The organism is Streptomyces sp. NPDC047974 (assembly GCF_040653375.1).
Lineage (GTDB): Bacteria > Actinomycetota > Actinomycetes > Streptomycetales > Streptomycetaceae > Streptomyces.
Genome location: NZ_JBEZNU010000028.1, coordinates 1 through 55,632 on the forward strand (window position 1 = coordinate 1; position 55,632 = coordinate 55,632).

At 74.1% G+C, this 55,632-nt stretch carries 53 protein-coding genes (1 of these 53 only partly in view); 20 read left to right on the top strand and 33 right to left on the bottom strand.

The window, feature by feature from the left end:
- Positions 1-50 precede the first annotated feature (50 nt).
- A complete protein-coding gene (locus AB0E19_RS30515; protein WP_362185474.1) occupies positions 51-2,408 on the bottom strand; it encodes a hypothetical protein in 2,358 nt (785 codons plus the stop codon).
- Between the two features lie 216 nt (positions 2,409-2,624).
- Here AB0E19_RS30515 and AB0E19_RS30520 point away from each other — a divergent pair, with 216 nt between their 5' ends.
- Together AB0E19_RS30520 and AB0E19_RS30525 are read left to right on the top strand one after the other, a co-directional pair.
- Entirely contained in the window at positions 2,625-3,284 is a 660-nt protein-coding gene (locus AB0E19_RS30520) for a DsbA family protein (RefSeq protein ID WP_362185476.1), read from the top strand.
- A gap of 127 nt (positions 3,285-3,411) precedes the next feature.
- Positions 3,412-4,182, top strand: a complete 771-nt coding sequence (locus tag AB0E19_RS30525; protein WP_362185478.1) for a hypothetical protein — start codon at positions 3,412-3,414, stop codon at positions 4,180-4,182.
- A gap of 31 nt (positions 4,183-4,213) precedes the next feature.
- On the opposite strand, the gene AB0E19_RS30530 is transcribed toward AB0E19_RS30525, so the two are convergent.
- Positions 4,214-4,603, bottom strand: coding sequence for a hypothetical protein (locus AB0E19_RS30530; protein WP_362185480.1), 390 nt, complete (start codon positions 4,601-4,603; stop codon positions 4,214-4,216).
- Positions 4,604-4,735: 132 nt separating this feature from the next.
- On the opposite strand from AB0E19_RS30530, the gene AB0E19_RS30535 reads away from it, so the two are divergent.
- Entirely contained in the window at positions 4,736-5,365 is a 630-nt protein-coding gene (locus tag AB0E19_RS30535) for a GNAT family N-acetyltransferase (RefSeq protein WP_362185482.1), read from the top strand.
- A gap of 7 nt (positions 5,366-5,372) precedes the next feature.
- On the opposite strand, the gene AB0E19_RS30540 is transcribed toward AB0E19_RS30535, so the two are convergent.
- The 4 genes from AB0E19_RS30540 to AB0E19_RS30555 form a co-directional block, all read right to left on the bottom strand.
- The gene (locus AB0E19_RS30540; protein ID WP_362185484.1) at positions 5,373-6,161 is read right to left on the bottom strand and encodes an SDR family oxidoreductase; all 789 of its coding nucleotides are present in this window, start codon (positions 6,159-6,161) and stop codon (positions 5,373-5,375) included.
- Positions 6,162-6,192: 31 nt separating this feature from the next.
- Positions 6,193-6,585 carry a hypothetical protein gene (locus tag AB0E19_RS30545; RefSeq protein ID WP_362185486.1) on the bottom strand — a complete coding sequence of 131 codons (393 nt, stop codon included), beginning with the start codon at positions 6,583-6,585 and terminating at the stop codon, positions 6,193-6,195.
- 146 nt (positions 6,586-6,731) lie between these two features.
- Entirely contained in the window at positions 6,732-6,911 is a 180-nt protein-coding gene (locus tag AB0E19_RS30550) for a DUF397 domain-containing protein (RefSeq protein ID WP_362185488.1), read from the bottom strand.
- Positions 6,908-7,741 carry a helix-turn-helix transcriptional regulator gene (locus tag AB0E19_RS30555; RefSeq protein ID WP_362185490.1) on the bottom strand — a complete coding sequence of 278 codons (834 nt, stop codon included), beginning with the start codon at positions 7,739-7,741 and terminating at the stop codon, positions 6,908-6,910. Before AB0E19_RS30555 ends, AB0E19_RS30550 begins: the two co-directional genes overlap by 4 nt.
- A gap of 147 nt (positions 7,742-7,888) precedes the next feature.
- Here AB0E19_RS30555 and AB0E19_RS30560 point away from each other — a divergent pair, with 147 nt between their 5' ends.
- Positions 7,889-8,323, top strand: coding sequence for an ATP-binding protein (locus AB0E19_RS30560; protein ID WP_362185492.1), 435 nt, complete (start codon positions 7,889-7,891; stop codon positions 8,321-8,323).
- On the opposite strand, the gene fusA is transcribed toward AB0E19_RS30560, so the two are convergent.
- Positions 8,320-10,332, bottom strand: a complete 2,013-nt coding sequence (gene fusA / locus AB0E19_RS30565; RefSeq protein ID WP_362185494.1) for an elongation factor G — start codon at positions 10,330-10,332, stop codon at positions 8,320-8,322. The genes AB0E19_RS30560 and fusA overlap by 4 nt on opposite strands.
- A gap of 283 nt (positions 10,333-10,615) precedes the next feature.
- A complete protein-coding gene (locus AB0E19_RS30570) occupies positions 10,616-11,023 on the bottom strand; it encodes a VOC family protein (RefSeq protein WP_362185496.1) in 408 nt (135 codons plus the stop codon).
- A gap of 158 nt (positions 11,024-11,181) precedes the next feature.
- Between AB0E19_RS30570 and AB0E19_RS30575 the strand changes: the two genes are divergently transcribed.
- The 5 genes from AB0E19_RS30575 (at position 11,182) to AB0E19_RS30595 (ending at position 15,827) form a co-directional block, all read left to right on the top strand.
- A complete protein-coding gene (locus tag AB0E19_RS30575; protein ID WP_362185499.1) occupies positions 11,182-11,811 on the top strand; it encodes a nucleoside/nucleotide kinase family protein in 630 nt (209 codons plus the stop codon).
- Between the two features lie 29 nt (positions 11,812-11,840).
- The gene (locus AB0E19_RS30580; RefSeq protein WP_362185501.1) at positions 11,841-12,947 is read left to right on the top strand and encodes a hypothetical protein; all 1,107 of its coding nucleotides are present in this window, start codon (positions 11,841-11,843) and stop codon (positions 12,945-12,947) included.
- Between the two features lie 32 nt (positions 12,948-12,979).
- Complete coding sequence (locus AB0E19_RS30585; protein ID WP_362185503.1) at positions 12,980-13,504, top strand: tetratricopeptide repeat protein; 525 nt, start codon at positions 12,980-12,982, stop codon at positions 13,502-13,504.
- Positions 13,505-13,617: 113 nt separating this feature from the next.
- On the top strand, positions 13,618-14,577 hold the full coding sequence (locus AB0E19_RS30590; protein ID WP_362185506.1) for a hypothetical protein: 960 nt from the start codon (positions 13,618-13,620) through the stop codon (positions 14,575-14,577).
- A gap of 83 nt (positions 14,578-14,660) precedes the next feature.
- Positions 14,661-15,827: an aminopeptidase P family protein gene (locus AB0E19_RS30595; RefSeq protein WP_362185508.1), complete on the top strand. Its 1,167-nt coding sequence runs from the start codon at positions 14,661-14,663 to the stop codon at positions 15,825-15,827.
- Positions 15,828-15,854: 27 nt separating this feature from the next.
- Here the strand turns inward: AB0E19_RS30595 and AB0E19_RS30600 are convergent, their stop codons facing one another.
- The 3 genes from AB0E19_RS30600 to AB0E19_RS30610 all read right to left on the bottom strand — a co-directional run bounded on the left by AB0E19_RS30600 (position 15,855) and on the right by AB0E19_RS30610 (position 20,040).
- Entirely contained in the window at positions 15,855-17,099 is a 1,245-nt protein-coding gene (locus tag AB0E19_RS30600; protein ID WP_362185510.1) for a serine hydrolase domain-containing protein, read from the bottom strand.
- 141 nt (positions 17,100-17,240) lie between these two features.
- Positions 17,241-18,992 (bottom strand): malto-oligosyltrehalose trehalohydrolase, encoded by a 1,752-nt coding sequence (gene treZ / locus AB0E19_RS30605; protein WP_362185512.1) that lies wholly within the window; start codon positions 18,990-18,992, stop codon positions 17,241-17,243.
- Between the two features lie 79 nt (positions 18,993-19,071).
- Positions 19,072-20,040, bottom strand: a complete 969-nt coding sequence (locus tag AB0E19_RS30610) for a GNAT family N-acetyltransferase (RefSeq protein WP_362185514.1) — start codon at positions 20,038-20,040, stop codon at positions 19,072-19,074.
- 152 nt (positions 20,041-20,192) lie between these two features.
- Between AB0E19_RS30610 and AB0E19_RS30615 the strand changes: the two genes are divergently transcribed.
- From AB0E19_RS30615 to AB0E19_RS30625, 3 genes are all read left to right on the top strand, one after another.
- A complete protein-coding gene (locus AB0E19_RS30615; RefSeq protein WP_362185517.1) occupies positions 20,193-20,747 on the top strand; it encodes a DUF1707 and FHA domain-containing protein in 555 nt (184 codons plus the stop codon).
- A gap of 158 nt (positions 20,748-20,905) precedes the next feature.
- Entirely contained in the window at positions 20,906-21,979 is a 1,074-nt protein-coding gene (locus tag AB0E19_RS30620; protein WP_362185519.1) for a cytochrome P450, read from the top strand.
- 114 nt (positions 21,980-22,093) lie between these two features.
- Positions 22,094-22,588 (top strand): hypothetical protein, encoded by a 495-nt coding sequence (locus AB0E19_RS30625; protein WP_362185521.1) that lies wholly within the window; start codon positions 22,094-22,096, stop codon positions 22,586-22,588.
- A 51-nt stretch (positions 22,589-22,639) separates the two neighbouring features.
- Here the strand turns inward: AB0E19_RS30625 and AB0E19_RS30630 are convergent, their stop codons facing one another.
- A complete protein-coding gene (locus tag AB0E19_RS30630) occupies positions 22,640-22,858 on the bottom strand; it encodes a hypothetical protein (RefSeq protein ID WP_362185523.1) in 219 nt (72 codons plus the stop codon).
- Positions 22,859-22,902: 44 nt separating this feature from the next.
- Positions 22,903-25,356 carry a malto-oligosyltrehalose synthase gene (gene treY, locus AB0E19_RS30635; RefSeq protein WP_362185525.1) on the bottom strand — a complete coding sequence of 818 codons (2,454 nt, stop codon included), beginning with the start codon at positions 25,354-25,356 and terminating at the stop codon, positions 22,903-22,905.
- Between the two features lie 90 nt (positions 25,357-25,446).
- Here treY and AB0E19_RS30640 point away from each other — a divergent pair, with 90 nt between their 5' ends.
- Positions 25,447-26,697, top strand: a complete 1,251-nt coding sequence (locus AB0E19_RS30640) for an MFS transporter (protein ID WP_362185685.1) — start codon at positions 25,447-25,449, stop codon at positions 26,695-26,697.
- Here AB0E19_RS30640 and glgX read toward each other — a convergent pair.
- A complete protein-coding gene (glgX, locus tag AB0E19_RS30645) occupies positions 26,651-28,771 on the bottom strand; it encodes a glycogen debranching protein GlgX (RefSeq protein WP_362185527.1) in 2,121 nt (706 codons plus the stop codon). The two genes, AB0E19_RS30640 and glgX, sit on opposite strands and share 47 nt — an antisense overlap.
- A 137-nt stretch (positions 28,772-28,908) precedes the next feature.
- Here glgX and AB0E19_RS30650 point away from each other — a divergent pair, with 137 nt between their 5' ends.
- From AB0E19_RS30650 to AB0E19_RS30665, 4 genes are all read left to right on the top strand, one after another.
- The gene (locus tag AB0E19_RS30650; RefSeq protein WP_362185529.1) at positions 28,909-29,793 is read left to right on the top strand and encodes a Tat pathway signal sequence domain protein; all 885 of its coding nucleotides are present in this window, start codon (positions 28,909-28,911) and stop codon (positions 29,791-29,793) included.
- Between the two features lie 67 nt (positions 29,794-29,860).
- Positions 29,861-31,183 (top strand): copper amine oxidase, encoded by a 1,323-nt coding sequence (locus AB0E19_RS30655; RefSeq protein WP_362185531.1) that lies wholly within the window; start codon positions 29,861-29,863, stop codon positions 31,181-31,183.
- Positions 31,184-31,291: 108 nt separating this feature from the next.
- Positions 31,292-32,578 (top strand): SAV2148 family HEPN domain-containing protein, encoded by a 1,287-nt coding sequence (locus AB0E19_RS30660; RefSeq protein WP_362185533.1) that lies wholly within the window; start codon positions 31,292-31,294, stop codon positions 32,576-32,578.
- Between the two features lie 89 nt (positions 32,579-32,667).
- The gene (locus tag AB0E19_RS30665) at positions 32,668-33,393 is read left to right on the top strand and encodes a 3'-5' exonuclease (protein ID WP_362185536.1); all 726 of its coding nucleotides are present in this window, start codon (positions 32,668-32,670) and stop codon (positions 33,391-33,393) included.
- Between the two features lie 39 nt (positions 33,394-33,432).
- Here AB0E19_RS30665 and AB0E19_RS30670 read toward each other — a convergent pair whose 3' ends face one another.
- Together AB0E19_RS30670 and AB0E19_RS30675 are read right to left on the bottom strand one after the other, a co-directional pair.
- Complete coding sequence (locus AB0E19_RS30670) at positions 33,433-34,263, bottom strand: alpha/beta fold hydrolase (protein ID WP_362185538.1); 831 nt, start codon at positions 34,261-34,263, stop codon at positions 33,433-33,435.
- A gap of 92 nt (positions 34,264-34,355) precedes the next feature.
- On the bottom strand, positions 34,356-35,213 hold the full coding sequence (locus AB0E19_RS30675; protein WP_362185541.1) for an aminoglycoside phosphotransferase family protein: 858 nt from the start codon (positions 35,211-35,213) through the stop codon (positions 34,356-34,358).
- A 196-nt stretch (positions 35,214-35,409) separates the two neighbouring features.
- Between AB0E19_RS30675 and AB0E19_RS30680 the strand changes: the two genes are divergently transcribed.
- Positions 35,410-35,964, top strand: coding sequence for a DUF1697 domain-containing protein (locus AB0E19_RS30680; protein ID WP_362185543.1), 555 nt, complete (start codon positions 35,410-35,412; stop codon positions 35,962-35,964).
- Here the strand turns inward: AB0E19_RS30680 and AB0E19_RS30685 are convergent.
- The 14 genes from AB0E19_RS30685 to AB0E19_RS30750 all read right to left on the bottom strand — a co-directional run bounded on the left by AB0E19_RS30685 (position 35,961) and on the right by AB0E19_RS30750 (position 49,855).
- Positions 35,961-36,710: a sirohydrochlorin chelatase gene (locus tag AB0E19_RS30685; RefSeq protein WP_362185545.1), complete on the bottom strand. Its 750-nt coding sequence runs from the start codon at positions 36,708-36,710 to the stop codon at positions 35,961-35,963. The two genes, AB0E19_RS30680 and AB0E19_RS30685, sit on opposite strands and share 4 nt — an antisense overlap.
- A gap of 3 nt (positions 36,711-36,713) precedes the next feature.
- On the bottom strand, positions 36,714-37,601 hold the full coding sequence (locus tag AB0E19_RS30690; protein WP_362185547.1) for an ABC transporter permease: 888 nt from the start codon (positions 37,599-37,601) through the stop codon (positions 36,714-36,716).
- Positions 37,588-38,385, bottom strand: coding sequence for an ABC transporter ATP-binding protein (locus tag AB0E19_RS30695; protein WP_360604784.1), 798 nt, complete (start codon positions 38,383-38,385; stop codon positions 37,588-37,590). Before AB0E19_RS30695 ends, AB0E19_RS30690 begins: the two co-directional genes overlap by 14 nt.
- A 34-nt stretch (positions 38,386-38,419) precedes the next feature.
- A complete protein-coding gene (locus AB0E19_RS30700; protein WP_362185550.1) occupies positions 38,420-39,529 on the bottom strand; it encodes an aliphatic sulfonate ABC transporter substrate-binding protein in 1,110 nt (369 codons plus the stop codon).
- Positions 39,530-39,729: 200 nt separating this feature from the next.
- A complete protein-coding gene (locus tag AB0E19_RS30705; RefSeq protein WP_362185553.1) occupies positions 39,730-41,073 on the bottom strand; it encodes a GTP-binding protein in 1,344 nt (447 codons plus the stop codon).
- Between the two features lie 2 nt (positions 41,074-41,075).
- The gene (gene cysD, locus AB0E19_RS30710) at positions 41,076-42,011 is read right to left on the bottom strand and encodes a sulfate adenylyltransferase subunit CysD (protein WP_362185556.1); all 936 of its coding nucleotides are present in this window, start codon (positions 42,009-42,011) and stop codon (positions 41,076-41,078) included.
- A complete protein-coding gene (gene cysC / locus AB0E19_RS30715; protein ID WP_362185559.1) occupies positions 42,008-42,592 on the bottom strand; it encodes an adenylyl-sulfate kinase in 585 nt (194 codons plus the stop codon). The genes cysD and cysC overlap by 4 nt, the downstream gene beginning before the upstream one ends.
- Positions 42,574-43,290: a phosphoadenylyl-sulfate reductase gene (locus tag AB0E19_RS30720; RefSeq protein WP_362185562.1), complete on the bottom strand. Its 717-nt coding sequence runs from the start codon at positions 43,288-43,290 to the stop codon at positions 42,574-42,576. The genes cysC and AB0E19_RS30720 overlap by 19 nt, the downstream gene beginning before the upstream one ends.
- A complete protein-coding gene (locus AB0E19_RS30725; protein ID WP_362185565.1) occupies positions 43,287-43,466 on the bottom strand; it encodes a hypothetical protein in 180 nt (59 codons plus the stop codon). Before AB0E19_RS30725 ends, AB0E19_RS30720 begins: the two co-directional genes overlap by 4 nt.
- Positions 43,463-45,160, bottom strand: coding sequence for a nitrite/sulfite reductase (locus tag AB0E19_RS30730; RefSeq protein ID WP_362185568.1), 1,698 nt, complete (start codon positions 45,158-45,160; stop codon positions 43,463-43,465). Before AB0E19_RS30730 ends, AB0E19_RS30725 begins: the two co-directional genes overlap by 4 nt.
- Before the next feature lie 126 nt (positions 45,161-45,286).
- Positions 45,287-45,370, bottom strand: a complete 84-nt coding sequence (locus AB0E19_RS30735; RefSeq protein ID WP_311136957.1) for a putative leader peptide — start codon at positions 45,368-45,370, stop codon at positions 45,287-45,289.
- A gap of 197 nt (positions 45,371-45,567) precedes the next feature.
- Positions 45,568-46,137, bottom strand: a complete 570-nt coding sequence (locus AB0E19_RS30740) for a GNAT family N-acetyltransferase (protein WP_362185571.1) — start codon at positions 46,135-46,137, stop codon at positions 45,568-45,570.
- A 189-nt stretch (positions 46,138-46,326) separates the two neighbouring features.
- A complete protein-coding gene (locus AB0E19_RS30745) occupies positions 46,327-47,619 on the bottom strand; it encodes a GAF domain-containing protein (protein ID WP_362185574.1) in 1,293 nt (430 codons plus the stop codon).
- Positions 47,620-48,217: 598 nt separating this feature from the next.
- Positions 48,218-49,855: an acyl-CoA dehydrogenase family protein gene (locus AB0E19_RS30750; RefSeq protein WP_362185577.1), complete on the bottom strand. Its 1,638-nt coding sequence runs from the start codon at positions 49,853-49,855 to the stop codon at positions 48,218-48,220.
- A 17-nt stretch (positions 49,856-49,872) separates the two neighbouring features.
- Here AB0E19_RS30750 and AB0E19_RS30755 point away from each other — a divergent pair, with 17 nt between their 5' ends.
- Together AB0E19_RS30755 and AB0E19_RS30760 are read left to right on the top strand one after the other, a co-directional pair.
- Positions 49,873-50,997, top strand: a complete 1,125-nt coding sequence (locus AB0E19_RS30755) for a YihY/virulence factor BrkB family protein (protein WP_362185580.1) — start codon at positions 49,873-49,875, stop codon at positions 50,995-50,997.
- A gap of 7 nt (positions 50,998-51,004) precedes the next feature.
- On the top strand, positions 51,005-51,760 hold the full coding sequence (locus AB0E19_RS30760; protein WP_362185583.1) for a helix-turn-helix domain-containing protein: 756 nt from the start codon (positions 51,005-51,007) through the stop codon (positions 51,758-51,760).
- Here AB0E19_RS30760 and AB0E19_RS30765 read toward each other — a convergent pair.
- The 3 genes from AB0E19_RS30765 to AB0E19_RS30775 all read right to left on the bottom strand — a co-directional run.
- Positions 51,700-52,119 carry a VOC family protein gene (locus AB0E19_RS30765; RefSeq protein WP_362185586.1) on the bottom strand — a complete coding sequence of 140 codons (420 nt, stop codon included), beginning with the start codon at positions 52,117-52,119 and terminating at the stop codon, positions 51,700-51,702. The two genes, AB0E19_RS30760 and AB0E19_RS30765, sit on opposite strands and share 61 nt — an antisense overlap.
- Positions 52,120-52,227: 108 nt before the next feature.
- Positions 52,228-53,838, bottom strand: coding sequence for a hypothetical protein (locus AB0E19_RS30770; protein WP_362185590.1), 1,611 nt, complete (start codon positions 53,836-53,838; stop codon positions 52,228-52,230).
- Positions 53,835-55,632, bottom strand: partial view of a hypothetical protein gene (locus tag AB0E19_RS30775; RefSeq protein WP_362185593.1) — the 3' portion only. 4,031 nt of this gene lie beyond the right edge of the window; 1,798 of the gene's 5,829 nt are visible here — the last part of the coding sequence; the start codon falls outside the window, past its right edge; the stop codon is at positions 53,835-53,837. Before AB0E19_RS30775 ends, AB0E19_RS30770 begins: the two co-directional genes overlap by 4 nt.

The following is a 55,632-nucleotide window of genomic DNA, read 5'->3' on the forward strand; positions in this document are numbered from 1 at the left end:
GGGCGGCCTGTGTGCGGTGAAAGCAGTAGGGGCAGATCACCGTCGTCATGTCAGCGCACCACCAGGGTCGTGAGGGCGGGTTCTTCGAGGCGTACGGCTCCGGCCCCGTCGCCCAGCAGGAACGCGCGGAGCGCGTACGGCGGGCGGGACAGGTCCGGGACCGGCGGGAGTTCGAGGGTCTGGAGCGGGGCGCGGGCGAGCGCCGCGCCGTCGATCCTGAGCAGGACGGTGCCGTCCTCGGCGTGCCGGGGCCGCACCGCGGTCTGGTGGACGAGGACGAGTTCGGGCAGCGGCACGGCCGGGTCGTGCCCTTCGGCGCTCACTTCGACGGCGTACGGCACCCGCGCTCTGAGCCCGCGCCGCCGTGTCAGCAGCCGGTACCGCACGACGGCCTCCCCGGGCACGTCCACGCCGACGGGCGCGCGGCGGACGCCGACGACGGTCCGGGCGGTACGGCTCCGGCCCCCGCCCCCGGCGCTGCCGTCCCCGGCCCGGCCCCCGGTCCCGGCGCCGCTGCTCCGGGCCCCGGTGCCGCCGGGTCCGGCGGTCCCGTCCGCGATGTCACGGCCCGCGCCCCGGGCGTCGCCGTCCCCGGCGGGTCCGTCCCCCGGCTCGGGCACGTGCGGGCGGAGCGTGACGCGGGAGGGCCCGGGCCCGAGGGGCAGCCGCAGTCCCTCGCGGACGTAGGCGCTGCGGCTGATCCGCAGGTCGCCGCCGGGCCAGGCGGCGGTCACGGCCCCCGCCCCGGACGGCCAGTCGAAGAGGAGCCGCACCTGCCCGCCGGGCTCCCGCACGGCCCGGGGCGCGCCGACCGGGCCCGGCACGTCGAGCCGCACCCCGGGCCCGGCGAGCGCCCGCTCGCCGAGGACGGTGACGGCGCTGACGAGCCCGGCGAAGGCGACTTCGGGCACGGTGTGGCCGGGCGCGCCGTAGCGGGCCCAGGGCAGCGGGGCGGGCAGCGTGTCGGCGCGCAGTTCGGTGCCGGGCGCGGGCGCGGTCCCCTCGGGCCAGACCACGAGCCGCACCTCGGCGCCTTCCGCGCCCCGCCCGGTGAACCGCACGCCTTCCTCGGGTCCGGCGTCGGCCGTGAGCGCGGTGAGCGGCCGGGGCCAGGGGTGGACGGTGACGGTCCGGAGGACCCCGGGGGAGTCGACGGGTTCGCCGGAGGGTGAGGAGTGGCGTGCCGTCAGAAGCACGCGGTACGCGCCGGGTTCGAGTCCGGTGAAGACGTGCTCCTCGGTGTGGCCGGCGGTGTGGTCGGCGGTGTGCCGGAGGGTGAGGGCGCCGGGCCCGGTCAGGGTGAGGACGGTGGCGGTGGCGGTGCGGGGCCGCCGCCAGCGGACGGCGATCCGGGCGGGCCCGTCCTCCAGGACGGCCTCCTCGGCGTCGGGCGCCACGAGCAGCGGGTGGGAGACGAGCGGGACCCCGGTCGGCCTGCCGTCCTCCACGGGGAAGGCGGCGTACCGCACGCGGAGTCCGACCGGCGGGTCGGCGTCGACGGCGGTGGACGCGGTCCCGCCGGTGCCGGGCACGGGCGTCGCGCGGTCCGGGCCGGGCGCGTCGCGCAGCACCCGCCAGCGGACACCCGGCCGGGTCGGCCAGGCGAGCGCCACCCGGCCGCCCTCGACGGGGAGGGCGGTCAGCGGGGCGTCGGCGGAGGCGGGTACGGCTCCGAGCCGGATCAGGCCGCGCACGGCCTCGTCGTCGTCGGAGGCGACGGCGAGGACCCGCAGATAGCCGGCCTCGGCCCCGGCGGGGTCGGCCGGGGCGGCGGACCCGGCCGCGGCGAGGTCCCGGTCGCAGCGGTCGAGGCGCCGCCGCAGCCGCGCGTCGAGGGCGCCGAGCCACGGGTCGGCGCGCAGGGCGTCGGGCCCGAGGGCCGTGACGGCGTGGGCGCAGGCCCGCAGCCGTCGCCGCGACCAGAGCGGGGCGAGGGCCTCGGCGGCGGTCCGCTGCCGGCCGTCGAGGTCGGGCAGGGCACGGGACGCCTTCGCGAGGAGGGCGAGTTCGGCGGGGTCGAGCCCGAGGCCGTCGGCGCCCTGCCGGGCGAGGGGAAGGAGCTGGTAGAGGAGGACGCGGCGGAGCAGTGCCGGGTCCTGCCGGCGTATCGCGGCGAGCAGCCGCAGCACGGGCGCGTGCGCGGGCCGTGCGTCGGCGCGGTCGAGCAGGGCGGCCTCGTCGACGAGCCGCCGCCGGCGGGGCGTGCACAGGGCGACCCCGTCCAGGACGGAGACGAACGCACTGCCGTCGGCCCGCTCCTGAGGATCCGTCAGAGCCTCTCCCGCGTACCGTAACCCCGCCGCCCGCTGCCCCTCCGTCAGCTTCCCGTACTCGGGTGCGAGCGGTGCGAGGGGTAAGGGACCCAGGGCGCCGGGCAGGCCCAGCCGTTCACCGAACCCCCGTCGCATCCCCCGTCCCTTGCGCTCGTGCGGTTCACAAGGGCTTCATCTCAGCAGAAGAAACGCCCGCGCGCAGGCCCTTTGTGCAGATCACCCACGGTGCCGAGGCGGCTGCGGAGGGTACGGGGTGCGGGGCGGGGGCGAGGCGGAGGCGGGGGATTGGCCCAGAGGAACGTTTCGCCAATGGCCCACGCGGGCGGGCCGCTCCTCCGTCACGCTGTCCCCATGACCCTCGACGCAGCACAGCGCCCCCTCGCCTCCCCTTCCTCCTCCGTGGACACCCGCACCCGGGTCGACTTCTGGTTCGATCCCGCCTGCCCCTTCGCGTGGATCACCTCCCGCTGGATCCTGGAGGCGGAGCGGCTCCGGGACCTCGACGTCCGCTTCCACGTGATGAGCCTGTACCTCCACAACGAGGGCAACGAACTGCCCGGCTGGTACCGGGACCTGGTGGACCGCTCGCTCGGCCCGGTCCGGGTCGCGGCGGCCGCCGCCGAGCTGCGCGGCGACGGGATCCTGCGCGACCTGTACACCGCCTACGGCACCCGCATCCACCAGGACGGGGACGAGGACTTCGACCGCGTGACCGCCGAGGCGCTCGCGATGCTCGGCCTCCCCGCCGAGCTGGCCGGGGCCGCGCACTCCCATGCCTACGACGAGGCCCTCCGCCGCAGCCACGACGCCGGTACGGACCCGGCCACCGGCGCCTACGTCGGCACCCCCACCCTCCATTTCGACGGCGTCCCCTTCTTCGGCCCGGTCCTCGGCGCGATCCCCCGGGGCGAGGAGGCCGCCGAACTCTTCGACGCGGTCCGGGTCCTGGCCCGGAACCCCCACTTCTTCGAGCTGAAGCGCGAGCGCACGGGCGGCCTCGACTTCTCCTGAGGAGGGAGCCGGGCGAGAGCCGGGCGAGAGCCGGGAAGGAGTCGGGAAGGAGCCGGGAAGGAACCGCCCGCCCCGGCCGTTCCGTCCTTCCGTAGAGGCTCTTCCGCATCGAGGTTCGAGGAGATCCATGGCCGACACCGTCGACTCGCTGGCCGCCCACGCGCACGACCTGCTGGTGGCGTTGATCACCGAGGGGCCCTCCGCGGGCGCCTCGGCCGGGTTCCACGACGTCGTCGCGCGGGGCGCGGCGCTCGGGCCGGACGGCGCGTGGCTCGCCGCCACCGGGCACGCGGCGCTCTCCATGCTCGCGCTCGCGCAGGGGCGGGCGGACGAGACGGTGGGGCACCTCGACGCGGCCGTGACGGCCGGCTTCAACGACTGCGTCATGCTGCACGCCGACCCGCTGCGCCCGCTGCACGGCGACCCCCGCTTCCACGCGCTGTACCAGCGGATGCGGATCACCCAGGGCGACCTCGACGAACTCCTGTGGCTGCACCAGGAGATGGGGATCATGATGCGGGAGGCGCAGGCGGCGGCCGTCGACAACCTCGGCCGCCTCGACACCGGGGTGTCGCCGCTGCCGCGGGCGCCGCTGCCGACGCGCGTCCCGCACACCCCCGGGGTCTGGACGGCCCGCATCGACTTCCTCTCGACCCAGGCCGCGCTCCGACAGGCCGCCCTGAAAGCCGAGTTCCAGCGCAGCTCCGGGAACACCTCGCTCGGCCTCATCGACGACACCTGGGACTACGACCGCGCCCGGCGGGACGCCTGGGACGCGGACGAGGTGGACACGCGCCGGCAGCGGGAGGCCGAGGCCCGGGCGTTCGTCGAACGCCCGGGCGCCGGAGCCGTGCTCCTGCCCTGCCCGCCGCTGGGCTCGATCACCTACCCGGCCTGACAGTCGGCCCGATACCCGCGCCCGAGGGGACTCAGGCGCGGGTCAGGGCGTCCTCGTCGATCCCGTCGAGGACGAAGCCGTTCACGAACCGGACGCGGTACGTGACCCGCGCCCCGGCTCCGGCGGCGCCCCCGGCGCCGGAGCCGTCCTGCCGGGCGATCCGGTCCCGCAGATCGTCGACCAGGTGCCCCGTGAAGCCCGTGAACCGGCTGCCCCGGACGGTCCGGTCGAACTCCGCGAGCGCGGCCTGGACGGCGGCCGAAGCGCCACCCCCGGTCTCCTTCGCGACGTGCGTGACCAGACCCTCCAGCCCCTCGGCCAGGAACAGCGGACCGGGCAGACCGCCCCGCGCCGCGCTCCCGTCCCCGGTGACCTGGACGTCCCTGGCCAGCCTCACCATCGCGCCGGTCTCGTACGTCATGGCGTACCCCCCTCGTATCGGCCTCGGTCGTGACCACCGCCAGCGTAAGCCGGAGGGGGCGCCCGGGGGATGGGCTTCCTCGCCTCCCGTACAGTGCGGTGCGGTGGCGAACGACGGGGCGGGGGAGGCCGGATGACGCGCACGGGACGGCAGTGGGTCGAGGGCTGGGCCGTGGCCCGGCGGCTCCCCAGGCCGGTGGACGTGCCCTGGGGGCTGCGGATCGACGTCGGGCAGCCGAACCAGGCCGTCCGGCACGTCCTGCTCGACCCGGACGCCACCACCGCCCGCGAGCTCATCGCATCGCTGACCGAACCCACCACGTGCGTCAAGGCGTTCCTGCCCCTGGACGCCATGCGGCCCTGGTTCCCGCCGACGTGGGAACCCGTCGACCCCTGCTTCCTGATGGCCGTCGACCTGCGCCCCTCGCCCGCGCGGACACCGGACGGCTACACGGCCGCCGTCGAGACCGCCGACGGCGTCGTCTCGGCGCGCGTCCGGACCGCCGACGGGGAACCCGCCGCGTCCGGCCTCGCCGGCCTGACCGGCACCGCCTGCGTCTACGACCAGATCATCACGGACCCGGCCCACCGGCGCCGTGGCCTCGGCACGGTGGTGATGGGCCTCCTCACCGACGCGGCCCTCGCCGCCGGCGCGACCGAGGGCGTCCTCGGCGCGACCGTCCCGGGCCGGGCGCTCTACGAGACGCTCGGCTGGAAGGTCCTCGCGCCCCTCAACGGCTTCGTGTACCGGCCCGCCGCCTGACGGAGCCTCAGTGGACGGAGAACCCGCCGTCCACGAAGAGGGAGTGGCCCGTCACGTACGCCGACGCGGAGCTCGCCAGGAAGACGGCCGCGCCCGCGAAGTCCTCGGCGAGACCGTTGCGGCCGACCATCGTCCGCTGGGCCAGCGCCGCGACCTTCTCCGGATCGGAGGAGAGGCGCGCGTTGAGCGGCGTCATCACGAAGCCCGGCACCAGGGTGTTCGCGGTGACCCCGCGCGAGGACCAGGCCTCGGCCTGCGAACGGGCCAGCGACTCCAGCGCGCCCTTGGACACCCCGTACGCCCCGCTCTGCACGAACGCGCGGTGCGCCTGCTGGGAGGTGATGTGGATGATCCGTCCGTAGCCCCGCTCGGCCATCCCGGGCCCGAACCGCTGCCCGAGCAGGAACGGCGCCTCCAGGTTCACGGTCATCGTCGTGTCCCACACCTCCTCGCCCAGCTCCCCGAACGGCGGACGCAGGTTGATCCCGGCGGAGTTGACCAGGATGTCCGGCTCCCCGAACACCCCGGCCGCCGCGTCGGCGCCCGCCTTGATCCCCTCCCGCGTGCTCAGGTCCGCGCTCACCCACGCCGCCCGGCAGCCGTCGGCCGTCAGCTCCTCGACGGTCGCGACCAGCTCCGCCTCCTTGCGCGCGAGCACCACCACGCTCGCACCCGCCCGGGCCAGCGCCCCGGCGACCGCCCGGCCGATGCCGGAGCTGCCTCCGGTCACGAGCGCGGTGCGGCCTGCGAGCGAGAAGAGACCGGAGAGGTACGGGGAGGCGGGTTCGTTGGTCATGCCATGCATCCTGGCACACGCCCCGGGGGCGTCAATCGGAGATCCAGCTACTTCCGTTCGAGCCGAGCAGGGAGACGAGGACGACGACGGCGAACAGCCCGCCGAGCGCGAACCCCGCCCCCGTGAACAGCATCCACACGGCGAGCGCCACGTACAGGACCTCGATGAAGACCAGTGCGGCACGCAGCGCGCGCGGGTACGGCCGGCCGAGCCGGTAGACCGCGTACGCGAGAAACCCGCTGAGCGTCAGGAGGAGCAGGCCGATGCCCGCGAGGATGCCGGCGTCGTCCTGGCCGCTCTCGGCCGCGGCGACGAGCAGGAACACCGCCCCCGCGCAGGAGGGGACCGCCTGGATGGCAAGGAACCACCGGGCGCGCTTGACGGCGTCGGGGACGGTGGGAGGGATGGCGCTGGGAGTGATCACGGGACTTCTCCTCGACTGGGAGGGCGCACGTTCTCTCAACAAGAGGATTGTTGAACGATAGTTGGGGCCCGGTCAAGGAGAACGCCGAAGCCCGGTGTCACGGCCTTCCGTGACACCGGGCTCCGGTGGTGGGTGCGCGTCTCGTCTCAGGCGAGCCGGGCGACGAACTCCGTCCAGGCGTCCGACGCCACCGCGAACTGCGGCCCGTCCGGAACCTTGGAGTCACGGACGTGAACGGTGGAGGGGCAGGTGGCGACCTCGACGCAGTCGTCGCCGCTGCCACTGCTGTAGCTGCTCTTGAACCAGGCCAGTTCAGTCGTGCTCATAGTGCTCCTCGGATCTCCCGCAACAGGCCCACGGATGCCTCTACAGACAGAGCCTGTGCTCGCATCCTGGCATATCGCTGTTGGAGGATGCTGACCACTTTGGGGTCGGAGACTAGCTGGCCGGTCTCTTGGCCTTCGCAGTAGGCGTACCACGAGTTCTCCTCGGTCTCCAGGAGACGCAAGGGGCCGCCGAGGCCAGCGTGGTACCCGCGCGACTGCGGCATGAGTTGGATGTCGATGTTGCGGCGTTCGCCGAGGTCAAGGATGTGGTCGATCTGCTCGCGCATGACCTCTGGGTCAGCCACCTGGCGGCGCAGGGAGTGCTCCTCGATGATGAAACTGTAGATCGTCTCCGGGCGTTCCGTGAGGATGGTCGCCCGCTCCACTCGGGTGACCAGGTTCGACGCGATCTTGTCGTCGCTCATTGCGGGGATCTGCTTCTCGAAGAGCGTCCGTGCGTACGCCGGTGTCTGGAAAAGGCCCGGCACCATCCGGTTCTCGAACGTGTACAGCGTCACCGCCAGCGGCTCCAGCTCCGCCCACTCCTCGAACCACTTCGCCAGCCCAGCCCTACGGGTCAGGTGCTTCGCCGCCGCCCGGATCACCCCGAACGCGTCCAGCACCTCCTCCGCCTTCTCGACGAACTCCTTCGACGGCACGCGTCGTCCCTGCTCGATCGACGCCACCATCGGGACCGAGTAGCCCACCTTCGGCGCGAACTGCTCCTGTGTGAGACCCGCCCGTTTGCGGAAGGCCTTGATTACTTCCCCGAATGCCTTCAGGCTCTCTGACGTCTCCGGTTCGGTCCCCTTGGGAACGTCGTCCGCCACCCCGCCACCTCCCGCACAGTGTGCTCGCGCTGATCCCGTCCAGGGTCACGGATTGTCACCGGTACAGTCCAGCGAGCGAACCCGTACAAGCGCAGCGTACGAGTCCGGTAGCTGGTAACTCGCCATGATCGGAGCGAAATTGGCCGCATGACGACCCCCCTTGCGCGCAAACGACCCGTCACCGTACGTATGTTCGCGCAGCGCTTCAGCTCCACCCCGCGCGGTGCGCGTCTCGCCCGCAGGCTGGCGGTCCACCAACTGCACGAGTGGGGCGTCCCGTACGACTCCGCCCTGTCCGATACGACGGCGCTGCTGGTGGCGGAGCTGGCGGCGAACGCGGTCACCCACGGTCGGGTGCCCGGGCGCGAGTGCGAGCTGGGGCTGCTGTACGCCCCCGGGCTGCACCTGCGGATCGACGTCACCGACACGCGGGGCGAGCGGCGGCCCGCCCCCGCCGCGTCGCCGGGGCCGCTGGACGAGGGCGGCCGTGGGCTGCTGCTCGTCGGGGCGCTGGCGACGCGGTGGGAGGTGCTCGACCGCGTACCGGTCGGGAAGACGGTACGGGCCGAGCTGGACCTCTAGGCGGTGGCGGGTTCGTAGCCCGCCGGGCGGGTGGCGAAGGTGCCCCGGCCCTGGGTGCGGCCGCGCAGGCGGGTCGCGTAGCCGAAGAGTTCGGCCAGCGGGACCGTCGCCGTCACCACCGACGTACCGCCCCTGACCTGCGAGTCCGTGACGCGGCCCCGGCGGGCCGCGAGGTCGCCGAGGACCGCGCCGACCGACTCGGCGGGGACCGTGACCGTCACCTCGGCCACCGGTTCGAGGAGCGCCATCGCGCTCGCGCGCAGTGCCTCCCGCAGGGCTGCTCGGCCCGCCGTGCGGAAGGCGAGCTCCGAGGAGTCCTTCGGGTGCGTGGCACCGTCCGTGAGCGTGACGCGGACGCCGGTGACCTGGTGGCCGCCGAGGGGGCCCTCGGCGAGGGCGTCACGGCAGCCGGCCTCGACCGCGCGGACGTACTCCTGCGGGACCCGCCCGCCCGTCACCGTCGACGCGAACACGAACTCCTCCTCTCCCGGGTCTCCGTCCAGGGGCTGGACGTCGAGGACGACGTGGGCGAACTGGCCCGCGCCGCCGTCCTGTTTGACGTGCCGGTGGAGCAGGCCGGTGACGCCCTTCACCACCGTCTCGCGGTAGGCGACCTGCGGGCGGCCGACCGTGACCTCCAGGTCCCGGTCGCGCCGCAGCCGCTCCACCGCGACCTCCAGGTGGAGCTCGCCGAGGCCCGACAGGACGGTCTGGCCGGTCTCCGGGTCGGTCCGCACCACCAGCGACGGGTCCTCCTCGGCGAGCCGGGCGAGCCCGGCGGCCAGGCGGCCGGTGTCGGTGCTGCGGCGGGCCTCCACCGCCATGGAGACCACCGGGGCGGCCGGCACCGGAGGTTCGAGGACGACCGGTGCGTACGGGACGCACAGGGTGGCGCCCGCGCGGACGGTCTTCGGGCCGACGACGGCGACGATGTCGCCGGCGACGGCGATGGACACCTCGGCCGTGCGGTCGGCCTGCACGCGCAGCACGCGGGAGATCCGCTCCGTGCGTCCGGTGGCGGTGTCGAGCACGGTGGCTCCCTTCGTGAGGACGCCCGCGTAGACCCTGACGTAGGTCATGCGGCCGGTCGGGGCCGCGTTCACCTTGAAGGCGAGCGCGACCAGCGGCGCGTGCGGGTCGGCCGCCCGCTCGCCACCGCCGACCGGGGGCCGGTCGGTGGGGGCGGGCAGGTAGGCGACGACCGCGTCCAGGAGCGGTTCGATCCCGCGGTCGCGGTACGCCGATCCGCACAGCACCACCACCGCCGTGCCGGCCAACGTCAGGGCTCGCAGGGCCCGTTCGAGCGTCCCGTCGGAGAGGGCCTCGTCCGCGCAGTACTCCTCCAGGGCCTCGGGGTGCAGCTCCGCCACGGCCTCCTCCAGGGCGCGGCGGCGGCGTACCGCCTCGTCCCTCAGACCGGGCGGGACGCCGGTCTCTTCGAGACCGCCGCCGCCCCACACGTACGCCTTCATCCGGACGAGGTCCACGACGCCCCGGAAGCCGTCCTCCCGCCCGACGGGCAGCTGGACGGGGAGCGCGACGGCGCCCAGGCGGGAGCGGAGGGAGGCCACGGCCGCGTCGAGGTCGGCGCCCGCCCGGTCCATCTTGTTGACGAAGGCGATCCGGGGCACGCCGTGCCGGTCGGCCTGGCGCCACACCGTCTCGCTCTGCGGCTCGACGCCCGCGACCGCGTCGAAGACGGCGACGGCGCCGTCGAGGACGCGCAGCGCGCGCTCGACCTCGTCGGAGAAGTCGACGTGGCCGGGCGTGTCGATGAGGGCGAGCCGGTGGCCGTCCCAGTCACAGCTGACGGCGGCGGCGGAGATCGTGATGCCGCGCTCCCGCTCCTGCGGGTCGAAGTCGGTGACGGTGGTGCCGTCGTGGACCTCGCCCTGCTTGTGGACGGCGCCGGTCAGGAAGAGGATCCGCTCGGTGACGGTCGTCTTGCCGGCGTCGACGTGGGCGAGGATGCCGAGGTTGCGGACGCGGGGGTTCGGGAAAACGCGCACGGTGACGTGCCTTTCGCTGCTGTGGGATCACAGGACAGCGCGATGACCGTTGGTGCGGACGCGTACTGAGGACGGGTCCGGACGGCACGGGTCTGCGGTGACGGGCGCGCAGCCGTCACCGGCAGGCGGAAGAGGCGAGGATCACGTCGAAGCGGCGGGCACGGGCGGCCGGCGGGTGACTGCGCACGGCCGGCTCCCCTCGGTCGACACGATCGGGCACGGCGCACCGGGCGGCGGGCCGTGCCGCGAGTCTAGGGAGCGCCGCCGCCGGGGCGACAGCGAATTACCCGGCGGGCTGGAGGAGGTCCCAGCGGTTGCCGTACAGGTCCTCGAAGACGGCGACGGAGCCGTACGGCTCGTGGCGGGGCTCCTCCAGGAACTTCACCCCGGCGGCCGTCATCCGCTCGTGGTCGCGGGCGAAGTCGTCGGTGTGGAGGAAGAAGCCGACCCGGCCGCCGGTCTGGTTGCCGACGGAGGCCTCCTCCTCGTCGTTCTTGGCCCGGGCGAGGAGCAGCCCCGCGTTCCCGAGCCCGCCGACGCCGCCGGAGCCGGCCGGACGGACGACGACCCAGCGGGTGCCGTTGCCCCGGTCGGTGTCCTCGACCAGCTCGAAGCCGAGGGCGTCGGTGTAGAAGGCGATGGCCTCGTCGTAGTCACGGACGACGAGGGTGACGAGTGCGATGGACGGCATATCCCCAACGTAATACGCGGAAAGCACGGCAACCCACCCGCACGAACCCGCGTCGCGGCCGCCCCGACCCTCGACCCGAGGAGGGTCCGTACGAGGGTCGGGGGAGGGACCCCCCGAGGGTCCGGGGGGCACCGCCGGGGGCTGGGACAATCGGCCGCATGGACGTGCGGGAGTTCGAGGAGCTGGTCGGGCGGGCGCGGGAGCTCGCCGCCGGGGGGCGGCGGCGGGTCCTGGGGGTCGCCGGGCCGCCCGGGGCCGGGAAGTCGACGCTCGCCGGGCGGCTCGTCGAGCGGCTCGACGGGCTCGCCGTCCTCGTCCCCATGGACGGCTTCCACCTCGCAGGGGCCGAACTGGCGCGGCTCGGGCGGGCGGACCGCAAGGGCGCGCCCGACACCTTCGACGCCGCCGGATACGCCGCCCTCCTCGCCCGGCTGCGCGCCCCCGAGCCCGGGACCGTCGTCTACGCGCCCGCCTTCGACCGGGCCCTGGAGGAGCCGGTCGCCGGCTCGGTCCCCGTACCGCCCGGGACCCCGCTCGTCGTCACCGAGGGCAACTACCTCCTCCACGACGCCGGGGGATGGGCCGCCGTCCGGCCGCTCCTCGACGAGGTCTGGTACGCCGACCTCCCCGACGCCGTCCGCGTGCCCCGGCTCGTCGACCGCCACGTCGCCTTCGGCCGCACCCGCGCCGAGGCCGAGGCCTGGGTGCACCGCTCCGACGAGGCCAACGCCCGGCTCGTCGCACGCAACCGCCACCGCGCCGACCGCGTGGTGAACATGGGGCCGTGACGGCCCCGGAGAACACAGCAGGGGGAGACGTGAGCGAAGTCCTGTACGGCGAGAAGTCGTGGAACCCATTGGCCCGCACGGTCGAACTGACCGAGGAGGGGCTGCGGCGCGGCGGCCGCCTCACCCCGCACGGCGAGCTGAACCTGGCCGCGACGGCCGAGGCGTACCTGCGCGGGCAGTGGCTCGGCGGCGGCGGGTCCGAACGGGCCCTGACCCGCCTCGACGACGGCCCCGGCGTCGTCCCGGTCGTCCGCGCCACCGGCACCAGCATCCCGCTCAAGGTGCGGCGCACCGCCGCTTTCGCCCACGAGCTGGGACGGCTCGCGGTGCGGCTCTGCGGCGGACCCGAGCGGGTCGCCGAGCTCGCCCAGCGGGCCCGGGCCGAGGGCGTACCGCTGTGGATGGCCCGCCGCACCGCGCCCGGACCCCACGGCGACGTCGCCGTCGCCGTCGACCGGCGGCTCGTCCGCGTCGACGCCTGGGGCCCGTACGCCCCCGCCGTCCGCATCCGGGCGCCGTACGGCTTCCACCCGGCCGAACCCCACCCGTCCCGCGGCCTCGTCCTCACCGTCGGTGAGGCGACGGCCGAGCTCCGCCTCACCCACAAGAAGCTGCGCAAGTCCAAGAGCGTGGTGGAGGCCGAGTTCACCGGCCCGTCGCCGCAGACCGGACGGCTCTGGGAGCTGCGCCGGTACGGCCCCACCAGCTCCTGGCTGCTCCGGGACGGCACCCGCGTCGCCCTCCTCGCCCGCCCGCCGCGCCGCCGGACGCCCACCGGCCCCGAGCCGCTCCTGCTCCCCCTCGCACCGGTCGCCCACGAGACCTCCGACCCGCTGGACGCGGTCATGGCCCACGCCTTCGCCACCGCCTTCGGCCTCGGCGACACCACCGGGCTCGCCCGCTTCCCCGCCCAGTGGCGCATGCGGGAGGGGTACGAGCCCGCCGCCGTGGACGCCGACTGGCTCCGCCCCTGGTTCAGCAACCTCGGCACCTCCAGCGCCGACAACGAACCCGGAGGCGGCGACGGCTGGGGCTCCGACGGCGGCGACGCCGGAGACTCCGGCGGGGGCGACGGCGGCGGCGACAGCGGCGGGGGCGGCGGCGACGGCGGCGGCGGTGGTGGTGGCGGCGACTGAGCCACGGCCAAGCCCCTGAGTAGGGTGGCCGCATGAACGACGACAACGGCTGGGAGGGGCGGGTCGCCGCCCTCTGGGAGCGGATCGACGGCCTCGGCGGCGAGGAGTTCCGGGAGCGGATCGCCGCGCTCGCCGCCGAGCGGGGCGACGAGGACGCCACCGCCGTGTTCGAGGTCGGTGCCGCCCACGACTCCACCGGGCAGCCCGTCGAAGCCGTCCGGCACTACACGCGCGCCCTGGAACTCGGGCTGACCGGCCTGCGGCGGCGCCGGGCCGTCATCCAGCTCGCCAGCAGCCTGCGGAACCTCGGGCGGCCCGACCGCGCCGTCGAGCTGCTCACCGACGAGCGGGCCCTGCCCGCCGCGCGGCTCGACGCCGACGAGCTGGCCCTCGCCCCGGCCGTCGACGCCTTCCTCGCGCTCGCGCTCGCCGACACCGGCCGCGACCGGGAGGCCGCCTCGCTGGCCCTCGGCGCCCTCGCGCCCCTGCTGCCCCGCTACAACCGCTCCCTCGCCCACTACGCCCGCGACCTCCTCAAGGCCCCCTACGGCTCCTGACGGCACCGGCGGCTCCCGGCGGCTCCGGCCGGGCGGCGAGTTCGGCGGGCGGCCGGTGACCGCCCCGACGCACTCGCTACGCTGAACGCAACGGCGACGGAAGGCGGGCTGGCGTGGGGTGGCTGCGCAGGAAACCGAAGCGGGACGGCGAGGACGCGCCCCGGGACCCGGAGTTCGCCTACTTCTCCCAGCGGGAGGCCGCGCTCTTCCGCGCCACCGTCCGCGAGGCCTTCGCCGAACTCGGCCTGGAGGTCACGGTCTACGCCTCCTCCGTCCAGGACGACAAGCAGCGCCGCTTCGGCCTCGGCAACCTCGCCGCCGTCTGCCACCGCGACCGCCGCGGGCCCCGCGTCTGGCCCGACCTGATCCGCCGGCACGTCACCCTCGTGGTGCGGACCCTCGACGGCCCCTCGGCCCTCGACACGCTGCCGCCCGAGCAGATCCGCGCCCAGCTCTACCCCCGGGTCGTCAACGGCGAGGGCATCGACCCCGGCGCGTTCGGCTACGCCAGGACCCTCGCCCCCGGCCTCTACGAGGTCCTCGCCCTGGACCTGCCGGAGAGCGTCATGATGCTCACCGACGAGGCCCTCGACCGGCTCGGCGACCCCGCCCAGCTGCGCGCCCGCGCCCTGAAGAACCTGCGCGGGCTGCCCGTCGAGGAGCACGAGACCGTCCGGGACGCCGACGGGATGTCCTTCGAGGTCGTCGTCGGCGACTCCTTCTACACCGCGAGCCGCGTCCTCGACCTCGACGCCCTCGCCCAGCGGGTCACCGGCCTGCCGCTCGGCGAGCACGGCGCCCTGGTCGCCGTGCCCTTCCGGCACCAGATCGCCTTCCACCCCATCCGGGACACCTCGATCATCCCGGCGCTCGGCGCCATGGCCTCCTTCGCCGCCTCCGAGTACGAGGACACCCCGGGCGCCATCAGCCCGTACGTCTTCTGGTGGCGGGGCGGCACGCTCACCCAGCTCAGCGAGCACGACGAGGAGAACGGCGAGCTGCGGATCGTCGTCGGCGACGACTTCCAGGACCTCCTCGAACGGCTCATCGCCCAGGGCCCGGGCCCGCGCTGACGGGCCGCGGCCCGGTCGCGGCGGCGGTGGGGGGCGGGCAGGATGCTGGGGGAGACCGTCCGCCGCCGCGAAGGAGAGACCCCATGCCGAGCGCCGACTCCGCCGACGCCCCGACGCCGTTCACCGCCGACGACTACCGGGCCCGGATGGACCGCGCGGCCGCCTCCGCCGCCGACGCCGGGCTCGCCGGGGTGCTCGTCGCCCCCGGCCCCGACCTCGTCTACCTCACCGGCTACCAGCCCACCGCGATCACCGAACGGCTCACCGTCCTCGTCATCGCCCCCGGCCAGGACCCGGTGCTCGTCGTCCCCACCCTGGAGGCGCCCGACGCGGAGAAGGCCGTCGGGGCGCCCGCGCTGACCCTCCGCGACTGGACCGACGGCAAGGACCCGTACGCCGTCACCGCGCCGCTGCTCGATTGGGGGTCCCCCCGGACGAAGTCTGGGGGAGGACGCTTCGGCGTCAGCGACAACGCCTGGGCGATGCACCTCCTCGGCCTCCAGCAGGCCCTCCCCGGCACCTCGTACGTCTCCCTCACCGAGGCCCTGCCGATGCTGCGGGCCGTGAAGGACGCCCACGAGCTGGACCGGATCGCGGCCGCGGGGGCCGCCGCCGACCGGGCGTACGGGGAGATCCTCAAGGTGCGGTTCGCGGGCCGCCGCGAGACCGAGGTCGCCGCCGACCTCGCCCGGCTGCTCCTGGACTTCGGCCACTCCCAGGTCGACTTCACCGTCGTCGGCTCCGGCCCCAACGGCGCCAACCCGCACCATGAGGCCGGCGAGCGGGTCATCGAGCGCGGCGACATGGTCGTCCTCGACTTCGGCGGGCTCAAGCACGGCTACGGCTCCGACACCACCCGCACCGTCCACGTCGGCGAGCCGACGGACGAGGAGCGGCGGATCCACGACCTGGTCCGCGAGGCCCAGCAGGCCGGCTTCGAGGCCGTGAAGGCCGGCATCGCCTGCCAGGACGTCGACCGTGCCGCCCGCAAGGTCATCACGGACGCCGGCTACGGCGAGTACTTCATCCACCGCACCGGCCACGGCATCGGGGTCACCACCCACGAGCCGCCCTACATGATCGAGGGCGAGCAGCGGCCGGTCGTCCCCGGCATGTGCTTCTCCATCGAACCGGGCGTGTACCTCCCCGGCCGCTTCGGCGTCCGCATCGAGGACATCGTCACGATGACCGAGGACGGCACCGGCCGCCGCTTCAACGCGACCCCGCACGAGATGGCGATCGTCGAGTAGCGGCGGCCGGCACCGCCCCGCCGGGCCTCAGGGCACCAGCGGGTCCTCCGGGGCCAGCGCGGCCGCGATCCGGCCCGCGACCACCTGGGCCATGTTCCCCTCGGCGGTCGTCGCCGTCTTCGTCGCCGAGACCGCGATCGAGAGCCGCTTCGACGGCAGGTACGCCTGGAGGGCGGCGTAACCGGAGAAGGACGGGTTCTGGAGCAGCCAGCCGCCGGAGACGATCACCCCGAGCCCGAAGTGCCGCTCCTCGGTCTGCTTGAGGCAGATCGAGGCCGGGCACGTCTTCGTCGGCGTGCCGAGCCCGACCGTCCCGGGATCCAGCAGGATCCGGTACGAGCGCGGGCCGATCAGCTCGCCGCTGCCGATGCCCTCGGCGGAGCGGGCCATGTCGCAGACGGTGCTGGTGATGACGGCGCCGGGACCGGTCGTCCAGGAGGGGTTCCAGAAGGTCGACTCCTCGTAGAGGCCCCGGTCCGAGGTGAAGGCGTGCAGCACCGGTTCCGGGATCTCGGGCGTGAAGGAGTTCCGGGTCTCCCTCAGCCCCAGCGGCCCGGTCACCAGCTCCCGCACCAGGCGGTCGATCCGCGTGCCGGTGATCCGCTCCAGGGCGCGGCTCAGCAGCAGGTAATTGGCGTGCGAATAGCTCCAGTTGGTGCCCGGGTCGTACCAGAAGTCGTGGCCGAACGGGAAGGCGAGCAGCTCGTCGGGGGTCCACTGCCTGAAGGGGTGGGGGGTGAGCTCGGCGCCGAACGCCGGGTCGGTGACGTAGTCGTGCAGGCCCGAGGTGTTGTTCGCCAGCATCCGCAGGGTGATCTCGCGGGCCCGGGGGACCTCCGGCAGCCAGCGCTCCACCGTGTCGTCCAGCCGCACCCGGCGCTGCTCGGCCAGCCGCAGCAGGGCCGTCCCGATGTGGGCGAAGGCGACGGAGCCGGCCCGGAAGTGCATGTCCGGCTCGGCCGGGACGCCGGTCATCGACTCGCCGAGGGCCCCGGTGACCACGTCCCGCCCGTCCACCGTGACGCGCAGCAGTACGGCGTTGAGCGCGAGGTCCTCCCTGGCCTTCCGCGCGATGTCCAGGACGCGCCGGGCGTCCCCGGAGAGCGGTTCGGGCGTGCGCGCGCACGACTCGGACCCGTGACGGGGAGCGGGTGCCGCCGGCGCGGCGGCGACGGAGGCCGCCGGGAGCGCGAGGGCCACCAGCGCGGCGCCCAGGGCGACCGCGCGGGCCCGGACGCGGGCTCGGCGGCGCGGGGGAGTGGGGGGTGTCATGCGCGCACTATGGCGGCCCGCCGACCGACGCTCCGCCGGAACACTCCGACCGTCCGCCCGAGTGGAGTCCGCCCATGGCCCGTGCGGCCCAGCCCCCCAGGAGCCCGGCGCCCGCCCGGGCGTTCCGGTGTCCGGGGTCGGTCAGCCGTCCGCCAGGACGACCGCCGACTCGCCGCCGAGGCGCAGCAGCCCGTCGCGGGCGGGCGCCTCGACCGGCTCCCAGGCGGCCAGGACCCGGTCGCGGCCGTTGGAGCCCAGCGGGATCTCGACCCGCTCCTTGCCCAGGTTCACCGCCACCCGCACGTCACCGCGCCGGAAGACCAGCCAGCGGCCCTCCTCGTCGAAGGCGACCTTCACCCCGCCCAGGTCCGGGTCGGTGAGGTCGGGCAGGGTGCGGCGCAGGGCGATCAGCTCGCGGTGCCAGGCGAGGAGCCGCCGGTGCGGGTCGCGCTCCCGCTCCGTACGGTCCAGGACCGAGCGGTCCCGGGTCGCCGGATCCTGCGGGTCGGGCACCTCGCCCTCGTCCCAGCCGTGCGCCGCGAACTCCCGTCGCCTGCCCCGCCGTACCGCCTCCGCGAGCTCCGGGTCGGTGTGGTCGGTGAAGTACTGCCAGGGCGTGCGGGCCCCCCACTCCTCGCCCATGAAGAGCATCGGCACCGAGGGGCCGGTGAGGACGAGCGTCGCCGCGCAGGCGAGCAGCCCGGGGGAGAGGGAGGCCGAAAGGCGGTCGCCGAGCGCCCTGTTGCCGATCTGGTCGTGGGTCTGGGCGTAGCCGAGGAAGCGGTGGGCGGGGGTGCGCTCCCGGTCGACGGGCCGTCCGTGGTGCCGGCCCCGGAAGGACGAGTACGTGCCGTCGTGGAAGAAGACCCGGGTCAGGGTCTTGGCGAGCGCGGCCATCGGGGCGCGCGCGAAGTCCGCGTAGTAGCCCTGGGACTCGCCGGTCAGCGCGCAGTGCAGGGCGTGGTGGAAGTCGTCGTTCCACTGCGCGTGCAGGCCGAGGCCGCCGAGCGTGCGCGGCGTGGTGGTGCGCGGGTCGGCCAGGTCGGACTCGGCGATCAGGAAGTGCTGCCGGCCCTGCTCCTTCGCCAACGCGTCGACCGCGGCGGACAGTTCCTCCAGGAACGTGAGGGCCCGGTCGTCGGCGAGCGCGTGCACCGCGTCGAGCCGCAGCCCGTCGATCCGGTAGTCCCGCAGCCAGGCGAGCGCGCTGCCGAGGAAGTACGCCCGCACCTCGTCCGAACCGGCCGCGTCCAGGTTCACCGCCGCGCCCCACGGGGTGTGGTGGCTGTCGGTGAAGTACGGCCCGAAGGGCGGGAGATGGTTGCCGGAGGGGCCCAGATGGTTGTGGACCACGTCGAGGACCACGCCCATGCCGAGGCCGTGCGCGGTGTCCGTGAAGCGCTTCAGCGCCGCCGGGCCGCCGTACGGCTCGTGGACCGCCCACGGCGCCACCCCGTCGTACCCCCAGCCGTGCACGCCGGGGAACGGGCAGAGCGGCATCAGCTCCACATGGGTGACGCCGAGCCCGGCGAGCTCCCCGAGCCGCGCCGCCGCCGCGTCGAGGGTGCCCTCGGGGGTGAAGGTGCCGACGTGGAGCTCGTAGAGGACCGCGCCGCGCAGCCGCAGCCGTGGCGGCTCGTTCCGCCACGCGTGGGCCGCGTGGTCGACGACGGCGCTGAGCCCGTCCGGCCCGTCCGGCAGCCGGCGGCCGCGCGGATCGGGCAGGACGGGCCCGTCGTCGAGCCGGAAGCCGTACCGGTCGCCGTCCGAGGCGGGCACGGTGCCGGTCCACCAGCCGTCCCGCAGGGCGTCCCGTTCCAGGGGGTGCCCGGTGCCGTTCAGCTCCAGGGTCACCCGGTCGCGGGCGTGCGGCGCCCACACCTCGAAGAGCACGGTGGTTCTCCTCGCAGACGGCGGTACGGTCGTCGTGACGGCCGGCGTCACCGCCGGTGGGTCACGTCCATCCTGGCAGTCAGGACCGCGACGCGCCCGGCGCGTCCCACACGTAGTCGACCTGGCGCTGGAAGTTCACGTACCCGGCGCGGGCGAAGGCCGCCGCCATCGGGACGTTCCCCAGGTCGGTCGCGGCGCGGACGCGCGGCACGTCCTGCGCGGCGAGGATCCGGGTGCCCTCGGCGAGGATCTCGTCGATGTAGCCCTTGCCGCGGTGGGCGGGGAGCACGCCGATGTACGCGATGATCGGGTTGTAGTTGTTGCGGGCGGGGACGACGAAGCCGACCGGCTCGCCGGTGCCCGGCAGTTCGGCCACCTGCCACCAGTCGCGCGGCGTGGTGTAGTGCGGGAACTCCTCGTCGTAGTGCCGCTCGGCGGCCTCCCGCAGCGACAGCCCCTCGGCCAGGTCGGCCTGGCCGTGCGCGTCGAGCGTGCCCGCCATCACCGGCGTCATCAGCGCGAGCAGGTCCTCGCGGTCCCGGACCGGGCGGAACACGAGGCGGCCGGTGGGCTCCGCGACCGGCGTCCCCGGCAGCCACTCCAGGCGCAGCCGCTCGACCAGCGGCCGGGCGCCCGTCTCCGCGAGCAGCGAGAGCAGCAGCTCGACGCGGTCGCGGGTCTCCGGCACCTCGCGCCAGTCCGGCGGCAGGTAGCGGTTGAACTCCGGCGGCACGGTGCCCGCCGGGACGACGGCGGGCAGCGCGGCGGAGAGGAGCCGCCGGCCCACCTCCTCGGCCTCTCCGGCCGGGAGCTCGGGGGCGAGGTCGAAGAAGTCGAGGGCGAGCGGCTCGCCCCCGTCCTTGTTGGTCCACCAGGCGATCCGGCCCAGCAGGCGGCCGTCGCGGAGGGCCACCCACATCCAGTCGGGGCGGCGGCGGCCGGAGCCGAGGTCGTCGGCGAGTTCGTGGTCGAGCGTGTAGGTGAGGCCGAGGAAGAGGTCCAGCTCCTCCGGCCCGGTGAGCGGGCGGACGACGAGGTCGTCGGTCATACGGTGGTTCCCCCAGGGATACGTGTGGTCGAAGCCCGCAGACCGTAACAGTGATCTTGCGGAACGGCCTCGGCTTTTCCGCGCGGAAGCGGTTACGTGCCTGGTACGGAGGCTTCTGGACAGCCCGGCCCGGACACCCGGACAATCACCGTGTGACGACCCCGACCCCGTACGAGCCCCCAGCACACTCCCCCCGGCTGACCGACGCCGAGCGGGACCGCGCGCTGGGCCTGCTCAGGGAGGGCGCCGCACAGGGCCGGCTCTCGCACGACACCTTCCTCTTCCGGATGGAGCGGGCGCTCCAGGCCCGCCGCCCCGACGAACTCGACGTGCTCACCGCCGACCTGCGCAGCGAGGGCACCTGGACCCGGCGGGTGGTCGGCGCGGTCGAGCGGATGTCGGCGTTCACCGCGCGCCTCGGCCGGGCCTGGCACTCCGAGCGGCTCCCGAAGCTGCTCCTTCCGCAGCCGGGGCCGTACCCGCTGCGCATAGGGCGGGACCCGGTCAACGGCCTGCGGCTCAGCCACGAGACCGCCTCCCGGCTGCACGCCGAACTCTCCCTCCAGAGCGGCCTGTGGGTCCTGCGCGACCTGGGCTCCACCAACGGCACGACGGTCAACGGCCGCCGCGTCGTCGGCGCGGTGGTGGTGCGGGCCGGGGACGTGGTCGGCTTCGGCGAGATGACCTTCCGGCTGTCGGTCGACTGAGCCGTCGCGGCCTGGTGCCCCGGGCCGCCGAGAACGCGTTCCGGGCCTGGTCAGGGCCGTGCCGCCTCACCCGTTCGGCGGTATGCGACGGGCGCCGCGCCCGCAGCGGTGATGGGCTGGGGGGACCCACCGCCGACCGACCCACCCCTGGGGGCACGATGCGCGACGACCGGACCCCCGAACCCTCCCGCACCCCCCGCGTCGCGGGGCTCCGGCGGCTGACGGCCATGGCGCCCGACGGACGGGCCGGGGCCGCCGCGCCCGGCCGGGTGCGGAGCGTCGCCGACCCGGCGGCCGGGGCGCCCGTGCCGCCCGGCGGGCGGACCGTCGCACCCAGCCCGCTGGACCCCGGCGCGGCGACCGATCCGTACCCCGTGTACCGGCGGCTGCGGGAGGAGTTCCCGCTCACCTACGACCCGCTGCTGCGGGCCTGGGTGCTGAGCCGGTACGCCGACGTCGCCACCGCGCTCACCGACGCCCGCTTCACCCACGGGCACCGGCCCGGCGACCCGGCCTGCTCGCGCGCCCACGTCGACGTGGACCTCGCGGAGCTGCGGTCCGTCGCGGAACGCACCGCGTACGTGCTCGCCCGGCGGATCGCCGACCGGCCCCGGGCCGACCTGGTCGCCGACTTCTGCCACTGGCTGCCCGCCGGGACCGTCGCCGCCGCCGTCGGCGTCCCGTACCGGGACATGATGCGGCTGGTCAGGGGCCGGGCCGCGACCGCGCTCGCCGGCGAGTGCGGCGGGCAGATCGCCGTACGGGAGAAGGCGCTGGCCTCCTTCCTCGGCAACGTCCTCGGCGACCCCGACCGGGCCGCCGCCCTGCGGGACGCCCCGCCGGCCCTGGTGGCCCGGGCGTGGACCGAGTCGCTGCGCCGCGACCCGCCGGTGCAGATCGCCGTGCGGCGCACCCGCGAGGACGTCCCGGTGAGTGGCGGGATCCTGCCGGGCGGCTCCTCCGTGGCGCTGCTCGTCGGCGCGGCCGGGCGGGACCCGGAGCGGTTCCGCGCGCCGGACCGCTTCGACCCGCTCCGTGACGACCCCGGCCAGCTCACGTACGGTTCCGGCTTCTGCCCGGCGGTGATCCTGGCCGGTCTGGAGGCCGAGTACGGGCTGCGCGCGCTCTTCGAGGCGATGCCCCGGCTGCGCCTCGCGGACGGCTTCCGCCCGGTGTCGACCGGTCTGATCACCCGCGCCCCGCGCAGCCTCGTCGTCCTGCCGAACGGCTGAAACGAGACCCCCCGACCCGCTGCTAGGGTGACGTGTGCTCGTCAAGCAAGCCCTTCTGGTGAGCCCTTCCGACGAGCCCTTCTGAAGAACCACGTCCAACGGGGATAGAAACACGTGAAGCTTCGTCATGCCCGCGCGATCGCCGTCTTCGGCATCGCCGTCTTCGCCCTCACCGGTGCCCGCGGCTCGAACGGCGGCGGCTGCGACAACAGCAGCTCCGGTTCGAGCTCCAGCTCCAGCTCCAGCTCGGGTGGGAGCGGCAGCGACAGTGACAGCAGCAGCGGTTCCGGCGGCGTCTCGGTGCCCGGCGGCGGCAGCAGCGCCGACAAGGCCGCCCGCGACGTCACCATCGACACGTGCGCCTACGACGCCGCCACGAAGAAGCTGACCGCCAAGATCACGGTCAAGAACGACGGTTCGCTCGACTACGACTACAGCGTCACCATGAAGTTCACCGGCAGCGGCGCCGTCCCGGCCACCGCCGTCAAGACCGGCATCGCGGTCACCGCCGGCTCCTCCGCGAGCGCCGAGCTGACCACCCCGTACCCGGGCACGGGCGACGGCTCCGAGTACACCAAGTGCGAGGTCACCCGCGCCAGTCGCATCTGATCCCTCGGTCGGCGGGGTCACGGGCCGCGTGCCCGTGACCCCGCTCCGCCGTCAGCGGCGCCGCTGGTGGGAATCGCTCTGGTTCGGCGGGGCGTTGTGCACCGAACGGGAGTGGTACGACACCCGGTCGTGCGCGGCCTGGATCCGCGCCCGCTCCTCGATGAGCAGCCCCTCGGCGGTGTCCGTGCGGGACCCGCCCCGGCGCACCAGCACCACCGTCAGAAGGGCGACGAGTCCCCCCAGGACTCCGAACAGCACCCACAGCGACATGCTTCCCCCTCGCTCGCCCCGCGTCCGTACCGACCAGTATGCGGTCACTCCGTGATCCGCGCGAGGAGGGCGACCGGCCGGTCGGCGAAGAGCTCCGCCAGCTTGAGCTCGCTCTCCGGGCCTCCGGTGAACTCCCGTACGCCGTCCAGGACATCGGCCCAGCGGCCCTCCGGCAGCACCAGCTCGGTGTCCCGCCAGCCGCCCGCCTCGGCGAGCCGCAGCGACAGCCGGGTCACCGCGGTCACCACCTGCCCCGCGCGGGCGAAGGCGAGACAGTGCGCGGCCGCCGGGCCCTCCGCGGCGAGCGGGACGTAGCCGCCGCCGGGGCCGAAGGCCGCCGGGCGCTCGCGGCGCAGCCCGAGCGCGGCCCGCACCAGCGCCGTCCGGGCGTCGTCGGGCCCCGGCTCGTACGGCGCGCGGTTGTCGGGGTCGACGAGCGCCCGGTACTCCCGCTCGGTGGCCTGGTACAGCTCCGGCACCCCCGGCATCGTCAGCTGGACCAGGGCCGCGCCGTCCGCGTGCGCCCGGATGTGCGGTTCCAGGGCGAACGCCGCCTCCGACGCCGCCCGCAGCGGCACCCGGCCGGGCCCCGCGGCCGTGAACTCGGCCACCGCCCGCTCGTACGCCGGGTCCTGCTCCGTCCACGAGGTCCGCAGCCCCTCCTCCCGTACGGCCTTGAGCACGGCCGGGCCGATCCGCTCCGGGTCCGGCGTGCCGAAGCCGAACGCGGTCTGCCACGCCGTCCAGGCCAGGTGCGGATCCGGCACCGGGACCCCGGCGACCTCGTCCAGCAGCCCCGCCCACACGTCCGGGCACTGGGCGAGGACCGCGATCGCCGCCCGCACGTCCGCGCTGCGCTTGGTGTCGTGGGTGGTGAGCACCGTGCCGGTCGCCGGCCAGTCGCGGGCGAGCCGGGCGCAGGCCGCGTGGAACTCCTCGACGCCGACGGCCGGCCGGCCGGGATCGCCGCCGACCTCGTTGGCCGAGAGCAGCGGAGCGTACCGGTAGAAGGCGGTGTCCTCCGTGGACTTGGCCCGCAGCGCCGAGGAGGTCTGCGCGAACCTCGCCCGGAATCCGGCGTGTCCGGGGGAGTCGCCGAGCGTGCCGAGGAGCAGTTCCCGCACGGCGTCCACGGCGGCGGCCTCCTCCGGGACGGCGAAGGCGGCCCGCGCGCCCCGGACCACCGCGGGGGTGAGGAGGCGCCCGGCGTCGCCGGTGCCGTAGGGCCGGTAGACCGGCATGCGGACGAGGAGCTCCTCGATCGCCGTCCGCAGCGCCCACGGCGCGTGGTCCTGGTGCGTGGGATCGGCCGAGCAGAGCCGTACCGCCTCCCGGGTCAGCCGGCTCGTCTCGGCCGCCAGGTCGTGCCGCACCACCTCGTACGCGGCGCGTCGGGCGGTCGCCTCCCACGCCCCGCCCCGGTCCCCGGCGCGTCCGGTGAACTCGCGGTACACACGGGTGAGTTCCTCCGCGCCCGCGGCGTCGGTGAGGACGCCGTCGACCAGCCGCAGGGCGTCGTAGCCGGTGGTGCCGGCCACCGGCCAGGCGGCCGGCAGGGTCTCGTCCCCGGTGAGGATCTTCTCGACGACGATCCAGCACCGCCCGCCGGTCTCCGCCGAAAGCCGCTCCAAGTAGCCCTGGGGGTCGGCGAGTCCGTCCGGATGGTCGATCCGCAGGCCCTCGATCACCCCGTCGGCGACGAGCCGCAGGATCGTCGCGTGGGTCTCCCGGAAGACCTCCGGGTCCTCCACCCGCACCCCGATCAGGTCCGAGACGGTGAAGAAGCGCCGGTAGCCCAGCTCGGTGCGGGCCAGCCGCCACCAGCCGAGCCGGTAGTGCTGGCGGTCGAGGAGCTCGTCGAGCGGCAGCTCCTCGGTGCCGGGCCGGAGCGGGAACTCCTGCCCGTCCAGGCGGAGCACGCCGTCCTCGACCCGCAGCCGGTCCCGCACCTCCGGGAGCCGCGCGGGCAGCACGGGCAGCAGGATCCGGCCGTCCCCGGCGGACCGGTCGACGTCGAACCAGCGGGCGTAGGGGGAGTCCGGGCCGTGCCGCAGCACCTCCCGCAGCGCGTGGTTGTGGCGCGGCGAGGCCGCCATGTGGTTGGGCACCAGGTCCACCACCAGGCCGAGGCCGTGCGCGCGGGCGGTCGCGGCGAGCGCCCGCAGCCCCGCCTCGCCGCCCAGCTCCGCCCGGACCGCCCGGTGGTCGGTGACGTCGTACCCGTGGGCGGAACCGGGGACCGCCTCCAGGACGGGGGAGAGGTGCAGATGGGAGACGCCGAGCCCGGCGAGGTGCGGTACCGCCCGCTCGGCGGCGGCGAACGGGAACGCGGGCTGGAGCTGGAGCCGGTAGGTGGCACGGGGGACGACGGGCGGCCCGGAGGCGGCACCGGACGGCGCGCGGTCGGACGGCCGGTGCTCGGACAGCCGGTGCTCGGACGGCCGGTGCTCGGACGGCGGGTGCTCGGACGGCGGGTGTGCGGGCGGGGTGGGCGTCATGCGAACGTACGTACCCCGTACGGAAGCTTCCGTGTCATCACCCGATGCACCCGTTCGGGGGTATCGGGTTACTTTCGGCCGATGCTCCGGATGTACCGCGACACCCTCTCCCTGCTCGGCCCCACCCTTCCGGTCCTCTCCTTCCTCGGCCGGCTGCCCACCGCGATGTGCCAGCTCGGCAGCGTGCTGCTGGTCGCGGAGACCAGCGGCTCGCTCGCCACGGCGGGGCTCGCGGGCGGCGCGCTGGCCGCCGGGCAGACCGTCGCGGGCCCGCTGCTCGGCCGGCTCGCGGACCGGCGCGGCCAGCGCGGCCCCGTCCTCGCCGCCTCCCTCGCCAACGCCGTCGCGGTCGCCGCCCTCGTCCTCGCCGCCGTCGCCGACGCCCCCACCGGGCTGCTCGTGCCGCTGGCGCTGCTCGCCGGGGCGACCGTCCCGCAGATCGGGCCGCTCGCCCGGACCCGCTCGGTGGCCCTCGCCCGCCGGGCCGGCGCCGACGACCGCACCGTCGGCGCGGTCCTCTCCTTCGAGGGCACCCTCGACGAGGTCTCCTTCGTCCTCGGCCCCGCGCTCGTCGGCCTCGCCGCCGCCCTCGCCCACCCCGGCGCCGCGCTGCTCGGCGCGGCCCTGCTCCTCGCCCTCTGCGGCACCGGCTTCGCCCTCCACCCGACCGCCTCCGCCGCCGCGGCCCCGCCCGACGGCACCGCCACCCGCACGGGCGCCGCCGAACGGACGCGGCTGCCCGGCTCCGCGTACGCCCTCCGGGTGACGATGGTCCTCCAGGGCGCCATGTTCGGCGCCTCCCAGGCCGGGATCACCGCCCTCTCCGCCGGTCTCGGCGTCCCCGCCCAGGCCGGGCTCGTCTACGCGGCGATGGGCGTGATGAGCGCCGCCGTCGGCCTGTCGCTCGCCGCGCTGCCCGCCCGGATCGGGCTGACCCTCCGCTGGCGGACCGCGACCGCCGGGCTCGTCCTGCTCTCCCTGCCGCTGCTCGCGGTCGACTCCCTCACCGGCCTGTACGTGGTGGTGACCGTGCTCGGCGCCGCCTACGCCCCGCACCTCATCACGGTCTTCGCGCTGACCGAGAGGTCCGTCCCGGCCGGCCGGCTCGCCGAGTCCATGGCCTTCCTCACCAGCGGGATCGTCGGCGGCCAGGCCCTCGCCCTGGCGCTCTCCGGGCGGCTCGCCGAACAGCACGGCGCACCCGCCGCCTTCGCGGTGGCGGTGGGGGCGGCCGTGGCCTGCGCGGCGCTCTCCTGGACCGTACGGACGGGGAGGGCGCCGCGCGGGGCGGCGGTCACGCCGGGCGGCGCAGCACCGTCAGGCTCAGCGGCGCGAGGGTGACGCGCTCGCCCGCCACGATCTCCGGCCCCTCCCGGGGCGGCAGCCCGTCCGGCTCCGAGGTGTCCACCACCGTCCGCCAGCACCGCCCGTGGCTGTCCGGGACCGCGAACTCCAGGTCCTGGGAGGAGGCGTTGAACATCAGCAGGAAGGAGTCGTCGGCGATCCGCTCGCCCTGCGGGCCCGGTTCGGAGATGGCGTTGCCGTTGAGGAAGACGGTCAGCGCGCGGGCGTGCGCCGCCTGCCAGTCGCGGGCCGTCATCTCCTCGCCCTCCGGGGTGAACCAGGCGATGTCGGTGAGCTCGTCGTGGGTGCCCTCCACCGGCCGGCCGTGGAAGAAGCGGCGGCGCCGGAAGACCGGGTGCTCGCGGCGGAGCCGTACCATCGCCCGGGTGAAGCGCAGCAGGGTCGCCTCGACCTCGCTGTTCTCCTTGGGCCAGCGCACCCAGGACACCTCGCCGTCCTGGCAGTAGGCGTTGTTGTTGCCGCCCTGGGTGCGGCCGAACTCGTCGCCGTGGCTGAGCATCGGCACGCCCTGCGACAGCATCAGCGTGGCGAGGAAGTTGCGCATCTGGCGGGCGCGCAGCTCGTTGATCCCGACGTCGTCGGTCTCGCCCTCCTGCCCGCAGTTCCAGGACCGGTTGTGGCTCTCGCCGTCCCGGTTCCCCTCGCCGTTCGCCTCGTTGTGCTTCTCGTCGTACGAGACCAGGTCGCGCAGCGTGAAACCGTCGTGGCAGGTCACGAAGTTGACCGAGGCCAGCGGGCGGCGGCCGTCGTCCTGGTACAGGTCGGAGGAGCCGGTGAGCCGGGAGGCGAACTCCGCCAGCGTGCGCGGCTCGCCCCGCCACAGGTCCCGGACGCAGTCCCGGTACTTGCCGTTCCACTCGGTCCACAGCGGCGGGAAGTTCCCCACCTGGTAGCCGCCCTCGCCGACGTCCCACGGCTCCGCGATCAGCTTCACCTGGCTGACCACCGGGTCCTGCTGCACCAGGTCGAAGAAGGACGACAGCCGGTCCACCTCGTGGAACTGCCGGGCCAGGGTGGCCGCCAGGTCGAAGCGGAAGCCGTCCACGTGCATCTCGGTCACCCAGTACCGCAGACTGTCCATGATCATCTGGAGGACGTGCGGGGACCGCATGAGCAGCGAGTTCCCGGTGCCGGTGGTGTCCGTGTAGTAGCGGGGGTCGTCGCCCAGGCGGTAGTACGAGGGGTTGTCCAGGCCGCGGAAGGAGAGCGTCGGGCCCAGGTGGTTGCCCTCCGCCGTGTGGTTGTAGACGACGTCCAGGATGACCTCGATGCCCGCCTGGTGCAGCGCCCGCACCGCCGACTTGAACTCCAGGACCTGCTGGCCCCGGTCGCCCCAGGAGGCGTAGGCGTTGTGCGGGGCGAAGAAGCCGATCGTGTTGTAGCCCCAGTAGTTCGAGAGCCCCGCGTCGACCAGCCGGTGGTCGTTCACGAACTGGTGCACCGGCATCAGTTCCAGGGCCGTGACGCCCAGTTCCTTCAGATGGCCGATGACCGAGGGGTGCGCGAGCCCCGCGTAGGTGCCGCGCAGCTCCTCCGGAAGGTCCGGGTGCAGCTTGGTCAGGCCCTTCACATGGGCCTCGTAGATCACCGTGTGGTGGTACTCGGTGCGCGGCCGGCGGTCGTCGCCCCAGTCGAAGTACGGGTTCACCACCACCGAGGTCATCGTCCGGCCCGCCGAGTCCAGGTCGTTGCGCGCGTCGGGACGCCCGAAGGGGTATCCGTACACCGCCTCGCCCCAGTCGATCGCGCCCGACATCGCCCGCGCGTACGGGTCGAGGAGGAGCTTCGCCGGATTGCACCGGAGGCCGCGCTCCGGCGCGTACGGCCCGTGCACCCGGAAGCCGTACCGCTGCCCCGGCATCACGCCGGGCAGATAGGCGTGACGGACGAAGGCGTCCGTCTCGCGCAGTTCGACGGACGTCTCCGTGCCGTCGTCGTCGATGAGACACAGCTCCACGCGGTGCGCCGCCTCCGAGAAGACCGCGAAGTTGGTGCCCGCTCCGTCATAGGTGGCGCCCAGGGGGTACGCCTGTCCCGGCCAGACCTGCATGGATACGAATCTTCCTCTTCTGTCCGGGTTCATGCGTGCTCTTCGGCCAGATCCTGCCCGAAAGACGCGCAACCTCGCGGGAACCCGCCCCGTCCTACCGGGTGACCGCAGACCAAGCGGGGGATAGAGGGGGAAATGTGTACGAAATAGTGCGCCGCCACCTGGGGAAGGTGGTGGCCGGAGCGGCCATGGCGGTGACGGGCACCGCCGTCGCGGTCGCGATCAGCCTGCCGGGCACGGCCGGCGCGGAGTCCACGCCCGCCGCCCGCGCGGCCGGCTCCGGGAGCGCGGCGGCGGACGGCGCCCGGGGCGCAGGGGGAACGGACGGCGCCGGGGGCGCGGAGGGGACGGACGGCGCCGGGGGCGCGGAGGGAACGGGCGGCCGGGGGGCCGCCGCGCTCGCCCCCGCCACCGTCGCCCCGCCCGCCGCCGAGGGGGCGCGGGGCACCGGCACCGATCCGCTCACCGACGCCGAACTGGCCCGGGCCCGGGAGCTCGCGCTCGGCCCCGCCGACTCCGCCGCCCGTCAGGACGTCGACGGCGACCGGGGCCGCCCGCAGCACCTCGGCACCGAACTCGCCGACCCGGCCCCCGGCGAGGAGAGCACCCGCCGCGCCCAGGTCCGCTTCTACGACTACGCCCGCGACGAGCTCGTCACCCGGACCGTCGACCTGACCACGGGCAAGGTCGAGACCACCGCCGCCCGGCGCGGGGTGCAGCCCTCGGCCCACCCCGAGGAACTGCGCGCCGCCCTCGAACTGATCCTCGCGAGCCCCCTCGGCAAGGGCGTCAAGGAGGACTACCGGGACGCCACCGGCACCGAACTCACCAGCGCCGACCAGCTCTGGTTCAACGGTGACGTCTACCGCACCTACCGCGAGAAGAACGTCCCCGAGGCGCTCTCCCGCTGCGGCGAACACCGCTGCGTCCGGCTCGTCACCAAGGTCCGCAACGGCGCCTGGATCGACACCCGGAACATCATCGTCGACCTCTCCGCGAAGAACGTCGTCCGCGTCGGCTGACCACCGCCGCCCGCCGTTCCACCACCCGCCCCGCCTTCGGGGGCCCGCACGCAAGGAGTACGACCGCATGACCCGCCCGCACCACCGGCGAGCCAGGGGGATCCTCGCCGCCCTCGCGGCCACCGCCTTCCTCGGCACCGCCACCGCCGCCGCGGCACCCGCGCCGACGCCCACCCCGACGCCGACGCCCGGACCCCGGCCCACGCTCGCGAAGCCCCCGGCCTCCGCCGCCTGCTCGCCCACCCAGCGCATCACCACGAAGCTCGACGGCGGAGCCTCCTGGGAGATGTGCTGGCGCTACAGCACCGACGCCGGCCTGATCCTCGACCGGGTCACCTACCAGCCGCCCGGCGGCGCCCCGGTCCGCGTCCTCACCACCGCCCGGCTCGCCCAGATCCACGTGCCCTACGACGACGGCGGCGCCGAGTACGACGACCTCACCGGCGCCGGCTTCGGCTGGGGCCTGCAGAACCTCAAGCCCGCCGAATGCCCCGGCGGCACCCTCTCCTCCGTCAAGGTCCCCGAGGTCGGCACCGTCAAGGGCCTCTGCACCACCACCCGCGCCCGCGGCCACGCCTACCGCATGGCCAGCGACTCCGGCGCCGGCGTCTACCAGGCCCAGGCCAAGGACCTCCTCGTCTACACCGTCAACAAGGTCGGCTGGTACGAGTACATCTCCGAGTGGCGCTTCTCCTCCGACGGCACCATAGGCGCCAACGTCGGCGCCACCGGCAGCCTCTCGCCCGTCGACTACAACGCCACCGACGGCCGCGGCTGGCCCATCGGCAAGGGCGCCCGCGGCTACGCCACCAGCCACGCCCACAACGTCTTCTGGAAGCTCGACTTCGGCCTCGACGGCGGCCGGGACCGCGTCGAGCAGTACGACTCCACCGTCACCCCGCCGGCCGGCGAGGGCAGCCCCACCGTCCACACCAAGCGCACCACCGTGACCAAGGAACTCGCCGGCGACGCGAAGAACATGCGCTGGTGGCGGGTGGTCAGCGGCACCGGCAAGAACGCCGACGGTCACGCCCGCAGCTACGAGATCGTCCCCGGCCACACCGACACCCACGCCGGCCGCGGCTTCACGAAGCACGACGTCTACTTCACCCAGTCCCGCGCCTGCGAGCAGTACGCCAGCAACAACATCGGCAACTGCCCGGCGGGCGCAGGCGACAGCGTGGACAAGTGGGTGAACGGGGAGACGCTGACCCGGCCGACCGTCTGGGTCAACATCGGGTTCCACCACATCGCCCGGGACGAGGACCAGCAGCCCATGCCCGTCCACTGGCAGGGCTTCCAGCTCGCACCCAGGGACGTAATGGCTATGAATCCCCTCACTCCGTCCGATCTCGCCTCCCAGAACGGACAGCCGGACACCCGGAGTTGAGCAAGCCGCCGACCGATCCTGCTGCACCGCCTCCCGCTCGCGGAGTACCCTTCCTTGATCTTGTCGGAAGAATCGGGACGGGCGTCCAGAGCAGAAGGCGGTGCGCGGGTGAGCTCGGGAGGCCTTGAGCTGCCCCCAGGTGACGCGGGTCACGAGGGGGGACCGGCCGACCCCGGGGAGGAAGCGCCCACGGTGATCCTCCCCACGGGCCAGGCCGCACCCCCCGGAGCGGTCACGGTGGCCCGCCCCGTGGAGATCGGCGCCGAGCTCGACTGGGGCGCCGAGGCCTGGGGCGAGGTCCGCACCCGCGCCCAGCGCGCGGGCCGCGCCTACATCTGGCTCAATCTCGTCGAACAGCGGATGCGGGCCGTCGTCGCCGCCGTCCTGCGGCCCGTCTACGAGCCCGTCCACGGCGACGAGTGGGTCGTCGCCGCGGCCGGCCCGGCCGGCCAGGAATGGGTCCGCCGGGCCGTCGCCGTCCGCGAGGTCTCCCGCCGCAAGGGCTACCTCCTCGACCCCGCCGACGACAACGTCCTCTCCTTCCTCACCCTGCCCCAGCTCCGCGAGCTGATGGTCCAGCACTGGCCCTGCTTCGAGCCCTACTTCGACGACCGGCGCGAGGTCGAACTCGCCCTCGACGAACTGGAGGTGACCCGCAACGTCGTCTCCCGCAACCGGGCCCTCTCGCCCACCGTCCTCGCCCAGGCCGAACGCGCCTCCGCCCGCATCCTGGAGATCCTCGGGAGCGGCGCCGGCGTCCCCTCCGCCGACCGGCTCCCCGTCGACGCCGTCGAGGACCTCGTCGGCGACCGGTACGCCGACGTCGTCTCCGTCCACCCCGACCGCGTCCGGCTCCAGCGCCAGCTGCCCGCCGAGGACCTCTTCGGCGGCGCCCGCCGCCTCGACGCCACCGGCATAGGCCTGAACCTGCTCGTGCAGAACTTCTCCGGCCGCCGCATGGTCCGCCTCGCCGAGTCCGGCTGCCGGATACGGCTCCTCTTCCTCAACCCCGCCAGCAGCGCCGTCAAGCGCCGCGAGCGGGAGCTCGGCATCCGCAAGGGCGAGCTGAGCCGCTCCGTCGAGATGAACATCCTGCACATGCGCCGGGTCCGCTCCAAGCTCCGCGACCCCGACGCCTTCCAGATCCACGTCTTCGACGAGACCCCCCGCTTCACCGCCTACCTCGTCGACGGCGACGGCCCCGACGGCGTCGGCGTCGTCCAGTCCTACCTGCGCAGGGCCCGCGGCATGGAGGCCCCCGTCCTCGTCCTGCGCGGCGGCGGCCGCACCGTCGTCCGCCACGACACCCCCGGACGCGACGCGGACCACGGACTCTTCGAGACCTACCGGGAGGAGTTCGAGTCCGTCTGGCTGGACTCCCGGCCCGTTTCCTGAGAGCCCCGTGCCCCGCCCCCTCGGCCGCGTTGTCAGAGGCGCGTGCGAGGGTGTGAGCACCACGGGGGAGATCACGTAAGGAGGACCCGATGGCCTGGCATGGGGAAGCACTGGTCGGCTTCGACCTGGAGACGACGGGGACGGACCCGCTCGAATCCCGCATCGTCACCGCGTCGATCGTCGAGGTCCGCGGCGGTGCGGTGACCGCGCAGCGGGACTGGCTCGCCGACCCCGGCGTCCGCATCCCCGAGCAGGCCTCGGCCATCCACGGCATCAGCAGCGAGCGCGCCGCCGCCGAGGGCCGCCCGGTCCGCGAGGTCGCCGACGAGGTCGCCGAGACCCTGACCCGCTACTGGACCCAGGGCGTCCCGGTCGTCGCGTACAACGCCTCCTTCGACCTCAGCCTGCTCTCGGCCGAGCTGCGCCGGCACGGACTGCCCTCGCTCGCCGAGCGGAGGGGCGGCACCGGCATCGGCCCGGTCCTCGACCCGTACACCATCGACCGGGCCGTCGACCGCTACCGGCGCGGCAAGCGCACCCTGGAAGCGGTCTGCGGCGAGTACGGCGTGGAGCTCACCAGCGCCCACCAGGCGTCCGCCGACGCCCTCGCCGCCGTCCGGGTCGCCCTCGCGATAGCCGAGCGGCACCCGCAGGTCGCCGCCCTCGACCCGGCCGAACTGCACGACCGGCAGATCGGCTGGTACCGCGCCTGGGCCGAGAACTTCCAGGACTTCCTGCGGCGCAAGGGCGACCAGGACGCCGTGGTCGACCCGGTCTGGCCCCTGCGCGGCGAGCCGGTGGCCGTGACCCCCTGACCGGGGCCCGGCCGGCCGTCCACCGTCAGCCGTTCTCCGTCAGCCGTTCTCCTTCACGAACGACAGCAGCAGGTCGTTCACCGCCTGCGGCCGGTCCAGCTGGAGCCAGTGCCCCGCGTCCTCGACCCGCTCGTACCGCCAGGTGCCGCTGACCGCGTCGGCGGTCCGCTCCATCGAGCGCTCGGTGAGGAAGCGGTCCCCGGTGGACCACACGCCCATGACCGGAACCCCGGCCGGCAGCGGCGGCACCGGAACGTCCGGGCCGAACTGCGCCTCCGCCGGGAAGCCCGAGCGGTAGATGTTCAGGGCGGCCGTGAGCGCCCCCGGCGCGCGCAGCGTGTCGATCACCGGCTCCGCGTCCGGGTGCTCGGCCAGCATCTCCCGCAGCTGGGCGTAGTCGTCCCGGGAGAGCCAGTCCTCCGCGAGCCCGGCCAGCTGGAACAGCAGCATGTACCAGGAGCGCTGCTTCTGCTCCCAGCCCGCGCCCCGGACCGCCGTGATGTGCCCCACCGACAGCAGGCCCAGGCTCCGCACCCGGTCGGGGACCACCGAGGCGAGCCCCTGCGCGACGCCGGACCCCCAGTCGTGGCCGACCAGGTGGAAGCGGTCCACCTCCAGGTGCGCGAGCAGCTCCAGCATGTCGCCGACGTGCTTCGCCGGGTGGTACGCCTCGGGGCCGCCCTCCGGACGGTCCGAAGCGCCGAAGCCGCGCAGCGTCGGGGCGACCGTCCGGTAGCCCGCGGCGTTCAGCGCCGCCACCTGATGGCGCCACAGGTGGTGGCTGTCGGGGAAGCCGTGCAGGAGCAGGACCACCGGCCCCTCGCCGCTCACCTCGACGTCGAGACTCACTTCGGACAGCTGTACGCGCATCACAACACCCCGTTCCCGTCGGCCGGTTCACCAGAGATCATGATGGCAGCCCCCGCGGAACGCATACCAGTCGGTAGGGCGACGGGAACCGGTCAGAACGGATACCAGCGGACCTCGGGATCGCCCTCCCGCAGCGACGCCACCCGCCGCTCGAACTCGGCCAGCGCCTTCGGGTTGTGCGGCGCGTGCTGGGCCACCCAGGCGCAGCTCGCGGTCTCCCGCGCCCCGCGCAGCACCGCGCACCCCTCCCACTCCCGCACGTCCCAGCCGTACGCCTCGGTGAAGGCGTCGTAGGCGGCCGGGTCCAGGCCGTACCGGTCCCGGGAGAGCGCGAGCACCACCAGGTCGTGCTCGCGCAGATCGGAGGAGAAGGTCTCCAGGTCCATCAGGACCGGCCCGTCGGGACCCACCTGCACATTGCGCGGCAGGGCGTCGCCGTGGATCGGGCCGGGGGCGAGGCGCGGGGTGAGCGCGGCCGCCGCCGGGGCGAAGGCGTCCCGCCGCTCCCGCAGGAAGGCCGCGTCCGCCGGGTCGATCGCCTCCCCGGCGAGGCGCAGCCACCGCTCCACCCCGCCCAGCAGCTCCCGCCGGGGCAGCGCGAGCCCCGTCGGCTCGGGCAGCGCGTGCACCGCCCGCAGCAGCGGAGCCAGGTCACGCGGCTCGGCCGGGCGGACGGCCTCCGGCAGCGGGTGCCAGAAGGTCAGCGGATGCCCCTCGACGAGGCGCGGCTCCTGCTCCGCCGCCCGCACCGCCGGCACCCCGGCCTCCGCGAGCCAGCCGGCCAGCGCGACCTCGCGCTCCGCCCGCTCGAACAGCTCGGCGGACCGGCCCACCTTCACGACCAGGCCGTCCACCGCGAAGACCGCGTTCTCGCCCAGCGCGAGGAGCCGTGCCCCGCCGGCCGCAAGCCCCGCCGCCGCCAGGATCTCCCGCGCCCTCGCCTCGTCCATCACTCTCTCCCTACCCGGTGGTACGTCTTCGCCCGAAGTCTCCCACCCCTGGCCGCACCCCCCGTCATTACGAAACCTTGTTTGATAAGTCACAACTCCGTGACGACCCTTCCCCTCCCGCCCGCCCATCGGGAAGGGTTCGATCCAGCCACCGCGCCGCCCCCCACGAGGCGCGGTGGCACCTAAGGTGGGGCGCATGACCACGACGTACGCGCTCCTCCTCCGCGGCATCAACGTGAGCGGTCACCGCAAGCTGCCCATGGCCGAGCTGCGCGAGCTCCTCGAAGGCCTCGGCCACCGCGACGTCCGCACCTACCTCCAGAGCGGCAACGCCGTCTTCACCACCGACGGGCCCGGCTCCGAGTCCGCCCTCGCCACCGCCGTCGAACAGGCCATCGAGGAACGCTTCGGCTTCGCCTGCGACTGCCTGGTCCGCGACCACGGCTACCTCGCCGCCGTCGAACAGGCCTGCCCCTTCCCCGCGGACGAACTGGAGGGGAAGCAGCTGCACGCCGTGTACTACTCCGAGCAGGTCACCGCGGACCGCTTCGCCGCCGTCGACGCCGAGGCCCTCGCCCCCGAGGCGTTCGCCCTCGGCGACCGCGTGATGTACCTCCACACGCCGGACGGCCTCGGCCGCTCCAAGCTCGCCGAGACCGTCATGCGGCCGTCCCTGAACAAGGGAGTGGTGGCCACCGCCCGCAACTGGAACACCGTCCGGAAACTGGTGGAGATGACCGCGGCCGGCTAGCCGGCCGCGACCGCCAGGCGCTCCGGGGCGCGCAGGGCCTCCCGGTAGCGGTCGACGAGGAGGGCGGCCAGTTCGGGGGAGGGGCCGAGGACGTCGGCCAGGACGTCGGCCTCCGCCGCGCCGGCGGCGATGCGGTCGGGGAGCCGGCCGGGGGCGATCACGTACGGGGCCACCGCCACGCGGCGGACGCCCGGTTCGGCGCGCAGGGCGCGCACCGCGTCCCCGGTCCGGGGAAGGGATGCGGAGGCGAACGCGGGTCGCACGGAGCACCAACCGGTGCGCCGCAGCTCCCGCGCCGTTTCTGCGATCGCCGCGATCGCCTCCGGGTCGGTGGAGCCCGCCGAGGCCAGGACGACCCCGGTGGTGCTCTTGTCGGCGGGCGTGAGCCCGGCCTCGTACAGGCGCCGTTCCACCGCCGCGAGGAGCAGCGGGGACGGGCCCAGGACCTCCGCCTGGCGGATCCGCAGCGAGGCGGGGGCCTGGCGCAGGACGGCGGGGATGTCGGCCTTCGCGTGGAAGGCCCGGGTCAGCAGCAGCGGCAGCGCCACCACGTCCCGCACCCCCTCGGAGGCGAGCCGGTCCAGGACGCCCGCCACCGACGGCAGGTTGAAGTCCAGGAACGCGGTCTCCACCCGCGCCCCCGGCCGCAGCGCGCCGGCCCGGCGCACCAGCGCCTGGACGGTCGCCGCGTGCCGCGGGTCGCGGCTGCCGTGGGCGATGACGAGGAGAGCGGGGGACGTACGCATCGGTCAGGCCTTCACGAGCAGGCCGCGGCGGCGCAGGACCGCACGCTCCAGCGGGCTGAAGAAGAGCAGGTCGATCGCGATGCCGACGAGCAGGATGAGGAAGATCGCGAGGAAGATCCCCGGCATGTCGAAGTTGTTGCGGCCGTTCTCCAGGAGCTGGCCCAGGCCGAGGCCCAGGTCGGGGGAGGAGGCGATGATCTCGGCGGCCATCAGCGAACGCCAGGAGAACGCCCAGCCCTGCTTGAGGCCCGCGAGGTAGCCGGGCAGCGCGGCCGGCATCACGATGTGCCAGGCGCCCTTGAGCCCGGTCGCGCCGAGCGTCCGCCCGGCCCGCAGGAAGAGCGGCGGCACCTGGTCGACACCGGCCACCAGGCCGTTGGCGATGGACGGGACGGCGCCCAGCAGGATCACCGCGTACATCATCGAGTCGTTGAGGCCGAGCCAGAGGACGGCCGGCGCCACCCAGGCCACCGACGGCAGCGACTGGAGGCCGGCCAGGATCGGGCCGATCGCGGTGCGGATCACGCCCACCCGGGCGACGAGCAGCCCCAGCGGGGTGCCGATCGCCAGGGCGAGCAGGAAGCCGAGGAGGGCGCGGGAGACGCTGGTCCACAGCACCTCCAGGAGGGTGCCCTCCAGCCACATCGTCTCCAGGCTCGCCCAGACGGCGCCGGGCGAGGGCAGCTTGCCCGCGTCGGTGACCTCCAGGGTGACGAGCAGCTGCCACAGCGCGAGGACCAGCACGATCGCCAGGACCGGCGGCAGCACCTTCTTCAGGAGCACCTCGCGCACCGGGGTGCGGCGGATCTGCACGCTGTCCAGCGCGTCGAGTCCGGCCTCCAGGCCCGCGAGGTCGTCGCCCTTGCGGACGGGTGTCTCAGTGCTGGCCATGGCGGCGGATCTCCCCACGCAGTTCTTCGGTGATCTCGACGGACAGTTCCGCCACGGCGGCGTCCTCGATGCGGCGCGGCTGCGGGATGTCGATGGTCCACTCCCGGGCGATCCGGCCGGGCCGGGAGGAGAGGAGGACGACGCGCTCGGCCAGCCGCACGGCCTCGCGCACGTTGTGGGTGACGAAGAGGACGGAGAGGTTCGTCTCCCGCCAGATCCGGGTGAGCTCGTCGTGGAGCACGTCCCGGGTGATGGCGTCGAGCGCGGCGAACGGCTCGTCCATCAGGAGCAGGTCGCTGGCCTGCGCCAGGGCGCGGGCCAGCGCCACGCGCTGCCGCATGCCGCCGGACAGCTCGTGGACCCGCTTGCCGTACGCACCGCCGAGCCGGACCAGTTCGAGCAGCCGCTCGGCCTCCGGGCGGCGCTCCGCCTTCGGCAGCCCGCGCAGCTTCAGGGCCAGCTCGACGTTCTTCCCGGCGGTCAGCCACGGGAAGAGGGCGTGCTCCTGGAACATCAGGGCCGGCCGGCCGCCGGGGGTCTCGATGGACCCCGCGGACGGCCGGTCGAGCCCGGCGACCAGGTTGAGCAGCGTGGACTTTCCGCAGCCCGAGGCTCCCAGAAGGGTGACGAACTCGCCGGGGGCGACATCGAGGGAGATGTCGTCCAGGACGAGCTGGCCGCCGGCGGGACCGCCGAAGGACTTGGAGACGTGCGCGAGGCGCGCGGCGTGACCGGTGGTGGTCGCGCGGTCCTCGGCCTTGGCGAGCGTCGTGGGCGTGGCCATGGTCGTCACCTCCTGGGTAGCAGCGGTTGGCTGGTTACTTGACGCCGAGTCCGGCGTCGGCGACCTCGGGCTGCCCCTCGGCCTTGAGGACCTTGTTGAGCGCCTTCAGGTCGTAGATGCCCTTGAGGTCGGGCTGCTCCAGGAGACCGGCCTTCACCGCGTGGTCGGCCTGGGCCTGGAGGGTGGCGGCCAGCGGGTCGTTCGTGAACTGGATCGAGGGCCACGCGCTGTCGATGACCTTGGCGCCGAGCGGCTTGCCGGACAGCTCCTTCAGCTTGGAGTTGGCCGACTCCTTCGCCTTCTCCGGGTTGGCGTTGATCCAGGCGTTGGTCTTCACCGAGCCGCGCAGCACGGCCTCCACCACGTCCGGGTGCTCCTTCAGGAACTTCTGGGACACGATGATGTTGGTGATGACGAACTTGTCGTCGGGCCACAGCGTCGACTCGTCGAGGAGGACCTTGGCGCCCTCGCTGACGAGCTTGGAGGCGGTCGGCTCCGGCACCCACGCGCCGTCGATGGAGCCGGACTTGTAGGCGTCCGGGGTCACCTTGTTGTCGGTGCGGAAGACGGAGACGTCGCCCTTGCCGCTCTGGGCGTCGACCTTCCAGCCCTGCTCGGAGATCCAGTTGAGGAAGGCGACGTCCTGGGTGTTGCCGAGCTGCGGGGTCGCGATCCGCTTGCCCTTGACGTCGGCCAGGGTCTTGATCTTCTCCGGGTTCACGACGAGCTTGACGCCGCCGGAGGCGGAGCCGCCGACGATGCGGAGGTTGCTCCCCTTCGACTTGGTGTAGCCGTTGATGGCCGGGGAGGGGCCGATGAAGCCGATGTCGATCGAGCCGGCGTTGAGCGCCTCGATCTCGGAGGGGCCGGCGTTGAACGTGGAGACGTCCAGCTTCGTGCCGCCCAGCTCCTTCTGGAAGATGCCCTCCTGATGACCCACCAGGGCGGTGGCGTGGGTCAGGTTGGGGAAGTACCCGAGCCGTACGGAGTCGGCGGAGAGCTTCTCGCCCGTCGCCGCCACCTTTTCCTTGTCGTTCTTGGCCTCGGAGCCGTAGCCGCAGGAGGCGAGCGCGCCGATCAGCAGCGTCAGCGTGGCGGCGGTTGCGAGCCCGCGGAGCGGGGTGGTGCGGAAGGTGGCAGGCACGGGAGGTATTCCCCTCGGTTCAGTGGGTTTCTGGTCTGCGTTTGAGGCGGTGCGGGTGGAGCGTCGTCGCACGGCGACAGCCGTGCGCGGAGGCGGTCAGCACGCACATCGCGCGACACCTCCCGTGCCTGCGCCGAGGGTGCCGGAACCCACCCGGCCCCCTTCCTTCGCGAAAGAGCCGTAGAAGTCCTGGTTCATCGTCAGAAGTCCCAGCCTTCCTCGTCCTCGGTGGCCACGACGGCCTTGGCGGTGGCGAAGGACTCGCCCGCCATGCCCGCCGCGAGCGTGGTGCCGTCGGCCGGGTCGATCAGCAGGAACGAACCGGTCCGGCGGGAGTCGGCGTACGCGTCCAGCGCCAGCGGCTCCGCCGTGCGGACCTTCACCCGGCCGATGTCGTTGGCGACGAGGCGTCCGGGCTCCGGGTGCTGGGAGAGGTCGTCCAGGGTGAGCCGGGACGGGATCTCCTTGACGATCGCCTTGACCGTGCGGGTGGTGTGCTTGAGCAGCACCCGCTGGCCGACGGTGAGCGGCTGGTCCGCCACGTGGCAGACCGTCGCCTCGACGTCCTGGCTGGTCGCCGGGGCGTCGGCGCTCGGGGCGAGCAGGTCGCCGCGCGAGATGTCGATGTCGTCGGCGAGCCGGATCGTCACCGACTGCGGGGCCCAGGCGATGTCCACCGGCTCGCCCAGCGCGTCGATCGCGGTGATCGTGGAGGTCTTGCCCGAGGGCAGGACCGTGATCTCCTCGCCGACCCGGAAGGCGCCCGCCGCGATCTGGCCGGCGTAGCCCCGGTAGTCGGGGTGCTCGGCCGTCTGCGGACGGATCACGTACTGCACCGGGAAGCGGGCGTGGCAGGCCGTCAGGTCGTGGCTGACCGGGACGGTCTCCAGGTGCTCCAGGACGGTGGGGCCGCCGTACCAGTCCATGTTCGCGGACGGCTCCACCACGTTGTCCCCGGCGAGCGCCGAGATCGGGATCGCGGTGATCTCCGGGACGCCGAGCTCGGAGGCGTACGTGGTGAACTCCTCGGCGATCGCGGCGAAGACGGGCTCCGCGTAGTCGACGAGGTCCATCTTGTTCACGGCCAGGACCACGTGCGGGACGCGGAGCAGGGCGGCGACGGCGGCGTGCCGGCGGGTCTGCTCGACGACGCCGTTGCGGGCGTCGACGAGGACCACGGCCAGCTCGGCCGTCGAGGCGCCCGTGACCATGTTCCGGGTGTACTGCACGTGCCCCGGGGTGTCGGCGAGGATGAACCGCCGGCGCGGGGTCGCGAAGTAGCGGTACGCCACGTCGATCGTGATGCCCTGCTCCCGCTCGGCCCGCAGGCCGTCGGTGAGCAGCGCCAGGTCCGGCGCCTCCTGGCCGCGCGAACGCGAGGCGTGCTCGACGGCCTCCAGCTGGTCGGCGAGGACCGACTTGGAGTCGTGCAGGAGGCGGCCGACCAGGGTGGACTTGCCGTCGTCGACGGAGCCGGCGGTGGCGAAGCGCAGCAGGGTGGTGGCGGCCAGCTCGGCGGCCGGCTGCTCGGTGGACGTGCTCATGGTTAGAAGTACCCTTCGCGCTTGCGGTCTTCCATCGCGGCCTCGGACAGCTTGTCGTCGGCCCGGGTGGCGCCCCGCTCGGTGAGGCGGGAGGCGGCGATCTCGGCGATGACGGCGTCGAGCGTGGTGGCGTCGGAGTCGACGGCGCCGGTGCAGGACATGTCGCCGACCGTGCGGTAGCGGATCAGCCGCTTCTCGACCGTCTCGGTCTCCTTCGGGCCGCCCCACTCGCCGGCCGTCAGCCACATGCCGCTGCGGGCGAAGACCTCGCGCTCGTGGGCGAAGTAGATCTCGGGGAGCTCGATCCCCTCCCGCTGGATGTACTGCCAGACGTCCAGCTCGGTCCAGTTGGACAGCGGGAAGACCCGGACGTGCTCGCCGGGGGCGTGCCGGCCGTTGTACAGCTGCCACAGCTCGGGGCGCTGGCGGCGCGGGTCCCACTGCGAGAACTCGTCGCGGAGGGAGAACACCCGCTCCTTGGCGCGGGCCTTCTCCTCGTCGCGCCGCCCGCCGCCGAAGACGGCGTCGAAGCGGTGCTGCTGGATCGCCTCGGTCAGCGGCACCGTCTGGAGCGGGTTGCGGGTGCCGTCCGGGCGCTCCTTCAGGGCGCCGCGGTCGATGTACTCCTGCACGGACGCGACGTGCAGCCGCAGCCCGTGCTCGGCGACCACGCGGTCGCGGTACTCGATGACCTCGGGGAAGTTGTGCCCGGTGTCGACGTGCAGCAGCGTGAAGGGGACCGGCGCCGGGGCGAAGGCCTTCAGCGCCAGGTGCAGCATGACGATGGAGTCCTTGCCGCCGGAGAAGAGGATCACCGGCCGCTCGAACTCCCCCGCCACCTCACGGAAGATGTGGACGGCCTCGGACTCCAGCGAGTCGAGGTGCGACAGCGCGAACGGGCTGTCGGTCTCCTCGTGGACATGAGCGACGGTCGTCATGCGAGACCCCTCTCGGTGAGCAGCGCGTGGAGCTGCGCCGCGGACTCCTGCACGGTCTGGTTCTGGGATTCGATCCGCAGATCGGGGGCCTCGGGGGCCTCGTACGGGTCGTCGACGCCGGTCAGGCCGGCGATCTCGCCCGCCGCCTGCTTGGCGTACAGGCCCTTGACGTCGCGGACCGAGCAGACCTCGACCGGGGTGGCCACGTGGACCTCGACGAAGGCGGTGCCCTCGGCCTCGTGGCGCTTGCGGACCGCCTCGCGGCTGTCGGCGTACGGGGCGATGACCGGGACGAGGACGGTCACGCCGTGCGAGGCGAGCAGCTCGGCGACGAAGCCGATCCGCTGCACGTTGGTGAACCGGTCCTCGCGGGAGAAGCCGAGGCCCGCGGAGAGGAACTCGCGGATCTCGTCGCCGTCGAGGATCTCGACGCGGCGGCCCTCCTCGCGCAGCCGGCCGGCCAGCTCGTAGGCGATCGTGGTCTTGCCGGCGCTCGGCAGGCCGGTGAGCCAGACGGTGGCACCGGTCACGGGGGTCTCCAGGGGGGTGTCGGGGGTGGTCATCAGCCGTGCAGCCCGCATTCGGTCTTGGCGCGGCCGGCCCAGCGGCCGGCGCGGGCGTCCTCGCCCGCCTCGACCCGGCGGGTGCAGGGCGCGCAGCCGACGGAGGCGTAACCGTCCATGAGGAGCGGGTTGGTGAGGACCCCGAACTCCGCCACGTACGCGTCGACGTCGTCCTGCGTCCAGCGGGCGATCGGGGAGACCTTCACCTTGCGGCGCTTCTCGTCCCAGCCGACGACCGGGGTGTTCGCCCGGGTCGGGGACTCGTCGCGGCGCAGGCCGGTCGCCCACGCGGTGTACGCGGTCAGCCCCTCCTGGAGCGGCTGGACCTTGCGCAGCGCGCAGCACAGGTCGGGGTCGCGGTCGTGCAGCTTCGGGCCGTACTCGGCGTCCTGCTCGGCCACGGTCCGACGCGGGGTCAGGGTGATGACGTTGACGTCCATGACGGCCTCGACGGCGTCACGGGTGCCGATCGTCTCCTCGAAGTGGTAGCCGGTGTCGAGGAAGACGACGTCCACGCCGGGCAGGGCGCGGGAGGCGAGGTGGGCGACGACCGCGTCCTCCATGGAGGAGGTGACGCAGAACGTGGGGCCGAAGGTGGCCGTGGCCCACTGGAGGATCTCCAGCGCGGAGGCGTCCTCCAGGTCGCGCCCGGCCTGCTCGGCGAGCGCCTTCAGCTCGGCGTCGGTGGTCTCCGCGGTGACCTGAGTGATCGTCATATCTCTTCCCCTCCAGTGGTGTTGCCCGAAGTCGCCGGGGCGAGGAGCCCCAGGAACTTCAGCTGGAAGGCTCGACTGCACGCGGCGCATTCCCAGGCGCCGTGGCCCTGCTCGTTCGGACGCAGGTCCTCGTCGCCGCAGTACGGGCAGAAGAACGGGGCGGCGCGCTCGCTCACGACAGGGCCTCCTCGGAGGCGCGGGCCGCCCAGGTGGCGAAGCGCTCGCCGTCCTCGCGCTCCGCCCGGTAGCGGGTGAGGACGCGCTCCACGTAGTCGGGCAGCTCGGCCGACGTCACCTTGTGGCCGCGGAGCTTGCGGCCGAAGCCGGCGTCCAGGCCCAGCGCGCCGCCCAGGTGCACCTGGTAGCCCTCGACCCGGTTGCCGTCGGCGTCGAGCACCAGCTGGCCCTTGAGGCCGATGTCCGCGACCTGGATGCGGGCGCAGGCGTTCGGGCAGCCGTTGATGTTGATGGTCAGCGGCTCGTCGAAGTCCGGGAGGCGGCGCTCCAGTTCGTCCATGAGCGAGGAGGCGCGGCCCTTGGTCTCGACGATGGCGAGCTTGCAGAACTCGATGCCGGTGCAGGCCATCGTGCCGCGCCGGAAGGGCGACGGCGTGACCCGCAGGTCGAGCGCCTCCAGGGCGGCGACGAGCGAGTCGACCTGCGACTCGACGACGTCGAGGACGATCATCTTCTGCTCGGCCGTGGTGCGCACCCGGCCGGAGCCGTGCGCCTCCGCCAGCTCGGCGATCTTGGTGAGGGTGGGGCCGTCCACCCGGCCGACGCGTGGGGCGAAGCCGACGTAGAAGTTGCCGTCCTTCTGCCGGTGCACACCGACGTGGTCGCGCCAGCGGCCGGCCGGCTCCGCCGGGGCGGGTCCGTCGGTCAGCTTCCGCTTGAGGTACTCGTCCTCCAGGACCTGGCGGAACTTCTCCGCGCCCCAGTCGGCGACGAGGAACTTCAGACGGGCGCGGTTGCGCAGCCGGCGGTAGCCGTAGTCGCGGAAGATCGAGATGACGCCCTCGTAGACGTCGGGGACCTCGTCCAGGGAGACCCAGGTGCCCAGGCGGACGCCGAGCTTGGGGTTGGTGGAGAGGCCGCCGCCGACCCAGACGTCGAAGCCGGGGCCGTGCTCCGGGTGGACGACGCCGACGAAGGAGATGTCGTTGATCTCGTGCGCCACGTCGAGCAGCGGCGAGCCGGAGACGGCGGACTTGAACTTGCGGGGCAGGTTCGAGAAGTCCTTGTTGCCGACGATCCGGCGCTGGATCTCGTCGATGGCGGGGGTGCCGTCGATGATCTCGTCCTCGGCGATGCCGGCCACCGGCGAGCCGAGGATGACGCGCGGGGTGTCGCCGCACGCCTCGGTGGTGGAGAGCCCGACCGCCTCCAGGCGGTTCCAGATCTCGGGGACGTCCTCGATCCGGATCCAGTGGTACTGGACGTTCTGCCGGTCCGTGATGTCGGCGGTGCCGCGGGCGAACTCCTCGGAGATCTCGCCGATCACCCGGAGCTGCCGCGTGGTCAGCCGGCCGCCGTCGATGCGGACGCGCAGCATGAAGTACTCGTCGTCCAGCTCCTCCGGCTCCAGGACGCCGGTCTTGGTGCCGTCGAGCCCCTGCTTCCGCTGGGTGTAGAGGCCCCACCAGCGCATGCGGCCGCGCAGGTCGTTGGGGTCGATCGAGTCGAATCCACGCTTGGAGTAGATCGTCTCAATACGTGTCCGAACGTTGAGACCGTCGTCGTCCTTCTTGAACTGCTCATTGCCGTTCAGCGGGGTGAAGTGCCCCACGGCCCACTGACCCTCGCCACGGTGGCGCCCGGTCTTGCGTCGGGCGGCGGCGGGAGTGGGGTTTTCCGGGGTGGCGGCCATGGCGTCTTGTCCTTCGGGACTGCGAGAGGGCGGCTCTGACCTGCACACTCGCGCGCAGAACAGAGAGTGGCGCGACGGTGCGCAGCAGGGTCGGGCAGAGAGGGAGGGGCGGCAGTGCTGGCTTGCTCAGCGCGCCGGACAGATGGCGCTGGACATGCGGCCGAGGTCGACGTGCCGCCGACTCACCAAGGCAGTTCCAGTTCCAGGCATGGCGGAAGCGTGTCACGGGACTTTGGACCCAGTCCAGCTTCGTCCGCTATGTGGACATGAATGTCTCGTCTGGCGAGACGGTGTGGTCTGGGTCACGCAAAAGGGGCCCTGTTCAGGGCCCCTCTCGCGGCGAATCACCACGAATCACGGCGGATGGCGGCGAATCGACGGCGAACCGACGACGAGCCGACGCATGCTCAGGCCTGCGCCCCCGGCCACGGCCCCGGCGTCTCGGCCTCCTCGGCCGTCTCCGTCTTCGTGTCGAAGAGACGGAAGCCGCGGCGCTCGTAGTTGGCCATGGCGTGCGGTCCGTCCAGCGAGCAGGTGTGCAGCCAGACCCGCTTGGTCGGCTCCCGGTCCGGCCAGCGCTCGGCGAGGTCCCAGGCGCGCCGGATGCCCTCGGAGAGCAGGTGGCCGCCGATGCCGCGGCCCCGGAAGGCGGCGATCAGGCCGAAGTACACGATCTCGACGACCCCGTCGTCCTGCGGGTCGAACTCCACGTACCCGGCCGGCGTCCCCCGGTCGTACGCCACCCAGATCTCGGCGCCCGGCTTCTCCGCTATCTCCTTCCACTGCGCGTACGAGAGCGACAGCCGGTCGGCCCAGTGGACGTCGCCGCCGACCGCGGTATAGAGGAAGCGGCTGAACTCGGGGGAGGGGACCTCGGCCCGGCGGACGACGATGTCGTCGCCCTCGGGGACCCGGGCCGGACGCAGGTCGTCCGGCGAGGTCTGTTCCAGGGACCAGGTGGTGAGAGTGATGCTCATGCCCCTTATCGCATCATGCGGAGCGCGGGATTCCCAGGGGGGTCGGGGGTCGGGACCGTCACCCCCCCGGGGGCCGCCCGGGATCGCCCGGGATCGCTCGGGGTCGCGTGGGGTCGAACCGGACATGCTGTCCAGCATGTGGACGGCGGGGGTGGGTGCGGGCGGCCGGAACGGGCGGCGGATCCGCTCTCAGACCCCGATCCCCGCCCGGACCGCCGGAGCCGTCGAATGGGGAAGGAGGTCGTCGGGGTGCTCCGGGCGCCGTACCTCCACCGCGATCTCCTCGCGGAAGCGGTACGGGCGGTGCGCGAGGACCCCCGCGAGGGTCCGCCGCACCCGGGACATCTCGGCCCGGACGGTCACCGTCCTCGTCCGGTCCCCGAACACGTCCTCCGCCAGATCGGCCGCCGTCCGCCCGTCCGGGTGCAGGGCGAGCAGATAGAGCAGCTCCGCGTGGCGCGGGCTCAGCTCCTGCTGCCAGCTCCCCGCCGCCCCCGAGACCGCCACCGTCCAGCGGCGCGGCCGCGTCAGGTCGAGCACCACCCGGCTCGCGGCCCCCGACTCCCCACCGGCCGGCTCCGTGTCCTCCTCCACCCGCAGCAGCCAGCCGCCCGGCAGCGGCTCCACCGTGCACATCCCGAGCGAGGGCAGCCAGACCCGGCCGGCGCCCAGCGCCTTCGGCAGGGTGATCCGGTCGGTCGGGGCGAGGCCGGTCACCGCGGCGGTCCAGCCGTGGACGTCCACGGCGACGGCCCGGCCGCCCACCCGGCAGAGGATCGGCGCCGCCACCGCCCGCAGCCGCTCGATCGTGGACCGGTGCCGCTCGCGCAGCTCCGCCTCGGCGAGCCGGGCGACCGAGCCGACGAGGGCCAGCATCGAGGGATGGAAGGTGGAGGCCGGCCCGCTGACGTCGAGGACGCCGAGCAGCCGCTGGTCGCGCGGGTCGTGGACGGGCGCCGCCGCGCACGTCCAGTTGTGCAGCGACTGCACGTAGTGCTCGGCGGAGTGGACCTGCACCGCCCGGTGGGTGGCGAGCGCGGTGCCGACCGCGTTGGTGCCGGTGGCGTGCTCGGCCCAGGCCGCGCCCTCCTCCAGGCAGATGCCGTTCGCCTGCCGCATCACCGAGGGGTGGCCCTCGCGCCAGAGGATCCGGCCGTGCTCGTCGGTGACCACCATGATCTGGAGCGAGGCGTCGGCGATCCCGGCGAGCCCGGAGCTGAGCGTCTGCATCACCTCGGCGAGCAGGGTGCTCCGCCGCCGGTGCTCCAGCTCGTCGCGGCGGAGCAGCACGCTGCTCGTGCCCCGGTCCGGGTCGAGCCCGAGCCGGGCCATCCGCCGCCAGGAGGCGTCGATCTCGGCGCGGGGCGCGATCGGAGGCGTACGACCCGCCAGGGTCTCGTCGCGCACGCGGTGCAGCAGCCGGGCCGCCTGGACGGCGTCCATGGTGGACAGCCGCTTCATGTCGAGCCGCGTGTTGTTCATCGGTCCCTCCCGCCACCCGGTGTGCCGTATCGGTTCTGCAGTGCTCGGGCGGATGACCGGTGCGTCATGAGCGCCGTACGACCCGTCCGAATTGTCCTCCAGGGCCGCAGCTCGCAGTGCCGAGGGTCCATCGTGCCGCCCGGAAGCCCTCCATGGAGCCCGGTTCGGGTAATCCTGCAACCCTTTGCAACTCTGGCCCCGGCCCGCCCCCGTGCGTGAGGGTGGTGACGGCGGGTGGTGGTGCCGTGTCGGCGCAGCACCACCCCCGCCTTCCGCGCGTACCGCCCTCGCGCCCCGCCCCGCGGGGCGCCGGGCCACCCCTGGTGCGCGCGGCCAGGCATCCCGGAACGCGGCGCGGCGCGGCCGCGCGCGACGGGCGCGCCATCCCGCGCCTCGGCCCCGCGACCGATTCCCGTACGTCCGTACGTCCGTACGTCCGTACGCCGGTACCCCGGTCGCGCCCGCACGCCAGTCGTGCCCGTACGCCGTTCCCGTCCGTACGCCGTTCCCGCCCGTACGCCGTTCCCGTCCGTGCGCCGGTCGCGCCGGTACGCCAGGCCCACGCGTCCGTCGTCCGTCGTCCGGTACGGGCCCCGCCTCACTCCGCCGGCCGGGCCCGGTCCACCACCGCGCGCAGGTCGAGGGTGGGCGGCAGGGTGCCGAAGGCCGCGCCCGAGTCGCCGCCCAGCCGGCCCGCGCAGAACGCGTCCGCCACCTCCGGCGGCGCCCAGCGGACCAGCAGCGCGCCCTGGAGGACCAGGGCCATCCGCTCCGCGAGCCGCCGGGCCCGCCCCTCCACGCCCTCCAGGTCGGCCAGCTCGGTCAGGACCCCGCGGATCGCCCGGTCGAGGCGGGGGTCCGCGCCCCGCGCCTCCCCGACCTCCCTCAGGTACGCGTCGAGCGCCGCCGGCTCCGTCCGCAACGCCCGCAGCACGTCGAGCGCCTGGATGTTGCCCGCGCCCTCCCACACCGAGTTCAGCGGCGACTCCCGCAGCAGCCGCGGCAGCCCGGACTCCTCCACGTAGCCGTTCCCGCCCAGGCACTCCAGCGCCTCGGCCACCACCGGCACGCACCGCTTCGTCACCCAGTACTTCGCCGCCGGCACCGCGATCCGCAGCAGCGCCCGCTCCCGCTCCGTACCGGAGTCGTACGCCGCCGCGAGGCGCATCCCGAGGACCGTCGCCGCCTCCGACTCCACCGCCAGGTCCGCCAGCACGTTCCGCATCAGCGGCTTGTCGGCCAGCGGCCCGCCGAAGGCCGAGCGGTACGAGGCGTGGTGCACGGCCTGCGCCACCGCCTGCCGCATCAGCGCCGCGGAGCCGAGCACGCAGTCCAGCCGGGTCGCCGCCACCATCCCCATGACGGTCCGCAGCCCGCGCCCCTCCTCGCCGACCCGGCGCGCCCACGTCGTCCCGTCGAACTCCACCTCCGCCGAGGCGTTCGAGCGGTTGCCCAGCTTGTCCTTGAGCCGCTGGAGCGCGAACGCGTTGCGCGAGCCGTCGTCGAGCACCCGGGGCACCAGGAAACAGGTGAGCCCGCCGGGTGCCCGCGCGAGCACCAGGAAGGCGTCCGACATCGGCGCCGAGCAGAACCACTTGTGCCCCGCCAGCAGGTACTCGCCGTCGGCGGCCAGCGGCCGCGCCGACGTCGTGATCGCCCGCAGGTCGCTGCCGCCCTGCTTCTCCGTCAGCCCCATGCCCAGCAGCGCCCCCGCCTTCGTGGCGACCGGACGCAACTCCCGCTCGTACACCCGGGAGACCGCGAGCGGCTCCCACACCGCCGCGACCTCCGGCTCGGCCCGCAGGGCCGGCACCGCCGCGTGGGTCATCGACACCGGACAGCCGACCCCCGCCTCCGCCTGCGTCGCCACCAGGAACCCGGCGGCCCGCCGCACGTGCCCGCCCGGCCGGTCCCACGCGTCCGTGAGCCCCGCCGCCACCGCCTTGCCGAGCAGCCGGTGCCAGGCCGGATGGAAGTCCACCTCGTCGATCCGCCGCCCGTACCGGTCGTGGGTCCGCAGCCGCGGCGGGAAGGCGTTCGCCTGCTCGCCCCACTCCCTGACCTGCTCCGAACCGGCCGCCCGGCCGAGCGCCCGCAGCTCCCCGCGGGCCCCGTCGAGGAGGTCCGCGGGCAGGTGGCGGTCGACCGCCTCGGCGAGCGCGCGATCGGACCCGAAGACGTCGTACCCCACCAGGGGCGGAGCCTGATCGGAGACGGTGCGGGAGGGTGCTTGCATGCCGATACGGTAAGCAGGTGCAGGCAGCAAGCGAAACACCCGAACGGCCGGAGCGGCGCCCGTGGAGCAGGCTCCACCGGGCCCGTGTCCTCTACCGCAACGTCTCCAAGCGGAAGATGGTCTGGCTGCTCCTCAAGGACACCGTCAACTCGTGCATCGAGTACCGGATCCTCGGTCTCGCCGCCGAGGCCGCCTTCTTCACCCTGCTGTCCCTGCCACCCCTCCTGCTCGGCCTGATCGCCGTCCTCGGCTACGCCGACGACTGGACCAACACCGACACCGTCGCCAGCATCGAGGAGAACATCCTCCGCGCGGCCGGAACGATCCTCTCCGAGCGGGGCGTCGGCGAGATCGCCCAGCCGATCCTCGACGACATCACCCGCGCGAAACGGCCCGAACTCATTTCGCTCGGCTTCGCCATCGCCCTGTGGTCCGGCTCCCGCGCGGTGAACGTCTTCATCGACACCATCACCGTCATGTACGGCCTCGACGGACACCGGGGCATCGTCAAGACCCGGCTCCTCGCCCTGCTCCTCTACATCGTGGCGCTGCTCATCGGAGCCGTCGTCCTGCCCCTCGCGGTCGTCGGCCCCGACCGGGTCGTCGAACTCGTCCCCTGGGGCACGGACGTCGTCGCCGTCCTGTACTGGCCGGCCGTCATCCTGCTCTCCATCGCCTTCCTGACGACGCTGTACCACGTCTCCGTCCCCGTCCGGTCACCCTGGATCGAGGACATCCCGGGCGCGCTCGTCGCCCTCGCGATGTGGGCCTTCGGCAGCTTCCTGCTCCGGATCTACCTGACCAGCCAGGTCGAGGGCCCCACCATCTACGGCTCGCTGGCCGCCCCCATCGCCATCCTCCTCTGGATCGGCGTCTCGGCCTTCGCCGTCCTCGTCGGCGCGGCGGTCAACGCGGCCATCGACCGCGTCTGGCCCTCCGTCGCCACCGCCGCCGCCCGCGAGGCCAACGAACGCGCCCGCGCCGTCCAGGCCGCCGAACTCGTCGCCCGCATCCGCGCCGAGGCGGAGGACGTCGACGAGGACGACCCCGACATGCCCTCCGAGTTCCCCGAACGCTGGTCCAAGTTCCTCCCCCCGGACGACGTGAAGTCCCGCCTCCACACGGGCTGGGAGAAGGACTGAGCGGGGGGTGTACGAGGAACGCCCCGCCCGGCTCGCCGGCGCCGTCCTGTGGACCCGGACGGCGCTCGCCCCGGTCGTCTCCGGCGCCCTCGTCGTCCCCGACGGCTGCATGGACCTCATCCGGGCCGACGGCCGTCTCCTCGTCGCGGGCCCCGACACCCGCGCGTACCGCCCGACGGAGCCCGTCGCCCGGTACGAAGGCCTCCGCTTCGCCCCCGGTGACGCCCCCCGCCTCCTGGGCGTCCCCGCCCGCGAACTCCGCGACCGACGCGTGGACCTCGCCGACCTGTGGGGCGGCGCCACCGCCCGCCGCCTCGCCGAACGGATCGACGAGGCCCCCGACCCCGCCGCGGCCCTGGAGGCGTACGCGCTCCGCCGCGCCGCCCGCACCGGACCGCCCGACCCGCTGCTGCGCGCGGTCACCGCCCGCCTCCGCGCGGGCCGCCCGGTCGGAGAGACCGCCGACGCCCTCGGCCTCGGGCCCCGCCGCCTGCACCGACTCGCCCTGGACGCCTACGGCTACGGCCCCCGGACCCTGGCCCGCGTCCTGCGCCTCCAGCGCGCCCTGGCCCTGCTCGGCGCGGGCCTGCCGCCCGCCGAGACCGCCGCCCGCGCCGGCTACACCGACCAGGCCCACCTCACCCGCGAGACCCGCGCCCTGGCGGACACCACCCCCGGGGCCTACGCGCGCCGGGCGGCCGGTCAGGCGCCGCCGGGAGCCCCGGAGCCGGCCGGGACGTCGGCGAACAGCGAGATCCCGTAGCCGTCCGGATCGGTCACCACGGCGTACCGCTGCCCCCACACGGCGTCCCACGGCGCCAGGTGCCCCGCGTACCCGGCCGCCGTCAGCTCCGCGTAGGCCGCGTCCACCTCCTCCGCCGTGTCACACCGGAACGCCAGCTCCCCCCGGCTGCCCTCGCCCCGCCGGAACGACGGGTCGAAGGACCGCACGGACTCCTCCGTGTCCCACGCCATCCGGAGCCCGCCCGGCAGCACCGCCTCCACATGGGGCGCCTTCTCCGCCCCCTCGGGAAAGTCGAATCCGAGCCGCCGGTAGAAGGCGAGCGAGGCGGCCATGTCGGCCACCACCAGACCGATGAGGTCGAGTCGAGGTGTCTTCATACCCCCGATCCTGGGCCCGCCCCGGGGCCCGCGTCTTGTACGGATCGGACACCGGGGGACGGTGCCGGGCCGGACACCCCGTCGCCCCGCCGTCACCTCGCCCCGCCGTCACCTCGCGCCGTCGGCGCCCCAGTCGGTGGTCAGGGCCTCCGTGACGGCGACGAGCTGCTCCTGGCCCAGCGGCTGGAGGTGGGAGAGGTGGTTCCTGGTCTGGCTGAGCCTCCGCAGGCGGTCCCGCTGGTCCGAGGGCAGGACCAGGTACCCGGCCGCCCGCGCCAGGTCGCCGATCTCCAGCTCGGCCAGCGGAGCGGCGGGGAGCCCGTTGCGCACCCGGTGTTCGGATCTGGCCCGCTCCCGGAACACGTCCAGCCCGATGCCGTTCCGGAGCAGGCCGGGGACGAGTTCCGTCAAGGCCGTCCGGGCCTCCTCGATGAGCGGGAGGAGGACCCGGTTCTGGGCGTGGCACACGAGGACCCGCAGCTCGGGGGAGGCGGGGTCGAGCAGCCGGTGGGCGACCACCGGACGGACGTGCCCGTCCCAACTGTCGACGACCCCCGACGCCCAGTCGTCGAGGATCTCCGCCGACGGGCGGGAGGCGTGCGCGGTCGACATGCGCCGGGGCCAGCTCCGGCTCCCGCGGCCGTCCCCGCCGGGCAACGCGGCGGTCAGCGCGTGGCGGAGGGACTCCACGTCCCCGCCCTTCCACACCTCGCGCAGGACGAGCGCGCGGTCGACGTCCGGCCCGCAGACCTCCGCGACGACGGAGTCCGTCACCCGGTCGTACAGCGCCTGCGCGGCCGTGGCCGGCGGACGTGGCCGCCAGGCGAGCAGCACCTCGCTGTCCAGGCGCGTCCACACCCGCCACCACCAGTGCAGCGTGACCTGGTGGGGGCTCGGCCCCCTGCCGAGGGCCCGGGTGGGGAGGTCGTCGATCCGCGCGGCGAAGAGGAAGCGGGGACGCCGCCCCGCGGACAGACCCGCCTCCCGGAAGGTGGCGTGGGCCGTGCGCAGCAGCTGCCCCATCTCCTCCGCCGAGTGCTCCTCCCAGCCGCGCACCACCACGGTCGGCGGGGAACCGGGCGCGTCGCCGCCGACGCCCTGGTCCGGGTCGCCGTCCTCGGACTCCCGGTGACCCCGGCGGGCCCTCCTGAGCAGTTCGTCCAGGGGGTCGCCCGCCGCCCCCAGTTCCTTGGCGAGGCGGTCGACGAGCGACACCGGTGGGGCCGCACCGGGCGGCTCCGCCGTGGCGGGCGAGCCGCTCCCGGGGCCGGCCGAGGGCGTCGCCCAGGACCCGAGGAGGGCGCCGTACGGGTCATCGGCGTCGAAGCCGTCGTCCTCCTCGTGCCACGGGTCGAAGAGGACGTGGCCCGGAGCCGGGTCCGGTGCCCCGCCGGAGGCGCGCTGGGCCGGCAGGGCGACCACGCCGGCGGCCGGGGCCTCCGTCCCGCCCTCCGACGGCGCGACCGAGCCCGGCACCGGTACGGCTCCGTCGAACCGCCTCAGCAGCTCGCGCAGGAAGAACTCCGCCCGCCCGGACTCCACCACGGTGTCCGGGAAGTACCAGACGCAGTCGAGGCCCGCCCGCAGGTCCCGCTCGACCCGGTCGAGGTGCCTGCGCGGTCCGGGCAGACGTGCCAGGTCGCGGGGGGCGACCCCCGGGACGGAAGGGACGGCAGCCCGTGCCGCAGCCCCTCCGCCGTCCCGGGCGAGGTCCGTCATCGTCCGTCGCCGATCGCCTTCAGGGCCCGGAAGGTGACCGGGTCGAGCGTGCTGCCGCCGTCCTCGACGATGTCGAGGACGCCGATGCGGTCGAGACGGGCGAGGAACCGCTCCGCGGTCTCCAGGGCACGCTCGGACTCGCTCTCGTCGAAGAGCCCGGCGGCGACGAAGGCCGCCTGGAGGTCGCCGGGGCCCGCGACCGCCTTGCCGGCGTCGTGGTGCTCCTCCTCGTAGAACTGCGCCCAGGTGGTCAGCCGGGCGACGTCGGAGTCGTCCAGACCGGCCAGCTTCAGGTGGCCCTCCGCCTTCTGCGGGCTGGCCATCTCCGCCAGGAGCTCCTTCAGCACGTCCTGCTGCCGCTTGCCCTGCCGCACCTTGGCCATGGCCAGCTCCACGAGCACGGGCCAGCCGCCCGTCACGCGGATCAGGTTCCTCCGGTCGTCCGGGGAGGTGAAGGGGGACTCCGGCCAGGCGCGCAGGCTGTTGAGGTTCCACCGCTCGGGGCGGACCACCCCCATGGCTCCCTCCACCCCCGCCGCGGCGTCCGGATCGCACAGGACCACGGCATAGCGGCGGGGCGGCGCCGAGGAAGCCCCCTCGGGGCGGGCGCTCTCCGTGTACTCAAGGAGGCGTTCGAGGGCCTTCTCCAGCCGGCCGGAGTCCTCGCCCCGGAGGTCGACGAGGAGGAGGCGGGAGCCGACGTTGCGGCGGGAGTTCGCCGTGATGACCTCCGTGAGGTCGCCGCCGGGCCCGACCGGCACGATGGTCAGGCCGTGGCCGTCCACGTGCAGTTCGAGGCCGCGTGCCACCAGGTCCGCGCCGAGCGCGGGGGTGCACGGCACCAGGGTGGTGCGGGTCGCGTGGTCGAGGATCTCGCTCAGCTGGCCGTCCGTCAGCGGACTCATCCGCTGCACCCGGGTGCGCCGGTCCGAGCCCAGGGAGCGCCGGGCGACCTTCGGGTCGTAGTCGTACGGCTGGTCGAACTGGGTGTCGCGGAGCTCGTTCTCCAGCTCGTCCTTGGTGCCGAGCATGTTGACCACGTTGGGGCTGCGCATCGCGTAGACCCGCTCGCCGTCCAGCTTGATCAGCAGGCCGAGGTTGACCATCTCGTCGAGGTAGATGATCAGCTGGCGCTCGGTGACCTGCCGGAAGCCCTCGTCCCAGCGCTCACGGGCGTGTTCGAGGAGTTCGGCGGGCCGGTAGCCGTGCCCGTGCCCCTCCTCCCGGCTGCGCACGGCGATGAGCAGGGCGAGGACGCGGTAGCGGTCCTCCAGGTTGATCGTGTAGCGCAGCCGCTCGGCGATGAGCCCGCGGACCTCCTCCGTGCCCGCCACCTGCTGCACGTCCTCCCAGGTGATCGGCGTGTGGCTGCCCGAGGCGGGCAGGGGGCGCTGCTGCATGTAGGAGACCAGGTGGTCGCAGAAGATCTGGAGCAGGTTGGCCTGGTAGTTGGTCAGACCGAGGATGTGCCAGACCAGATCGCGGGTCTCGAAGACGAGCCCCACCGCGGCCATCGGCTTCTCCACGAGCTCGACCGCGTCCCTCGGGTCCAGCGGCCCGACCGGCACGTCCCGGCCGCCGTGCGCGGTGACCACGTTGATCAGCCGGTTGAAACGCTGCACCTGGTGCAGGCCCGCGAGCACGATCTTGAAGTCGCGCCCGGTGTCCTCCATGAGCCGCTGGAGCCGCTTCACCGTCGGGAAGGTGGACTGGCCGCCGCCCGTGTAGACCGCCTGCGCGTCCGCGGTCAGGAAGGCGTCGGCCTCGTCGGCGAGCAGCAGGATGCGCCGCTCC

Excerpts from the sequence above, each read along its gene's own strand:
- AB0E19_RS30630 (WP_362185523.1), bottom strand. The coding sequence starts at position 22,858 with ATGTCGCTGTGGGTGCTGTTCGGAGTCCTGGGGGGACTCGTCGCCCTT.
- AB0E19_RS30595 (WP_362185508.1), top strand. The coding sequence starts at position 14,661 with ATGCCGAGCGCCGACTCCGCCGACGCCCCGACGCCGTTCACCGCCGAC.
- AB0E19_RS30750 (WP_362185577.1), bottom strand. The coding sequence starts at position 49,855 with ATGCAAGCACCCTCCCGCACCGTCTCCGATCAGGCTCCGCCCCTGGTG.
- AB0E19_RS30730 (WP_362185568.1), bottom strand. The coding sequence starts at position 45,160 with ATGGCCGCCACCCCGGAAAACCCCACTCCCGCCGCCGCCCGACGCAAG.
- AB0E19_RS30530 (WP_362185480.1), bottom strand. The coding sequence starts at position 4,603 with ATGACGTACGAGACCGGCGCGATGGTGAGGCTGGCCAGGGACGTCCAG.
- AB0E19_RS30535 (WP_362185482.1), top strand. The coding sequence starts at position 4,736 with ATGACGCGCACGGGACGGCAGTGGGTCGAGGGCTGGGCCGTGGCCCGG.
- AB0E19_RS30575 (WP_362185499.1), top strand. The coding sequence starts at position 11,182 with ATGGACGTGCGGGAGTTCGAGGAGCTGGTCGGGCGGGCGCGGGAGCTC.
- glgX (WP_362185527.1), bottom strand. The coding sequence starts at position 28,771 with ATGCAGGTCTGGCCGGGACAGGCGTACCCCCTGGGCGCCACCTATGAC.
- AB0E19_RS30695 (WP_360604784.1), bottom strand. The coding sequence starts at position 38,385 with ATGGCCACGCCCACGACGCTCGCCAAGGCCGAGGACCGCGCGACCACC.
- treY (WP_362185525.1), bottom strand. The coding sequence starts at position 25,356 with ATGACGCCCACCCCGCCCGCACACCCGCCGTCCGAGCACCCGCCGTCC.
- AB0E19_RS30740 (WP_362185571.1), bottom strand. The coding sequence starts at position 46,137 with ATGAGCATCACTCTCACCACCTGGTCCCTGGAACAGACCTCGCCGGAC.
- cysD (WP_362185556.1), bottom strand. The coding sequence starts at position 42,011 with ATGACGACCGTCGCTCATGTCCACGAGGAGACCGACAGCCCGTTCGCG.
- AB0E19_RS30640 (WP_362185685.1), top strand. The coding sequence starts at position 25,447 with ATGTACCGCGACACCCTCTCCCTGCTCGGCCCCACCCTTCCGGTCCTC.
- AB0E19_RS30690 (WP_362185547.1), bottom strand. The coding sequence starts at position 37,601 with ATGGCCAGCACTGAGACACCCGTCCGCAAGGGCGACGACCTCGCGGGC.
- AB0E19_RS30745 (WP_362185574.1), bottom strand. The coding sequence starts at position 47,619 with ATGAACAACACGCGGCTCGACATGAAGCGGCTGTCCACCATGGACGCC.
- AB0E19_RS30685 (WP_362185545.1), bottom strand. The coding sequence starts at position 36,710 with ATGCGTACGTCCCCCGCTCTCCTCGTCATCGCCCACGGCAGCCGCGAC.
- cysC (WP_362185559.1), bottom strand. The coding sequence starts at position 42,592 with ATGCGGGCTGCACGGCTGATGACCACCCCCGACACCCCCCTGGAGACC.
- AB0E19_RS30620 (WP_362185519.1), top strand. The coding sequence starts at position 20,906 with ATGCGCGACGACCGGACCCCCGAACCCTCCCGCACCCCCCGCGTCGCG.
- AB0E19_RS30540 (WP_362185484.1), bottom strand. The coding sequence starts at position 6,161 with ATGACCAACGAACCCGCCTCCCCGTACCTCTCCGGTCTCTTCTCGCTC.
- AB0E19_RS30680 (WP_362185543.1), top strand. The coding sequence starts at position 35,410 with ATGACCACGACGTACGCGCTCCTCCTCCGCGGCATCAACGTGAGCGGT.
- AB0E19_RS30610 (WP_362185514.1), bottom strand. The coding sequence starts at position 20,040 with ATGACCGACGACCTCGTCGTCCGCCCGCTCACCGGGCCGGAGGAGCTG.
- AB0E19_RS30665 (WP_362185536.1), top strand. The coding sequence starts at position 32,668 with ATGGCCTGGCATGGGGAAGCACTGGTCGGCTTCGACCTGGAGACGACG.
- AB0E19_RS30735 (WP_311136957.1), bottom strand. The coding sequence starts at position 45,370 with ATGCCTGGAACTGGAACTGCCTTGGTGAGTCGGCGGCACGTCGACCTC.
- AB0E19_RS30600 (WP_362185510.1), bottom strand. The coding sequence starts at position 17,099 with ATGACACCCCCCACTCCCCCGCGCCGCCGAGCCCGCGTCCGGGCCCGC.
- AB0E19_RS30520 (WP_362185476.1), top strand. The coding sequence starts at position 2,625 with ATGACCCTCGACGCAGCACAGCGCCCCCTCGCCTCCCCTTCCTCCTCC.
- AB0E19_RS30570 (WP_362185496.1), bottom strand. The coding sequence starts at position 11,023 with ATGCCGTCCATCGCACTCGTCACCCTCGTCGTCCGTGACTACGACGAG.
- AB0E19_RS30720 (WP_362185562.1), bottom strand. The coding sequence starts at position 43,290 with ATGACGATCACTCAGGTCACCGCGGAGACCACCGACGCCGAGCTGAAG.
- AB0E19_RS30550 (WP_362185488.1), bottom strand. The coding sequence starts at position 6,911 with ATGAGCACGACTGAACTGGCCTGGTTCAAGAGCAGCTACAGCAGTGGC.
- AB0E19_RS30770 (WP_362185590.1), bottom strand. The coding sequence starts at position 53,838 with ATGACGGACCTCGCCCGGGACGGCGGAGGGGCTGCGGCACGGGCTGCC.
- AB0E19_RS30705 (WP_362185553.1), bottom strand. The coding sequence starts at position 41,073 with ATGAGCACGTCCACCGAGCAGCCGGCCGCCGAGCTGGCCGCCACCACC.
- AB0E19_RS30560 (WP_362185492.1), top strand. The coding sequence starts at position 7,889 with ATGACGACCCCCCTTGCGCGCAAACGACCCGTCACCGTACGTATGTTC.
- AB0E19_RS30670 (WP_362185538.1), bottom strand. The coding sequence starts at position 34,263 with ATGCGCGTACAGCTGTCCGAAGTGAGTCTCGACGTCGAGGTGAGCGGC.
- AB0E19_RS30515 (WP_362185474.1), bottom strand. The coding sequence starts at position 2,408 with ATGCGACGGGGGTTCGGTGAACGGCTGGGCCTGCCCGGCGCCCTGGGT.
- AB0E19_RS30585 (WP_362185503.1), top strand. The coding sequence starts at position 12,980 with ATGAACGACGACAACGGCTGGGAGGGGCGGGTCGCCGCCCTCTGGGAG.
- AB0E19_RS30675 (WP_362185541.1), bottom strand. The coding sequence starts at position 35,213 with ATGGACGAGGCGAGGGCGCGGGAGATCCTGGCGGCGGCGGGGCTTGCG.
- AB0E19_RS30765 (WP_362185586.1), bottom strand. The coding sequence starts at position 52,119 with ATGAAGACACCTCGACTCGACCTCATCGGTCTGGTGGTGGCCGACATG.
- AB0E19_RS30525 (WP_362185478.1), top strand. The coding sequence starts at position 3,412 with ATGGCCGACACCGTCGACTCGCTGGCCGCCCACGCGCACGACCTGCTG.
- AB0E19_RS30655 (WP_362185531.1), top strand. The coding sequence starts at position 29,861 with ATGACCCGCCCGCACCACCGGCGAGCCAGGGGGATCCTCGCCGCCCTC.